Below are 57,671 nucleotides of genomic sequence, written 5' to 3'. Positions count from 1 at the left end.
GCTGTAACGGGATTATGAACGCCGTGGTGCCGAAATGGAAGGACACGTCCTGGAAGACAGACGTTACCGCTGCGCCGGGTGATACGCGCTTCCGTGCCACGCAGCGGCTCGATATCGCGACCTGGTTGCCGGATGATCTGCTGATCAAACTCGATCGCTGCCTGATGGCGCATGGGATGGAAGGCAGGACGCCATTACTGGATGTTGAGCTGGCGCGACTGGCCTGGCGTTTGCCGGACCGCCTCAAGACGCGTCACGGGCAGGGCAAATATCTGTTGCGAAGATGGCTGGACCAGCAATGCAGCCAGGCCAATGCTTTTGCGCCAAAACAGGGTTTCACCGTGCCCGTCGGGGCGTGGATGGCGTCGGAGGCCGCGCGATTGGGGCCACGCCTCCATCAGCAGGAGCCCCTCAAAGCCGCCCTGCCGGGTGTCGACGTCCATGCGATCGTGCAGAAGACGGGCGACAGGAAGGCCCGTAAGGCCGCATGGGTTTTGCTGTTTTATGCGCTATGGCATAGAATACATATAGAGGGCGTCCCTCATGACGGGGATGTTTACGAGGTTCTTGCCAGTTAGGGCTACTGGGGTTTTTATGCATTATGATCTCATTATCCGACATGGAATCTGCGTTTTCGCGTGGGGGGAAGCGTCGGCAGATCTCGGGATAAAAAATGGCAGGATCGAGAGCTTGTCCGTCGCCACGACGGACACGGCGGATCACGTCTTTGACGCAAAAGGGCTGCATGTTCTGCCGGGGATGATTGACGCCCATGTGCATCTTCGTGACCCGGGTGATCCTGAAATTGAGTCTGTTGCGGCCGGCACAAGGGCCGCCGCTTTGGGGGGTATTACGACGGTGCTGGATATGCCCAACACGGCGCCCCCCATCACCTCTTCCGCAGCTTTGGCCGTCAAGCGCAGGACAATCGCGGAGAAGAGCTTTATCGATATGGGTCAATATATCGGTGCCACGCGTGAAAATACCCCTGAACTGGCCAGGTTGGAGCCTGAGCCTGGCGTCTGCGCCGTCAAAGTTTTTGCAGGTTCCTCAACAGGCGATCTGATGATTGAAGATGATGCGGGGATTGAGGCTGTTTTGCGCAGCGGGCATCGCCGTGTGGCGTTTCATTCCGAAGATGAATATCGTTTGCAGGAGAGACGGCCCCAATTTGAAGTCGGGCAGGATTACGTTAATCACATGCATTGGCGTGATTCCGAGACCGCTTTCTGCGGGACACGCCGTATCGTTGCGCTGTCCCGCAAGACCGGGCGTCCGGTGCACATTCTGCATACGTCAACTTCTGAGGAACTCGCTTACCTCAAGGAGCATCGGGACGTTGCGACGGTTGAAGTGCTCGTTAATCATCTGACGCAATATGCGCCTGAATGTTATGAGCGCCTGGGTGGCCTCGCTGTCATGAATCCGCCGATCCGTGACAGGCAGCATCATGATGCGTCGTGGGAAGCTTTGCGGGATGGGCGGGTTGATGTCGTCTCATCCGATCATGCGCCGCATTCTCTCGAGGCGAAATGCCGCCCCTGGCTGCAATGTGCCAGCGGGCTGACCGGTGTACAGACCATCCTCCCCCTCATGCTTGGCCACGTTAATGCTGGGCGGCTGTCACTGTCGCGTTTGACGGATGTCATGTCGTCCGGCCCGGCGCGCGTCTATGGCGTGCCGGATAAAGGCCGCATCGCGGTTGGTTATGACGCGGATTTCTCACTGGTCGATATGCGGAAAAAGCGCACGATCACGAATGACTGGATCGCCACGCCGGTCGGCTGGTCGCCTTTCGATGGTGTCGAGGTGACGGGCTGGCCCAAAGCGACGATTGTGCGCGGCCATATCGTCATGCAGGATGATGAGGTCTGCGAAGGTCCGAAAGGGCGACTCGTGCATTTTCTGCCGTGACAGATTTACGGCTTGCGTTTGTATCAGGGGGAATTATGCGTTCAAAATGGCAGCGGGCCGGCATCATTATTACCTTCGCGGCGGGAGTGAGCGCCTCACCGCTTCATGCGGCCGCAGGCCCTTTCGATAAATGCGGGACGGCGCCGGTAGAACCCGATCTGAAACTCGACACGGTCGCGCATTTCAATGAGGCGGTGGACAAGTTTTCAGAATTACCAGAAAGACGCCCGGAAATATGATGATTGCGTCATCAAACAGGCGCGTACCGCTGAGGAAGCAATCAGCACGGATGCCCGTAAACAGATTGCCGCCATTCATGATCAGGGGATGGCCATTCATAACCGTATTTCCAAGGATTTCGCTGATATGGCGGCGTCCTTTAACAAAGCCTCTGCCAAATTAAAGAAAAGTGGGTGAGAGAGTCATACGATAAGACTTGCTGACGCGTCGCAATTTGACGCACAAGGCGGCAGGTCGGCATATAAGGCGGTTATCGTTACCTTGTTGGTTTGACGGGTGTTTTCTCCATCCGTCATAAGCGCACGCAGGAAAGGGTCAACGTGTCAGAAGAACTTCTTAAGCAGGTCCGATCCGAGATGCGTGCCGAAACGGCCCTCGCCATGGCGAGTCGGCACGCGGCATTGTGTATTTCCGTCCTTCTTCTCGCGGTTGCGGGACTGGGCGTGTGGCAATGGCACCGTCATGCGCTGAAACGCGATGCGGCGCAGGCCTCCGCGATTTTTTACGCCGCTTCCCTGACATTGCTTGAATCCGACTCGGATCAGGATGTCAAAAAAGCGATCGCTGATCTCGCCGCGTTGACGAAGAAGGCACCGGGCCAGATCCACTATGACGCGGCCATTCAGATGGCGAAAGCGCAGATTCAGCAGGGTGACTTTAAAGCCGGGTCCGCGACGCTTCAGCAATTGGCGGATAATACGTCGGCACCTGCCATCTTCCGCGCCTATGCGCGATATGTCCGTCTCAATGCCGCAGCCGCCATGCATGCCATGCCGGAGGCTGAAATCCGCGCCGGTTATGAAGCGCTCGCCCGCGATGGCGGCCCCTGGAAACCCTATGCGGAAGAGGGCCTTCTATCGACAGACATGGTGTCCAATCTGGATGAAAAGCGCCGACCTGAGGCCCGCCAACTCGCCACGGCGCTTGCTGGCAACCCTGAAGTGCCAAACAGTATCCGACAGCGTGCCGCCACCATGTCAACCATCCTGAAAGCGGGCTTCAATGACTGATCACCCCCATCATTCCGCATTGAAATCCTCGAGGCGTGCGTTTTTTGGCGGGTTGACGGCATCGACCGCCCTGCTGTCAGGGTGCGGGCTTTTCCGTGATAAACCGAAACCGCCCATACCGGGCCATCGCGTTGATGTGCTGTCGGGCGGTGCCGGGCTGGTGGTTGATCAGTCGGATCACACGCCCATCAATCTACCGCCTTCTGAAAATATCACCTCATGGGCGCAGGCCCATCGCATCCCCTCTCATGAGGCGGTCAATGCACGGTGGGCCAGTGGCAATCTCGCCTGGTCCCGTTCCATCGGGGCTGGTATTTCGGAACCGGCATTTCTGCATTTTGCCGCACTTGGCCCGAATGGGCGCGGGGCCATTCAGTCTCCGCCCATGATTGACGGGGGGATGATTTACACGCGTGACGCGATCGGCACGGTCCGCGCCTGGACTTGGCCTGGCATGGCGCTTAAGTGGCGCTTCGTCCCGAAAGGCCGGAAATCCTGCTCAACCGATATCGGCGGTGGGCTCGGCATCGCCGATAGTGTGCTCTATATCGTGGATGGGGTCGGGCAGGTCATTGCCCTTGACGCGGCGTCAGGTGTTGAGAAATGGCGCAGCGATATTGGCGTGCCCGGGCGCTCCAGCCCGACCATCATGGATGGCCGCGTGTTTTTCGGCACGATTGATGAGCGTCTTTTCGCGCTTCATGCGCAGACGGGTCGGCAACTCTGGAGCTATCAGGCCACACCTGCTGAAACAGTGATGTTCGGCCAACCCGCCCCGGCGATCGTTAACGGTATTGTCGTTGCGGGTTTCGGCAGTGGTGACCTCGTCGCCTTACGGGCTGAATCGGGCGAGCTGGTATGGAGTGACAGTCTTGGCGGCTCCAACGGGCAAGGCGCGATCCTTGACCTTGCCTGTGTGCGCGGCGCGCCTGTGATCACCCATCAGACAGTCTATGCTGTTAGCCTCTCAAAAGTGCTCGTGGTCATTGACATGCGCTCCGGGCGTCGATTGTGGGAGAGGGAGGTCAGCGGCCAGAACACGCCGCTTATTGTCGATGACTGGCTCTATATTATTTCATCAGATCAGCAGATCGCCTGTCTCGACCGTCAGTCCGGGCGTGTGCGCTGGTCACAGAATTTGCGGCACTTTCAAAACGAGGTGAAAGATAAAGACGCGATTACCTGGTTCGGGCCGATTATGGCGGATGGAAAGCTTGTCTGTGTCTCATCCTTTAAAGATGCGGGCATGGCAGTCGTCGATGCGGGCACGGGCAAGATCCTCTCTGTTTCGAAAACATCCAGCCCGACTCTCATTGAACCCATCATCTGCGACGGAAAGCTTCTTGTACTCTCCGTAGACGGAAATCTGAACGCTTACGGATAAAGATCATGCAATCTGGGCAGACCCCCTGCGTCGTTATTGCGGGGCGACCCAATGTCGGCAAATCAACACTCTTCAATCGCCTTGTAGGACGTCGTCAGGCCATCGTCTCGGACATGCCGGGCGTGACGCGTGACTATAAGGAGGGGGAAGCCCGACTCGGCGGGCGTCTCATCCGTATCGTAGACACGGCAGGGTTGGAGGAAGCCGCGCCAGACACGGTTTTCGGGCGTATGCGCGCTTCATCGGAATCGGCGATCGGTCAGGCGGATCTCATTCTCTTCTGCATCGATGCGCGGGCGGGCGTCACACCGGCGGACCACCATTTCGCGCAATTTCTGTGCCGCCAAAACCGGCCCGTCCTGCTTATTGCCAATAAAGCGGAAGGAAGCGCAGCCCAGACGGAAGTCTACGAATCCTTCGTCTTGGGTCTCGGGACGCCTCTCGCCGTTTCAGCCGAGCATGGGGAGGGGCTCTCCCATCTGATGCGGGAAATTGCGGAGCGGCTGAAGGGCGACGAAAAAGATGCGCCGGATGAAGCCGGTTTGTCGCTGCAAGATACGGACGCCTCGGACGAGGAGGCTGCGGTGCCTATCAGAACCGGCCCGCTGCACTTGGCGATTGTTGGTCGGCCCAATGCGGGCAAATCGACTTTAGTCAATGCCCTCCTCGGTGCCGAAAGAATGATTACCGGACCGGAGCCTGGCCTGACGCGCGATTCGATTACAGTGACATTTCGGGATCAGAAAGGCGAAGTCCAGCTCGTGGACACGGCGGGGATGCGCAAAAAGGCCCGCGTTGAGGAGAAGCTGGAACGTATTTCCGTCTCCGCCAGTCTTGAAGCGCTTAAAATGGCTGAAGTGGTCGTGCTCGTCATCGATGCTCTGCTCGGCGTGCATGAGCAGGATCTACAAATTGCCCGACTGATTGAGCGTGAGGGACGCGCCTGCGTCACCGCCCTTAATAAGTGGGATGCGGTCGCCGATCGTGCCGCAACCATGAAAGCCGTCTCGGACCGTTTGGAAATCTCCTTGGCGCAGATGAAGGGTATTCCCGTCATCACCTTTTCAGCCCTGACAGGTGCGGGGATTGGCAAACTCATGCCCGCCGTGCGTCAGGTCCATGACATATGGAATTGCCGCGTTTCAACCGGCGAACTGAATCGCTGGTTCGAAGGCGCTCTTGAGCGTCACGCCCCCCCTCTGGTCGATGGGCGCAAGCTTAAGCTCCGTTATATGACTCAGGCCAAAGCGCGGCCGCCGACTTTCATCCTTTTCGGCACGCGGGCTGAGCAGGTGCCGGAGGCCTACCGGCGCTACCTCGTCAATGGTTTACGGGAGGCATTTTACCTGCCCGGTGTGCCGATCCGGCTTCAGACACGCGGCACAAAAAATCCTTTTGCTCGAGATACACAATAATCCTCAATATTGTAGGGAAATGACCTATATTTATATCGTCATGATTACGTCATGCATTGTTTCGGCAACAACAACAATGCAACTTAACTGTCGATCACATTATCGATAGGGTGCATCCGCGACTCCTGAATGGATGTATGATCTCCTGACGCCCAGTTAGACACTGTGACAGGAGAATCCACATGCTGATCAAACCATCAGAAGCGGTGGATATCGACACGCCATCAGGTAAAATGCGCACGCATTTATTCCGCCCCGCGCGTGAGGAATGTTATCCCACCATCATTCTTTATTCCAAAATTTACCAGATGACAGCGCCGATTGAGCGCCTGGCCGCGATGATCGCCGGGCATAGCATGATCGTCGCTGTTCCGGAAGTTTATCACGAATATGAGGCCCCGGGTTCCGTCTTGTCATATGACCAGGCGGGGACGGATCGCGGCAATGAGCTGAAATATGAAAAGCCGGTCGCGAAACATGATAGTGATCTGGCAGCGCTGATTTCGGTGCTTCGTGAGGATGCGCAGTGTAATGGGCGTTTCGGCGCGTTCGGTGTTTGTCTCGGGGCACTTATCCTTCCGTGCGGCGCTGAACCCTGCGATTGAGGCTTCTGTCTGCTTTTACGCCACGGATTTACATACGGCGACTCTGGGGGCCGGGCGTTTGGATGATTCGCTCCGGCGTGCTGCCGAGATCAAGGGTGAAATCATGATGGTCTGGGGATTGCATGACCCTCATGTCCCTTATGATGGGCGACGACTCATCCGGGACAAGCTTGAAAAAGCCACGCTGCGTCTCTCCTGGCATGAGGTTGACGGGCAACATGCGTTTCTGCGGGATGGCGCGCCACGCTTCGATGCCACCCTCTTTTTATGGGGGATGAGTCAAAGCGTCGCCCTTTACCAACGACATTTCAGTATGGAGCGGCCGCTTCATGTCGGTTGAGGGCGCGGCGGCGTGTTACGGCCTGCCGCAAGGCGTCCGTTACCGCGCGATGTTCGCCGTCGTCCTCGCAGTCTTCATATCGGTTCTGGATTACGCGATCACAAATGTGGCCCTCCCGACGATCGCCAGAGAGCTTCACGTTACCTCTTCCCAGTTGATCTGGGCAATCAACGTCTATCAGCTTGTGGGCCTGGCCCTATTATTTTCTGTTTCAGCTTTAGGGTCACGGGTCGGGTATGCACGTATATGCTGTATCGGGATCACGCTGTTGCTGGTGGCGTCCACCCTGGTCGCGCTTTCCGGCTCTCTCCTGACATTGACGCTGGCGCGTGCTCTGCAGGGAGCGGGTAGCGCGTGCATCATGGGGGTCAATCTCGCGCTCATACGCTTTATTTATCCTCAGCACACAATCGGGAGGGGGATTGCCCTTAACAGCTTCGCACTTGGGCTTGGCGTGGCTTGCGGCCCGTCAATCGGGTCGGCTGTTCTGGCGCTTGCATCCTGGCAATGGATCTATCTGATCAATTTACCCCTTGACCTGATCGCGCTGACCCTCGCGCTGACGTCCCTCCCTAAGATACCGCTTTCGGAGCAGAAGCTCGACCTCAAGGCGATCGCGCTCAGCGTGCTGGCCTTGACATTGACGGTCATCGAGCTGGATGCGCTCGTCCATGGTGGCGGGATTTCCGCAATGGGCCTCACAGCGCTCGGATTAGTGTGTGGGGTCTTGCTGGTCTGGCGGGAGAAGTTCTCGCAATTTCGGATCGTGCCGACGGATATCCTGCCCATACCGAGGATATTTGTCGCTTTTACCTGCGGCAATCTGGTCTATATCTCCTCCAATCTTTTCGTCGTCGCGCTGCCATTCACGTTGGAGGCCGTGTTTAATCGTTCACCATCAGAGGTGGGGTTGTTGATCACGCCCTGGGCGCTTTCCATCAGCATGATGTCCTTCGTAATTGGTAAATGGACGGACCGTTTACCCGCCGCACAAATATGTGCCTTCGGCCTCTTCCTGATGGGGGCAGCATTCCTCCTGATGTGGCTCCTGCCGGTATCAGTCTCGAATTTCTCCATCGCCTGGCGCGTTGCGATCGGCGGATGTGGGTTCGGGCTGTTTCATCCACCGAATAACCGAGTCCTTATGGTCGTCACGCCGCAAGGGCGGGAGGGCGGCTCCTACGGGCTTGTATCCGTCGAAAGATTGGGAGGGCAGACAATGGGGGCGTTGTGCGTTGCGGCGATCTTCCGCCTGAGTGGTCATGAAACGATCGTATGTTTGCTGGCGGCTTCCATCATCGCCTTTGCGGGGTCAATCATGAGTCTTGGCCGGGAATATCTCATCTCATTGGGAGAGCGCACGCGAAGCGCCTGAGGCCGCGCCCCCGCCCCCGTGCGGGTCGTTAGACGATGCGACCGATCACGAGGGAAGCGGCTAGAGCCAAACCATATAAGACGTTGCTTTTAAATAATTTAAGGCAATGAGGTGGGTCATCAGGGCGCAAGGTGTAAACTTGGAATATCAGGATCACCGTCGAAACTGCGCCGCAGGGCCAGAAGAGCCCCCCAATTTTCGCCTGTAGGACGCTCAACGCAAAGAGAATTGTTGCCAGAACATAACAGACCGTGACGAAAAACTTTGCTTTTCCCCGCCATAAAAGTGAGGTCGATTTGACGCCGATACGGGCATCATCCTCAATATCCTGAAAGCCGTAAATCGTATCAAAGCCGAGCTGCCAGAAAATCGTACCGGCATAAAGGCATAAAGTAGTCATATCGAGCCGCTCGGCCGCAGCGGCATATCCCATCGGAGCCCCGAACCCGAATGTAAATCCCATGACCAATTGGGGCCACCACGTCACGCGCTTTGCTGCAGGGTAAAAAGCCACGAGCAAAAGCGCGATCGGCGCAAGATACCAGCAGAGCACGGGCAATTGCGCCAGCACAGCGCAACCTAGAGCCAGCAGCACAGCCAGAGATAGAAGCGCGTGCCTCACCCGGATCTGCCCGCTGGCGAGAGGCCTCACCGCTGTGCGCGCGACCTGGGCATCAATATCCCGATCCCACAAATCATTTACAACACACCCTGCCGAACGCATGACCAGCGCGCCAAGTGCGAAAAGCAGGATCAGGCGGAGACTGCTCCCATCCATGACAGGGCGCGCCAGAAGGATGCCCCAGAAGCCGGGCAGAAAAAGCAGCCACGTGCCCACCGGGCGATCCAGCCGCGCCAGAAGAAGATATGGACGGACAGGACGCGGAAAATATCGCACCCAACCATGGGTCATGACGTCTGTATGAAATTGAGGGGCTGAATTCACCTTTTGCTCCACCTATATCATCCCTGCCTCTATACAATGTGAACGCCTCGACATCCCCGAGATCGCGCCCATCACGCCGCTTGCATCTTTCCTGTAATCCCGACCGGCGGGCACGCAGGTTTTCGCCGGGTTGGAACGCAGTAACGCGCCCTTCCCAACCCGGATCCCGCCTTCTACGTCTTTCTCGTCGGCCCGGAGGGTGGATTTTCCGAAAGAGAGGTGTCAGAATTGAAAAAACTTAATGATGTTTGCGCCATTTCGCTGGGTAAGACGGTGTTACGCGCAGATACGGCGGCAATAGCGGGTCTTTCCGCATTGTCCATTGTGGCGCAAAATGCCTGAGGGCTTCCTTTTATATGACAACTGAACATTCCATAACCGACCTTGCGGAGTTTTACTGTTAACGATGTCGAACCCTGGTGATCATGACGCAACGCCCATTACGTCCTCCAAGCAACTTTATGAGGTTCTGGCGCGCGGTATAAAGCCGCAATCATCCTGGCGCATCGGCACGGAACATGAAAAATTCGGTTTCGTCCTTCCTGATGCGCAGGATGGCCGTGCGCCCTACGCGCAGCCAGCTTATCGCCCGAAAGGCATTGAGGCGCTTTTTTCAGCCATCAATGCGGATGGCGCGGAATGGACACCGATTGAGGATCGTGGCGCCGTGATCGGCATGAAAGGTCAGGGCGCCTCCCACGGAGCCTCCCTCTCGATTGAACCTGCCGGGCAGTTTGAACTTTCCGGTGCGCCGCTGGAAACGCTGCATGACACCAGGGCCGAGATGCAACATCATTTCGATCTGATTCGCGGCCCCGCCGAGGCGCTGGGTCTCGGTTTTGCGCCTCTCGGATTCCATCCCTTTTTAAAACGGGATGAAATGATGTTTATGCCGAAAAGCCGTTACGCCATCATGCGGCAATATATGCCGAAGGTCGGCACACGCGGCCTCGACATGATGACGCGCACCTGTACCGTCCAGGTTAATCTTGATTTCGGCTCTGAAGAAGACATGGCGCGTAAGATGCGGGTCTCGCTGGCCTTGCAGTCTCTCGCGACCGCGCTTTTCGCCAATTCACCCTTCGTGGAAGGGCGGCCCAATGATTATCTCAGTAATCGCGCCCTCGTCTGGACAGACACGGATAATGTGCGCAGTGGCATGCCCATGGTATTTTTTGATGATCAGTTCGGCTTCGAGAAATATGTCGATTGGATATTAGATATCCCGATGTATTTCATCATGCGTGACGGGAATATTATCGACGTTGCCGGCGCTTCCTTCCGGGAATGGTTGGCAGGGCGCCCTGACTCGCGCCTTGCAGCTTATGCGCCATCTATCGGGGATTTTGAGGATCATATCACCACAGCGTTTCCGGACGTGCGCCTGAAGCAGTTTCTGGAGATGCGCGGCGCCGATGCTGGCACGCCGGAAATGATGCTGGCCCAATCCGCTTTATGGGCCGGGCTGCTTTATAGTCCCGATATTTTACGGGAGGCGGAGAAACTGGTCCGCCAGCATGATTGGAGCACTTATGCGGAGCTTCGGGCAGCTGTGCCGAAAAGCGCGATGAATGCGGCTTTTCCCGGCGGCTTGCGCAACCTTGCCCGCAACGTGCTCTCCATGGCTGAAGCCGGGTTGAAGGCCCGTCAATTCGGGGAAGAGATGTATCTTCAGCCTTTGATGGAGATCGCTGATGGCGGCCCAACCCAGGCTGAGAAATGGCTGGCGCGCTATCACGGCCTATGGGCGGGCGATGTGCGGCGGATTTTTAACGAGGCGCGTGTCTGAGGGGGCAGCGTTGCGCGGCGTGAGGGAGAGAGTGACGATGGTGAAAGCAAAATTCTTCGCATTGACCGCTTTAGTGAGCGGTCTCATAATTCCGAATGCCTGGGCTGACGCGGGAATATCGCTTTTGCCGACGCAGAAAGGTTGGGTGGCGCGCATCGTGGAGACCGTTCAATCTATACAATCATCCTGGTCACATTTTGAACAATTGGCCCCGGATGGCACCGTCTCTCAGGGCACAGTGTGGCTCGACCGTCCCGGTAAAATGCGCTTTGCGTTTGAGCGCCCGGAGACGCTCCTCATCGTCGCCAACCATGGCAAGATCGTCTATCAGGATAAGGAGCTGGAGCAAGTGACCTCCCTACCTCTCGAAAGCACGCCACTCAACCTTCTTCTGCAAAGCAAGGTTGCTTTCTCAGGTTCGGTTTCCGTTACCGGATTTCAGGAGGACGGGCGCAATATCCACCTGACGATTGTTCAAAAGGGGAAGGCAGCAGAAGGAAGCCTGACTTTGGACGTCCAGAAATCGCCGCTCGTTCTACGCGGATGGCGGGTCGTTGATGCGCGGGGTCAATCGACGCAGGTTACACTTTCTGACACGCAGTTCAATGTCCCGATGCCCGCAAAATTATTCAATCTTCCTCAATCGTCGGATTGATCGGCCGTTTTTCCCAGTATCAGGGCGAGACGGTAGACATCACGTTTAGGAAGGTTCAATTGCGCGGCAATTGCCGCGGCGGCATCTTTGACGGATTGCGTCTCCAAGGCAGATTTTAGAAGCGTTTCGAGCTGTTCCGGCGCGGGTGCGGATTTTTCCGCAGGTGCCAGCACGATGGTAATCTCGCCGCGAGGTGGATGGGCTTCGAAATGTTCGATCAGCGCTGATAAGGCACCGCGTCGCGTTTCCTCAAATTTCTTCGTCATTTCACGAGAGACAGCCCCCCATCTCTCTCTTCCGAAGACGTCCCGTATACACGTCAAAGTGTCGCAAAGGCGATGCGGGGCTTCGTACCAGATTAACGTCGCCTGATAACCCTGCCGCTCCAGCGCGTCGATCTGCGCCAGGGCACGGCGGCGCGGGCCGTCTTTCGGCGGAAGAAAGCCATATACGCTGTAAGGCAGGGGCGGAAAGCCGGAGAGAGTCAGTGCCATACTGGCAGCGTGCGGACCAGGTATGGCCTCGATCCGGATATTTTCCGCGATGGCGTGCCGTGTCAATCGAAAGCCCGGATCGGAAAGAAGCGGCGTGCCCGCATCGGAAACCAGCGCGATATGCGCGCCGCTTTTGAGCTTCTCAATCAATGACGGGATACGACGCGATTCGTTGAAATCGTTAAAACTTTGCGTCTTCTGTGCAACGCCGTGCGCTCTGAGGAGTTTTGCGGTGACGCGCGTGTCTTCACACAGGATCAGCTCCGCTGTCCTTAATGTTTCCACGGCGCGATGCGTCATGTCGGCAAGGTTGCCGATTGGCGTCGCAACAAGCGATAAACACCCATTGGGATGTTGCGCGCTTGTTGATACAGTGCCGCTATCGGAAGGCGTCACAACGCTGCGCGATATACCGGGGGATTTTTTTGAAGACAATGACAATGCAAACTCCAGATCACGCTCAACCTGCGATCAGTCTCTCTTCGCGTGTTTTGCTGCGCTTATGCAAGAGCGCTACAAGCCTGACGAGCCTCGCCCTCATTCTCACCGCCTGCGGTGGAGGTGCGGGTAAAGGGCCTTATATGCAGGGCGGCGCGGGCTTTATGGCGCAAAAGAAGCCACCAGCGGACATTATCATGTTTGCGCCTTTAAGTGGGCGGGACCAGCGTATCGGCACCCAGATGGCCAATGCGGCCCGGCTGGCTCTCCCTGGCGCGACAAGCCGGGGCTTGGCGATTGAGGATGAGTCAGTCCTTTCCGAATCTGATGATATCGCGCGCGCGGCGCTTGATCGGGGACAGAAGCTTCAACTCGGCCCCCTACGCGCTTCGCATGCTGAGCGCGTGGAGTCGCTAAGCGAGGGGGCAATGACGCCGACCCTGGCCTTTACAAGCAATGACAATGTCTCTCGTCCGACCATGTGGGTGATGGGCGTAACCCCGGCGCAACAGGTGGCGCAACTGGTGGACGCGGCGCAGAAACGCGAGAAACGCTCAAAATTCGCGGCATTTCTCTCTGATTCGGCTCTTGGACATGCGCTCGGTGATGCGCTGACACGGGCTTGTGCCGCGGGTGGCCTCGCAGCCCCGACCCTCACTTTCCATGATGGCACAGAGGCGGATATCAAGACGAAGTTAGGTGATCTGCTGAAAATGGCGCCCCATAAGACCGACGCGCCGAAAGCGACGGAGGTGGCCGCAAACTCAACCGATTCAGAGCCCGACGCCATCGACCCGACAGGCGTGAACGCCGCGGACGAAGCAGGGAAGCTGGTAGATGCCTCCGGGAATGCGCCGAATGGGGAGGGATTTGACGCCCTCCTCCTGGGCGATACGGGGTTGACCCTTCAGAAGGATATTAACGTCCTCGACGCCAGTAACGCGGATCTGAAGAAAATGCGCGTGATGGGGCCTGCTTTATGGCGGGGTTTTTCTGCCAAGCTGGGGAAATTGGGTGGGGCTTGGTTCGCGGCGCCTGACCCGAGTTTCCGGCGCGGCTTCGTTACGAAATATCGGGCGCGTTATGGTATCGAACCCTCAATTCTCGCCGACGTCGCTTATGACAGCGCAGCCCTTGCCGGCGCGATGATGCGGGAGGGGGACGTGATGGGCGCGGCTTCATTGACGCGTGCAACAGGCTTTGCCGGGGTGGACGGCATTTTTGCCCTTCAGCCGAATGGTATGGTCCGTCGCGGCCTAGCCGTGTTTGAGATTTTGCCGATAGGGGGTTTCAAAATGGCATTCCCCGCGCCTCGACGTTTTGACGAATCACCGGCAACGCCATCGAAGCCGGACGCTTCGACCTCCAGCTAAGAGGGGCCATCATCCCGGATTGCGGGATGCGTGCCCGATCAATGGGGCGCGTGTGGTTTCGGCCCTGCAGGAGAAACGACTCGGCGCTGCTAACAGGTTTTTCTTGTAGCGCGATAACGGGCCTGATCGCTGCCAAAGCGTGCTCAAAACTTCGATATTCGCCAATGATATGGTCGCGAATGGCATCGGACACCACTCATTTCAGCCCTGTGGGACCAATGAGATAAGCGGGGTCGGCGCTCTCGCGTACCCAGACGACAACCTGTCTCTGCACACCCTTTCCGGAAGCGCTGTCGACCGAGACGATATCCGCGTCGCAGAGCCTCATGCACTGCCCGGCTTTCAACCATCTTGCGAGATAGGTAAGATGTCGGTCGGTCACGCGGGCATGGAGCGAGATGACGTTATTCTCGGGGGGTCGTTTTTATTAAGGCTGGAGGCAGGACGCGGCATTGTTCAGCATTCCTTTTTTGACCGAGAATGCTTTCAGCTAAGCCTCTAAAGCGCGGTTTAACAACCGAAAAACCGGTTAACAGGCGATTTTGCGTCATCACACTTTCATGATGTTGCGAAATTACAATGTTCATTTATGCACGGCAGTCATGCAAAAACCCGCTCATGCACGCGGTTTTTCCGGATGCGCGTAAAAATGGCGGGGCCAACGACGGTGAAGAAGCAACCATTGGTCGGGCGTTTCACGAATCCAGGCCTCGAGCTGATCGTTCAATTGCTGCGTCAGCATCTCAACGTCCTTCTGCCGTTCACCGGTCGCGACCGGTGTAAAAGGTTTCTCCACGCGAAGATGTAGTCGCGCCGGGCCGACTCGCCTCATGACGCCGGGCACAATGATGCATTGATATTTGAGTGCGAAGCTCGCCGTTGCGGAGGCCGTCATGGCTTCCTTACCAAATAACGTCGCGACGATGCCATCATTCATTTTCTGATCACCTAGCACGCCGAGTCGTCCCCGGTTTTTAAGGTGTGCCATCGCGGCGCGCGCCCCTCTCGCCCCTTTCGGGAACATGGGCACAGCTTGTCCCACGGCGTTCTTCCGGAGGGAGGCAATCAATCTGTTGATGAGAGGATTGGAGGCTTCACGATAAAAAGGTGCAAAAGCGAGGCCATACGAGGCCACAATGGGGGGCAGCATCTCCCAATTACCAATATGGCCGGAAAAGAAAATGATCGGAACATCGTGATCACGAAGGGCGAGGAGATGCCCCTCTCCCTCGATCGTCCAGCCCGGGCCGGATGCTTTATTTCTTTCAAGGTGTGATAAATGAGGAAATTCCGCGAGTGTTGCGCCGATATGTCCCCAACTGTTTATGATCTCGCGGGCGCGTTCAGCGGCTGAAAGATGAGGCAGCATCAGGCGCAGGTTGATGTCGGCAATTCGTGAGACGGGGGCCCACTTCCCGATGATCCTCGCAATAGCTGCGCCGAGGCGCGATGCTTTGTGCGGCGCCATTCTGGAAAACCCATAGACCAGCGCGCGTGCCAGCGCATATTCCAGACGATGCCCGACGCGTTTCCACCGGCTCGCCACGTCAATGCTTCCAGGCCTGCTTGAGAAGACGCTCAACTGCCTCAGGCCGGTCCCATTTAAGCGCAACATGAATGACCTGCACTTGCTCACGAAACCAGGCAGGCAGCTTGACGGCATCTTTCGCGGTGGTGACAAGCTGCATTTTTGCGGTTTGGGAAAGGTCGATCAGACGCTGACAATCGCGATCAGTATAATCATGATGATCGGGGAAGGGAATTTCCCGCGATGCGGTGATCCCCGAGTCCGTCAACATGCTGAAAAATTTCGAGGGTCGCCCGATACCGGCAAAGGCGATGACGCGCTGCCCCTGTAAACGCCGAAGATCCGTGTCCGGTACGAGCTGGGCGCGGAGAATGATTTTGCCCGGCGGGATTTTCGCGGCAAGAGATGTTTTGTTCTCACCGATAAGAATGACGGCATCTGTGTCCATCAATCCCCTTTCTCCGTCTTCACGTAAGGGGCCGGCGGGGATGACATGTCGGTTGCCAAGCCCCACCGCGCCATCAATGATGACGATACGCAGCGTCTTGGCAAGCCCGGGATTTTGAAGCCCGTCATCCATAATGAGGCAATCCGCCCCGGCCCCGATGGCCGCCAGAGCGGTTTGCCGCCGGTCACGACCGATCCATACGGGCGCGTCGCGGGCCAGCATGATCGGCTCATCCCCCGCATCGTGTGGGGTCATGATCTCTGAGTCAATGCGCAAGGGGCCTTTCAGTCGCGCTTTATAGCCGCGTGATAAAATGTGCGGCGTGTGGCCTTGGGCCTGCAGACGCTGTGTCAGGTCTCGCACCACGATTGTTTTGCCTGTCCCCCCGACGGAGAGATTGCCGCAACAAATAACCGGCACGGAAACGGTGAGCGGCCGCGTCAGGCTTTGACGCAATCTGTGGGCAAAACTGACGATGAGGGAAGAGGGTGTTAGCAGACGTTGTCGAAACGTGGCGTGCGGCACATACCAGAAGCGGGGCGTCATCACCTTCATAGGCTGGTCATCGCACTGACACGCGCAATAAGTGTATTGGCGAGGGCTACGAAACGATCTGACTGGTTTTTATCGCCGATCTGACCCGGGCGGGATTGGTGTGACGGGTTGGTTTCCTGGCAGACCCATGCCGCAAGGCTTTGCGCATTATCGACGGTGGTGAATCGCGTGCCGAGCTGCTGATAAGCCTCCAGAAAATTGGCGTGGTAGGGCCCGGTGGCGCAGGGTGCGCCAGCATGCAGGGCCTCATAGGGGTTATGGCCGCCACCATGTGGAAGAAGCGAATGACCGATGAAAATGAAATCCGCCAATTGGTAAAACAGTGCCAGTTCACCCAATGTGTCCGCCACCCAGATGGCATCCTCTTCCCCCGGTAGTACGCCTTGAGAGCGTCGGGGGAAGGCGGGATTGCTGAGTTCAGCAACTTCCGCGCCGCGTTCAGGGTGTCGCGGGATAATAATGCAGAGGAGGTTTTTCACCTTACGCCGCGCCATCGTGATGGCGTCGATGACGATCGACTCCTCACCCTGATGCGTCGAAGACACGACAAGCACTGTGCGACCTTTCAACGCATGGCGCAACGCGCTGAGCGCGACCTCATCGACAGAGGAAGCTGGAGCGAGTTCCTTCAGATCTCCGACACAGAAGACGTTTTTCGCGCCGAGGCGGTCAAATTGCGCGGCGTCATCCGTACCCCGTGATGCGACGAAAGCGAGGCGCTGAAAGACAGGGCGCGTCAGGAAGGCGGTCTGTCGCCAACGCGTGAAGGATTTTTGAGAAAGCCGCGCATTCAGCAGTCCGACCGGCACCCCAAGCCGGCTGCATTGTCGCAGCCAACCCGGCCATAATTCACTATCTGTCAGGAGAAGCCCGACCGGCTTCCAGTGATTGAGGAATCGCCGCGTCCCTCTTACCACATCGTAGGGCGCGAATTGGTGGATAAGCCGCTTGCGATGGGCTTGGGATATGCGCTCCACATGTCGCGACACGGTTTCACAACCGGTCACGGTTGCGGTTGTGATCAGGATGGTGACTCGCGGCCAGGCATCGAGAAATCCTTGCAGCAGGGGCAGGACGGATCGGACTTCACCGACGCTTGCGGCATGGACCCATAAAATATCCCCGTCAGGGCGCAGGACACTGGACTGGCCGAATCTTTCTTCCAGCCGTTCGGCGATTTCCTTACCAGATTGAATGCGCCCGGCGGCGAGGCGACGCAGATAGGCGGAGGCGGCGAGGCCGACCCAGGGCCAGATCAAGTCAAGCAAATGGCGACGGCTCGCGCGATAGGCGTGTGCGGCCCGTTGATCCGCCGCTGCAATCTGCTGCGCGAGAAGATCGGTGGAGGCACCCGAGAGGAGTGGCGTGCCGTGGCAAAGATAGCCGCGACCGAAGGGAAGGGGGACGCGCATCCTGTCCCATGTCTTAAGCCGCACGGCACGGCAGGCGCCGCCAATCGGCACGCTGACACGACGTGAAAGGCGACCCAACGCCGTCGCCCCTGCCTGCACGTTTTCCGCCGGGCCGCGCGGGCCATCCGGTGTGATGGCCAGCAAAGCACCGCCCTCCAGCGCTTTCACGCCCGCACGCAGGGCGCGAGCACCCCCTTTATTCTGTCCGCGCTTATTACTCGAACCTTCAATACCGACAATGTCCCATGGCGCGACCGTGCGGCGGATGAGGCGTCCATCACGGTTGCGACTGATCAGCACATTGAGGCGAAGCGCGCCATTTCGGGTGCGCGCCCACTTCCACAAAGCTGGGAGAAGAAGGAGATTCCGGTGCCAGAAAGCGACAATCGCCCCCGGATGACGTGAAGCCGGGATCTGAACAAGAACGTTTCGGCTCGCATGGGGCCCGATAATGCGCCAGCGCGTCGTTCTGAGGGCCAAACCGAGATAGGCACGCGCGATGGAAGGCAGGATTTTTCGAGACAGCAGGCGGCGTTTGGACATTTCTGGTTTCAGACAACGGAAAATGTGTAAAATGTGACAATGTCAGCCTCGTCTTAAGTTAAAAACACCTGAATGTCACCGCGACATCAATACCGTTAAATGTCCCTCCTCAAATATATGCCGGGTGACGCCACCCAGAATCATCTGCCGCAGGCGTGAGTGGGAATAGGCACCCATCGTCAGCATATCGGCATTGACCTCGCGACAGACCCTTAACATGCCTTCCCCCACATTGCGGTCTATCGCCGCGAATTGATGAACAGGGGCGGTGATACCATGTAATTTCAGATAAGACTGCACGTCGGCACTGGTCGGGCCGCGACGTTGATATTCATCACTCGTCAGGATGGTCACCTCCTCAGCCTGACGCAGCCATTTCATGCTGGCTTCAAGGGTCCGGGCGCATTCTTGTGTGCCATTCCACCCGATGCAGATGCGGGACCCAGCGCTTTTCGGCGGGGTGGGCGGGGCGATCATCAGAGCATGTCCGCTTTCAAACAGCACACCATGAATGATCTCGGAAGCCTTGGGGTTCTCCTGCTTTCCGAGGAAGGGAACAATCGTGACATCGCTCAATCGCGCCCGCCAGATAATGGCCTCATTTGCCGGAGGCTCGGAAAATTCCAGACTCGCCGTACGCGTTTCCGGGTTTTCCTCACCGATGTGATTTCTCGAAATCTGCGCAATGTGATGCCGTTCAAGAAACATATTGAAATTCAGGCGGGTTTTGAGCGTCTGACGTTGGCCCTCATTCTCCGCCGCATCCACCATATCCTGTATCAGCGCGCCGGAAAGCCCTTCCCCAGCAAAGGCGGCGGCCTCGTTCGGGTCATCACTGACGAAGACAGCGGAGATATGGGCGTGGAAACGTTGGGCCTGGATAAAAGCGGTCGCGAGGACAGAATCCAGATGGTCTGAGTCATAAAGGGGGACCAGGATGTCTTTAACGCTGTCCATGATGATCAAACTCCATTTTCCCTGCTGAGGTCCGATGCACGACGTGCGAATTTCATGCCGTCGGATGGGCCAGATGGGCCACAGGGCAGCTTATCAGCCTGAAAAAATACTTTCCATCGCGTCAAAATGGGTGGGTCCTTCCATTGACCGGGTCGGGGCGCTGCCATGCATCGTGACGCATCGCCGCGCCGAGAGGGAGCCGTTAAGGGTAAAGTCGCGTCACGCTCCAGGTTTCGTCCTGCGGGGATGACCGTGTCCAGACGGCGCGATCATGCATTCGGAAATCCCGGTCCTGCCAGAATTCCATGAGGGCAGGGTTAACGCGAAAGCCTGACCAGTTATCGGGGCGTAGTGGCTCAGTTGCTGCGTAACGTGCCTCCGCATCCTGAATGCGTTTTTCATAAATCGCGCGGTCAGCTAGAGGGCGGGATTGATCTGATGCGATGGCGCCAATGCGGGACTCGCGACGTCGACTCGCGAAGTAACGATCCGCCTCCGCCGCGCTCACGGCGCTGACATGACCTTCAATACGGATTTGACGTCGGAGGGACTTCCAATGGAACAGCAGGGCCGCGTAGGGGTTTTCAGCGAGTTCCCGCCCCTTTCGGCTTTCCAGATTCGTGTAAAACACGAAGCCGCGCCGGTCATGCCCTTTCAACAGGATGGCGCGGAGGGAAGGGCGGCCCTGAGGGGTTGATGTTGCGAGGTACATCGCGTTCGGGTCATTCGGTTCCGATTTTTCCGCAGCGTGAAGCCATGCGTCGAAAATGGAGAAAGGATCAGAGGACAAATCGATCAATGGTGCAGAATCGTGATCAGACAATGTCAACCTCCCCGTTTCCCGGTCACCGTAGCATCTGCACACTTGTTTGCCACGCGGTGTTGTGCGACGAAGGCAAAGAAATCCTCAATTTCGTTATATTGTCGAGACAGCAGGCTTACGCAGGGAGTGATATCCATGTCCAATAATGTGTCCGAGACGCCGAAAGGCAACTTGATGGCGGGCAAACGCGGACTCGTTATGGGGGTCGCCAATGATCGCTCAATTGCGTGGGCGATCGCTTCTGCCTGTGCGGCGCAGGGGGCGGAGCTTGCTTTTACCTACCAGGGTGAGGCGCTGGGCAAAAGGGTGCGGCCTCTCGCTGAGTCCATCGGCGCGTCCCTCGTTGTGCCCTGCGATGTCAGCAGTGATGAGGATATCGACGCTGCTTTTGCAGAAATCGAGAAGAAATGGGGCAAAATCGACTTTCTCGTCCATGCGATTGGCTGGGCGGACAAGCAATATCTACGTGGGCGTTATGTTGACACGCCGCGTGATGCTTTCCTGAAAGCTATGGATATTTCCGTCTATTCCTTCACGGCGGTGGCGCAACGAGCAGCCGCCCTCATGAAGGATGGCGGTTCCATCCTGACCATGACCTATTATGGCGCTGAACGCGTCATGCCACATTATAATGTGATGGGCGTTGCTAAAGCGGCATTGGAAGCCTCCGTGCGCTATATGTCCACGGATCTTGGCAAGGATAATATCCGGGTCAATGCCATTTCCGCCGGGCCGATTATGACGCTCGCCGCCAACGGGATCGGCGATTTCCGCTATATATTGCGTTGGAACCAGCTTAATGCGCCGCTTGAGCGCAATGTTACCCTGCAGGATATCGGGGGTTCCGGGCTGTATTTCCTCTCCAGTCTCAGCAGTGGCGTGACGGGGGAGGTGCATCATGTCGATTGCGGTTACCACGTGATCGGGATGAAAAACCCTGACGCGCCGGATATCGCCGTCGTCTCACCTGAAGGCTGAGCGCAGCCATGTCCTATAACACGTTCGGGCGTCTTTTCCGCGTCACGAGTTGGGGTGAAAGCCACGGCCCCATGATCGGCTGCGTCATTGACGGATGCCTGCCCCGCGTCAAGCTGTCGGAGGCGGACATCCAGACCTATCTGGATGAGCGCAAACCGGGCCGCAGTCGTTTTGTCACCCAACGGCGTGAGGCGGATCAGGTGCGCATCATGTCCGGCGTGTTTGACGGGATGACGACGGGGACACCGATTTCCCTCATCATCGAAAATACAGATCAACGCTCCCGCGATTATGGTGATATCGCCGCCCGTTATCGGCCCGGCCATGCGGATTATACCTATGACCGGAAGTACGGCATTCGGGATTATCGCGGCGGTGGCCGCGCTTCCGCGCGGGAGACGGCCTGCCGCGTTGCCGCCGGTGCTGTTGCCCGCAAGGTGATGGCGCATCTTGGCGCGACGCCTCCGACCATAAAAGGGGCGTTGGCGCAGATCGGTGACATTGCCGCGGATCGTTCCCGGTGGGATTGGACGGCAACGCGGGATAACGCGTTTTTCGCCCCGGACCCGGAGATTGTGCCCTTATGGGAAAAGCTAATTGATGATGTGAGAAAAGCGGGCTCATCCATCGGCGCGATCATTGAGATCGTCACCGACTCAGTGCCCGTGGGGCTGGGCGCACCTGTAAGCGCCAAGCTAGATGCGGATCTCGCCCATGCGATGATGGGTATTAATGGCGTCAAAGCCGTTGAAATCGGTGATGGTTTTGCTGTGGCCGCCTTACGTGGTGAGGAAAATGCGGACCTGATGCGACAGGAGAACGGGAAAACCGTCTTTGAGAGCAATCATGCGGGGGGCATTCTGGGTGGTATTTCCTCCGGTCAACCGATTATCGTGCGCTTCACAATTAAGCCGACAAGTTCCATCCTGATCCCCGTTCCGTCCATCAACCGGGATGGTGAGCGGGTGGAGGTGGCGACGAAAGGGCGACATGACCCATGTATCGGCATTCGCGCTGTGCCGGTGGGGGAGGCGATGATGGCATGCGTCCTGCTGGATCACATGCTGATAGATCACGCCCAGAATCATTGGGGCCAGGGTCGGGACCTGCCCCCGGGCCAGCCTTGAGACTATGAGGCCATTATGATGGGTCCAGCCTCGCGCTCAACGTGATCTGCGCGCGAAAGAGTTTGGAGATCGGGCAATTCTCCTTCGTCATATTCGCCAATTGCATGAATTTTTCCTGATCAAGATCGGGGGCGGAAACCTGAACCTCAAGGGCAATATGCTTGACTTCAGATCCCTTTTCCGCCTTATCCAGTGAGACAATGGCCTTGGCATCAATATCCTTTGCCACATGTCCGGCATTTTCAAGCGCCAGGGAGAGGGCCATGGCGTAGCACCCCGCCAGGGCGACGCCAGCAAGTTCCTCCGGATTCGTGCCGGGTTTGCCTTCAAACCCTGTATTGAAACCGTAAGGTTGACCTTTCAGGCTCAGGCTCTCTGTCGAGATTGCCCCATGTCCCGATTTGATGCCGCCTGCCCAATGGGCTTGCGCAGATTTCCGGATGGCCATGTCATTCATCCTTTCTTTTTCAATTTAAAATCCTTGTGACGAGAGAGCCACGACATGCCCGATCTTCAACGCCATATTCAATGTCAGGCCTCATTTTTTGACTCTTAAAAAACGACGCGTAGAATTTTTTTAAGAAACTAGAAGCATCTGGAATCTATTCATTAGGGCACTACATATTGTATATCCATCTGGGCAAACATCACTAGATGTTGCGTCGACCCTCTCACGGTCCGCAATTGCAGCCTTTGCCTGGTTGGCATCAACATAGAGAGTTTAGGAGATGTCAGGTGAGCCTGCAGTCTGATTTGTTTGTCACAGGCGACGCGACTGAAGCAGGAGTCGACGGCGCCATTATGCCGCCATCTCGTATTGAGGTGGCGCCTGAGCCCGATATGTTCGATGACATCATCCACCTGGAAGGCCACCACCCCATCCGTGTCGACCGAAGCCGCGATGCGCTGCTGACGGATTTCGGGCGGGCAACGCTGGATAATCGCTACCTCTTGCCCGGAGAGCGTTATCAGGACCTTTTTGCGCGCGTTGCATCTTATTATGGCGCGGATGCTAACCATGCCCAGCGCATCTATGATTACATCTCGCAACATTGGTTCATGCCCGCGACACCCATCCTCTCCAATGGCGGCACCACGCGGGGCCTGCCGATTTCCTGCTTCCTCAATGAGGCGGATGACAGTTTGCGCGGCATTGTTGATCTCTGGAATGAAAATGTCTGGCTGGCCTCAAAAGGCGGTGGGATTGGCTCCTATTGGGGTAATCTGCGCTCGATCGGCGAGAATGTCGGCAAAAACGGCAAAACCTCGGGTGTCATCCCTTTCATCCGTGTGATGGATAGTTTGACCCTCGCCATTTCGCAGGGGTCACTCCGTCGCGGCTCTGCGGCGGTTTATCTGCCTGTCTGGCATCCGGAAATTGAAGAATTTGTCGAGATGCGCCGCCCGACAGGGGGTGACCCTAATCGTAAGGCCCTCAACCTGCATCATGGTGTGCTGGTGAGTGACGACTTCATGCGCGCTGTCGAAAATGATGAAGAGTGGCCGCTTCGTTCCCCGAAAGATATGGCGGTGATCCGCAATGTCTCCGCCCGGCAGCTCTGGATCCGTATCCTCACTGCACGGATGGAACAGGGTGAACCGTACATCGTCTATAATGACCATGTGAATCGCGCACGGCCCGAGCATCACAAACTGGCCGGGCTTGAGGTCAAGACATCCAATCTCTGCGCCGAAATCACCCTCCCGACCGGTATCGACCATCACGGTCAGAAGCGGACGGCGGTATGCTGCCTCTCCTCCCTGAATCTGGAAACATGGGATCAATGGCACGATAATCCCCAATTCATTGAGGATGTCATGCTGTTCCTGGATCGTGTGCTTCAGGACTTCATTGACCGCGCGCCTGAGGATATGGATCGCGCACGTTACGCTGCCATGCGGGAGCGTTCCGTTGGGTTGGGCGTCATGGGGTTTCATTCCTTCCTGCAGGCGCGCAACATCCCGTTTGAAAGCGTGATGGCGAAAGTCTGGAATAAGCGCATCTTCGCCCATATTCGCACCGCGGCGGATAAAGCATCCCGCCATCTCGCTGAAACGCTCGGTCCATGTCCGGATGCAGCGGAATATAATGTGCAGGAGCGCTTCTCCCATAAAATGGCGATCGCGCCCACAGCGTCGATCTCGATCATTGCCGGCAATGCCAGCCCCGGGATAGAGCCGATCGCCGCCAATGTCTTTCTCCAGAAAACCCTTTCCGGCTTCTTCACCGTGCGCAACCGCCATTTGCTGCGCCTGCTGGAGGAGAAGGGGCAGAATAACGAGGCGGTCTGGTCAAACATCACCTTCAATAAGGGGTCGGTGCAGCATTTTGATTTCCTGTCGCAGGACGAGAAAGATATCTTCAAGACGGCGTTTGAGCTGGATCAACGTTGGGTGATTGAACATGCGGCGGACCGCGCCGGGTTTATCTGCCAGGCCCAGTCCCTCAATATCTTCCTCCCGGCGGATGTGCATAAGCGTGACCTCCATCAGATCCACCACATGGCGTGGAAGCTGGGCGTCAAATCGCTTTATTATTGCCGCTCACTTTCAATCCAGCGTGCGGATACGGTCAGCCATGTCGCGGTCAAAAGTGATATTTTCAACGCGGATGAAGATACACAGCCGGCCGCCGCGGATGCCCGCGCGCCCGGAAGTGGCGGGAAAAATTATGATGAGTGTCTCGCCTGCCAATAAGGACAAGGGAGAAATCGTTCCCGCGCGGATTATCGATTTAACGACCTCCCTCGGTTCGGGAGAGTGTTGACTTGCGGCGCCACCTCTCAAGGTTCTGCCGCGCCCAACTCTAAAGGCAAGCTTACGATGTCAAAGACTTTAAAACAGGTTGGTCACAGTTTCGATACCGAGCATTTTGACCTGATGGCGGCGAATCCGGTCTATAAGCCCTTTCGTTACCCTTGGGCTTATGATGCGTGGCTGACGCAGCAACGCGTCCATTGGCTGCCGGAGGAAGTGCCCCTTGCTGATGACGTCAAAGATTGGCATCGCGTCCTTAATGAGGCGGAACGTCATTTGGTGACGCAGATTTTCCGTTTCTTCACCCAGGCGGATGTCGAGGTGAATTCCGCTTACATGAAATATTACAGTCAGGTCTTCAAACCGACTGAAGTCTTGATGATGCTCTCATCTTTCTCAAATATCGAGACCATTCACATCGCGGCTTATTCACATCTCCTTGATACGATTGGCATGCCGGAAACTGAATATTCCGCATTCCTTAAATATAAGGAGATGAAAGATAAATATGATTTCATGCAATCTTTCAATATCAAGAATAAGCGTGAAATCGCCAAGACGATGGCGGCATTCGGTGCTTTCATGGAAGGGCTCCAGCTTTTCGCTTCCTTCGCCATTCTGCTGAATTTTCCACGATTCAATAAGCTGAAAGGTATGGGCCAGATCATCTCATGGTCCGTTCGTGACGAGACGCTCCATTGCCTGTCCATGATTCGCCTGTTTCGGACTTTCATCCGGGAAAATCCCAAAATCTGGACTGAGGATTTCCGCGCGGAACTGGCGGGAGTGTGTCAAACCACCGTCTCGCATGAAGATGCTTTTATTGATCTCGCTTTTGAAATGGGCGCGGTGGAAGGGCTCGATGCAGACCAGGTCAAGCGCTATATACGTTATATTGCGGACCGCCGTCTGACCCAGCTCGGCCTGGATGTCATCTATAATATCGAGGAAAACCCGCTGCCCTGGCTTGATGACATGCTGAATGCGGTGGAGCACGCCAATTTCTTTGAAAATCGTGCGACGGAATATTCTCGTGCTTCCACCACAGGCTCATGGGAAGAGGCTTTTGAGACGCATATCTTTGAGTGACATGTTGCCGCCCGTCAGGGGATAAGCGCCGCACCATCACAGAGCACATGCCGGGTCTCTGTCGTATATTGCCCGTTTTCCTCATGAATAATGAGCCCGGGCGATATCGCCGTCCCCGCACGCCCGCCCAGAACCGCTTGTAAAAGCACGATCTTGGCGCGGCGTCCGGCTTTCGGCCAAAGTGGAAACAGTGTGATACTCCCGAACTCCGCCTCATGCAGGCACCGCATCGCCTCACACACTACCGCAGCGGGAAGGGCAAGGCTGAGCGTCCCGCCAGGCATCACCCAGGCCGCCAGCACGGTGATCCAGCAGGACCAGCCATTACGGTCGCAAAACAGGGCGCGACGGCGGCGCGGATGGCTTATCGGCGTCGCACCGGAGAGATGCCAGGGCGGATTGGCGAAAGCATGGTGGAAGCGCCCATTCGCATTACGACATGTCTGACGCAGGGAGCGTGGCATGGCCGGGATTTCCGCCTGGAAAAGCGTGTATCCGCTGACGTGATTTCGGTCGAGGTTAAAGCGCGCCAGGGCGACCGTATCCACATCGATCTCAATACCTGTCAGATGCAGGCCGGTGACGCGCGCATTGAGGCACAATAACCCGGCACCCGCCCCGCAACCCGCCTCAAGAATGGACTCGCCCGGTCGCGCGGGGACCAATGCCGCGAGCAGCACGGGCTCCAGCCCTGTCCGATATCCGTTAATGAACTGCGTGTAGGTGACGCGGCCGTGATGCAGCGTGTCGTGGGTGACGTCACCCGTCATCTCTGACGATAGCTCTGGCTTGACCAATTTTAACGACCCGCTCATATGGTTGTCGCGATCGCCCGACTTACCATGCCAGGCACCCTGAAGTCAGCATGATCACGGAGCCTTGTGAAGTTGAGTCGATCGCCTTATCTTCGACCCTCTCGGGTTTGACAGGGCTCAAAAGGGTCGTGACTACGTTTTGGAGGGCAGAAATGCTACGATGCATCCCACCTCCAAAGTTGAAGAGGATCTTATGAGCAAGGACGACGTCGCGCTGCAAGCTTTATTCAATTATCTCAGGAAGGATATGGAAGCCTGCAACCGTGAAATCGTGGCTCGCATGGAGAGCCCGGTGCCGCTCATCCCCCAATTAGGGGCGCATCTGGTGGCGGCGGGCGGTAAGCGATTGCGCCCCCTTCTGACATTGGCCTCCGCCTATTTATGCGGCTACCACCCATCGCCGCAGCGCAGGCGCCATGTCGGCCTCGCCGCCTGTGTGGAGTTTATCCACACCGCCACATTGCTGCATGATGATGTTGTTGATGAGAGTGTCTTACGGCGCGGTGCAGCCTCGGCCAATGCCGTATTCGGGAACAAGGCTTCCGTCCTTGTCGGCGACTTCCTGTTTGCACGTTCCTTCCAGCTTATGACGGAGGATGGATCTTTGCCCGTCATGGCGGTGCTTTCCCAGGCGGCGGCGACGATCGCGGAGGGGGAAGTGCTGCAAATGTCGATGCAGAACGACCTGGCAACCTCCGAAGAAACTTACCTCAAAGTCATCCATGGCAAGACGGCGGCATTATTCGCGGCCGCCTGCCGGGTCGGCGCAATTATCGCGGACAGCTCGACGGAAGATGAAAAAGCCGTCGAGGATTTCGGGACCCATCTCGGGATCGCGTTTCAACTGGTCGATGATGCGCTGGATTACGTGGCGGATGAGAAACTGCTCGGTAAAACCGTTGGTGATGATCTGCGGGAAGGCAAGATCACGCTGCCACTCCTCGTCGCTTACCGCGAGGCGGAAGAAAAGGACCGCCAATTCTGGGAACGGGTGGTGAATGAGGGGAAATGGCAGGAGTCAGATCTGGCCGAAGCGCTGCGCCTCATCCAGAAAACCCACGCCGTTGAAGAGACCATGCGCCGTGCACAGTCTTTTGCGGAGAAAGCCGTCGCGGCACTTGATGTGTTCCCCGAGAGTGACATCAAAACCCTGCTTTCCGACACCGCCTTATATACGGCCAAGAGGGCGCATTAATCGGGTAATGACACTTCTCCGCTGTCCCAGATACTGAAATCCTCATAGCCGAAACGCTTGATGGCCCTGCGCAGAGCGGCAGGGTCACAAGGTGGTGCGGTCATCATAAAACGTCCTTTGCGCGCCATCTCGGTTACCGACGCGTCGTCTTTGCCACGCGCGGGCTGCTCAGCGAGGATTTTAAGGGCCTGGCGGGCAACAGCCTCTGCGGGGTCCAGAAGGGTGACATGAGGGGGACTCGCATTTTGCAACGCCTCACGCAGAAATGTGTAATGTGTGCATCCAAGGCCGATCACATCAACTTGATCCCCACGTGGCTGGGTAAAGACGGCGTCAAGCTCCGCCCGCACCGCATCCTGCGATATGGCCTCTCCCACAAAAGCGCGCTCCGCCAGATCGGCCAGCTGGCGCCCGCCATGGATGATCATGATGTCTTTCGGGGCGAAATGTGCTTTGAGGGCGGCGAGATAAGGGCGGCGTGCCGTCGCTGCCGTCGCAAGTATGGCGAATATACCGGTTTTAGTCTCACGCGCAGTCCAACGCACTGGCGGCACACAGCCGATAAAAGGCACGGTCAACGTGTTGCGCAGCGCGCCCAAAGCGAGGGTGCTGGCGGTGTTGCAGGCGATGATGACGGCGTCTGGCTGGTGCGCATCGATAGCCGCCCGGATGAGGGAGATGATGCGCGCTGATAAAATCTCGTCGGGTTGCTCACCATAGGGAAACACGGCATTATCCGCCAGATAATCAATGCGGAGTGCGCTGTCCCCCATCTGGTGCAGCGCATTTACGACACCTAAACCCCCGATACCGGAATCGAAAACCAGGACATGTCGGGGGGATGGCTTCATCTTCAGCTTTCGGAACGGCTCTTGAAGGCAAGTGCTTCCTCAACGCTGCTGACCCCGTCATGGCTGCCGGACCATTTGCAAGGGTCTTCAAGAAAACGCCGGACCTCGGAAATATCGCACTCCGAAAAATAGTTCTTGCTGGCGCAGGCTTCAATTACGTCCCACCAGGTGCAAAGCGCGTGGAGGTTAATGCCGAGCTCATTCAGGGTTTTTTGAGCACCGGGGAAAACACCGTAGAAAAACACTACGAAAGTGTGATCAACGACCGTGCCTGCCTTGCGCAGCGCCTCGGCAAAACGCACTTTGGAGGCCCCGTCTGTCGTCAGATCCTCAACAAGTAGGGTGCGCATATTCTCGAGCACGTCGCCCTCAATCTGTGCATTTCGGCCAAAACCCTTGGGCTTTTTGCGCACATAAGCCATGGGTGTCATCAGACGGTCCGCGATCCAGGCCGCAAAGGGAATGCCGGCTGTTTCACCGCCGACAACGCAATCGAGACTTTCATAACCAATATGCCGACCGATTTTCTCAACCGCGAGCTCAATGATTTTGGCGCGGGCGCGGGGGAAGAAGATAATTTTTCGGCAGTCAATATAAACAGGCGACTTCCAGCCCGACGTCAAAGTGTAAGAATCCTTCGGTCGGAAGTTGATCGCTTTGATCTCAAGGAGAATTTTGGCAGCTGTTAAGGCCGCGTCGCGGTCCCATTGCGTCGCGCCGACAGTCATATGTCCTTGAGGTGTGCCGGTAAGGGCCATCACAAAATCTCCATCAAATTTGCCCGAAAATAACGGGTTTTCGTCGCCGCGCAAAGTGTTAAGCTGTTGCATCATCGCCGGCATTCATGGATCTCTCGCAAAGAGGGCGGTAAAACCCCCGCGCAACACTTGCCAGCGATCTCAAAAGAGTTTTAATCTGCAACCTTGTCGAATTCGCCGCGCATAAGGACACCGCTCCGTGAACGTCAATATAGATCATATCACGCGCAATTGTGAGCGCGCTGTCATTACTGCTTATGCCGAGCTTACCGAACACGGTCAGGCCGATCGGCAGGCCTTCGATGCCTGCACGACCCTTTATCGGATCTACCACCCTGAGGCGTCAATCAGTGAAGCGCGGCTTCTTGTCTCGGAATGGATTGATCATCACATCGTGCGGCAGGATCGCGGCGCGACACGCGGCTGTGAATGCTGAGCCCATAGGGCGTCTCCACGGGCCAACCGTGACCCGCGCAGGCCCGATGACCGCCTCCGCCGCCCTATCGGCGGTCAGATAAGGGTTGCAAATCGCGTTTTCTTGCCCCTGTGTAAATCTGACGCGGCCGCCCGATACGCTGGCCCGGGGCCTCAATCATCTCTTTCCACTGGCTGACCCAACCTGACGTCCGCGCCACCGCGAATAAGACGGTGAACATTGAAACAGGTATGCCAAGGGCTTTGAGAATCAATCCGGAATAGAAATCGACATTCGGGTAAAGCTGGCGGGAGACGAAATAATCGTTACTCCGCGCAATGCGTTCCAGCTCCGTCGCAAGGTCGAAAAGCGGGTCATGGTCGAGATTCAACTCCTCAATCACCTCGCGATAGGTCTGTGCCAGAATCTGCGCGCGTGGATCGAAACTTTTATAGACGCGATGGCCGAATCCCATCAGGCGAATGCCGGAATCTTTATTTTTCACCTGCTCAATAAATTGAGGGATATTTTTCTTTTGGCCAATGGCGGTCAGCATGGACAGCACGGCTTCATTCGCGCCGCCATGTGCAGGCCCCCATAAGGCAGCGATACCCGCGGCGATGCACGCAAACGGGTTCGCGCCTGTGGAGCCGACCAGCCGTACGGTGGAGGTTGAGGCATTCTGCTCATGATCCGCATGGAGGATGAAGATCCGGTCCAGCGCGCGGGCCAGCACGGGTTTGACGACATATTTCCGGTCCGGGCGCGCGAACATCATGGAGAGGAAATTTTCAGCGAACCCGAAATTGCTCTTCGGGTAAATAAAGGTTTCACCTTGTGTGTAACGATAGGCCCAGGCGGCAATTGTCGGGATTTTGGCGATCAGCCGCCGGGCTGAAAGATCACGCGAGGTGGGATGGGAAATGTCGATCCCATCCGCATAGAACCCGGAAAGCGCCGCGACCGTCCCGCAAAGAATCGCCATCGGGTGGGTGTCGCGCCTGAATCCGTTGAAGAAATTACGAATCTGCTCATGCAAGAGGGCCTGCTCGCCAAGATGCGCATCAAAGTCGGAAAGCTGCTGCTTGTTGGGAAGCTCCCCATATAAAAGGAGATAGGCCGTCTCAACGTAGGAGGCGTGTTCAGCAAGCTGCTCGATCGGATAGCCCCGATGCAGGAGCACGCCCTGGTCCCCATCAATGAAGGTGATGGCGCTGGTGCAGGAGGCTGTCTCCCCGTAGCCAGGGTCAAAACTGAAGACGCCGGTCGCCGCCGTCAATTTGCGAAAATCGACACCGTCCGGGCCCAGTGTCCCCGAGATAACGGGGAATTCGGATGCCTGGGGGCCCATGGTGAGGGTCACAACCCGGTCATCATCATTTGTCTTCGGCACGGCAATCTCCCTTCATGACAGCATGATAGGCATTTCAGACGCTTTGTCGATCACCCTTAACTTGCTTCCTCCGCAGCCGAATCACGGAAAGCGCGGATCGTCAGATCCTGGGGCCGCAGGGCGGACCAGTCAGTTTGGGTCACCATGACGCAACATGATGACGGTGCAAAAGCTGACAACTCCAGCTCAAACACACCCTCATTTAAAGTTATATGTCGTGCGACACTGCGCACGAAGCGGCCCAAGGCCGGGTTATGCCCGATGAGACCAGGTGCGAGGGCGCGTCCCCCACTTCATTGATCAGACGCCAGATTCCATCTTCATCCGTCTGATAAAGAGCGGGCTCGTAGATGCAATTTTCACCGCATCCGAGGCGTTGAAAAAGCGCCTGTGCCGTTTGCTTCGTGCGCAGGGCCGGGCTGACGATAAATTGAAGGTGATAGCAATCCGCGTCCAGAAATGGCCTGACCCATTTCGCGACGGATCGGGCCTGCGCCTCACCCTTTATTGAGAGCGCACGATCCGGATCGGGGCAGCCGAAATTCTGGGAAGCCTTGGCGTGACGAATCAAAATAAGGTATCGCTGCATACTTGGCCGTTCGCGCTAGGATTTTTGGAAAAATTCAGGTCTCTTCCTGATGGATCTGCGCGATATGCGCGTGATGCTGGATCACTTCACGGATAATGAATGACAAAAATTTTTCGGCAAAATCCGGGTCAAGAGCGGCTGAGCCTGCCAGGTCCCGCAATCGGGCGATCTGTCGGGCTTCACGCGCCGAGTCCGCCGGCTCCAACCCCGCCTTGGCTTTCAGACGGCCAACTTCCTGCGTTTGCTTGAAACGCTCAGCCAGCATGTAAATCAGAGCGGCATCGATATTGTCGATACTGCGACGATGTTCTTCCAGAATTTTGAGGGCGTCTTCTTCGTTCATGAGTCTCTGCATCAGTACGCGAAATAACGGGTCATAGCATTAAAAAGGGGGGGGAGGATGCACGATGCGCCTGTCTTCAAGGTTTTCACGGCGATGGAGGGCGTTCAATTCTCAATTTCAGGAGAGTGCGGTCATCGCGTCCCGCCCGGGCAAAATGGTTTCCGGGGCGAGATCCATCCAGGCGAGATGGCCGCCTTTACCAGCGCCCAAATCCAGAAACGTCGCCATCCCCCCTTTGGCACCGGTTTTGACATAAGGCAGGCCATTGAGGGGGCGGTTATCATGCCCACAATAAACGTGATATCCCGCCTCAATGTAATCGACCCACCGCAATGTCCGCTCCGGATAGCCGTCAGGCTGGGTGTGACGCGTGGTCTCACCAAATAAAGCGCGTGAGAAAACCGGCGTCATGCGTTGGGTTGCGCTATAGGGCGATGATCTCAGCATGGCGGGATGAAAAGCACCATGCACAAAAATCGTGCGATGCACCACGATCCAGGCCGGCGCGTTATTCAACGCGCGGCGGCGAGCACATCCTGCTTGAGGAGATGGGGACCAGCAGCAATCTGCTGCAATGTCTTCTTTAACTGGCTGTCAATATGGGGGCGACGCCCACTCAGCACGCGGGCGAGTTTGCGGTCATGATTGCCGAGGATGAAAATCCCACGTCCCTCCCGCATAATCTGGAGCATGAGATGCAATGTGACCTCACTATCCGGGCCGTAATCGACGAGGTCTCCGAGTTGGATAATGAAGCGATCTGTCGATGCCGCATGTATAAAACTTTGAATATGACTATGTACATCGCCGATAACACGGATGCCGCGCTTGGTGATCGCGTCAATAAAATCGAACCCAGCTGGCAGAAATGGATGGATGGTTCGGAGATACTTGCAGTGAGATCGCAATACGCATCCAGAATATTTCGCGGTACGCCATTCCTTACTAATCCGATTTCACCGTTTCCGCCATCTCAATTGTATGAGACAAATCCACAGAGAGGATGCAACTAACGCCGCGCTCCTGCATGGTGACGCCGTAAAGCCGGTCCATATGGGCCATCGTGACCTGCTGATGCGTCACGATCATAAATTGAACGCCATATTGCGACGTCATATCCCGGACGAGCGCGCAAAGCCGCACAGTATTGGCCTCATCCAACGGGGCATCGATCTCATCGAGGATGCAGATCGGGGCAGGCTCGCACGCAAACGTCGCAAATAAAAGAGAGAGCGCCGTCAAAGCCTACTCACCACCTGATAAGAGGGAGAGAGTCGAGAGTTTCTTTCCCGGAGGTTGGGTGTAGATCTCAAGACCCGCCTCTAATGGGTCATCCCCGCCGACAAGGGCCAGATTGGCTTTTCCGCCGCCGAAAATACGGGTGAAAAGACGTTGGAATTGCGCATCCACATCTGAATGTCGCGCGTAGCCTTTTGCGACCCTCCTGATTCAGATGGGCGATTTTTGTCTGGAGGCGGTCAATCGCGGCTTTAATCTCATCGATGTTGGCCTGCGTGTCGGCGATCTGCGCCTCGATCTCCCTGAATTCCTTTCTCGCGAGAAGATAACCGCGCCGAGAGAATCCCGTTTCTGCAAGGCTTGCGTCAGAACCTGGCGCAAATTCTGCTCCGCCCTTTCCGAAATATCCTCCGGCGCTGTTTTGCATGGTGCGGGCGGGGGTGAGTCGAGGAAGCGATCCCGCAATGTGCTGGCCTGAAGATGTTTCTCCGCCGCGCGCTCAATTGTCGCCTGCGCCTCATTCAGCGCTGTTTCCGTCTCCCTGATATCGTGATCCAGCGACATATAGGCGTCGCGACACCCATCTAACTGTGCCCGCAATTTCTCATAATGCTGACATGTCTCTGTAAGGTTCGCCTCAAGGGGGGGAAAGGGATTGTTCCGCTTTCTGACGTGCGACGGTAATGAGATTTTGCTCCTCCGACAGGCGTGCATCGTGAGAGACGAGGCGGGCAAGGTCAGACTGATAAGTCTCAATCTGCGCCTCATGCAATGCAAGGCGGAATGACTCTGTCTCCTACCGTGATTTCGCATCCTGTAAGGCGGCGGTAAGGGTGGTTTTTTCTCCCGAAGCCTATCAAGCCTGACATGCAGCGTATGTTCCGTCTCACGCGCGGCATCAAGGGCAGCGACCCCCTCCGAATGATTCATGGGCGAGGGCAGGGCGCGTAAAGCGTCCTCTGCAAGGATACGACGCTTTTCCAGCGCGTCGGCTTTGATCCGCACCTGCATGAAGCTCTGTTCCTGCGCTTCCCGTATACGCATGGCCTTGTCGCGCAAAGTTTCTGCCTCTTTGCAGTCAGCGTCACAATCAGCGATGTCTTTCGGAAGCTGGGAGAGCTGGGCGGCGAGGGTCTGGATTGTTTCGTGGCAGGCGCGCGCCTCGGCTGACATGGCGTCAATGCGTTGCTGCAGGCGGTTCTTCTTCTCCTGTGCCGCCGTGATCGCGGAATGAACCCGGTTCTGATCCGACTCATTCTGCGCCATGATCTGGCGCTCTTTCTCAATCGCCAGACGGAGCGTCTCAATGGCGTTACGCGTGGCCTCGCTTTCGGCTTCCCATTTGACCGTCTGTTCAGCTTTCGTCTGCCGACGGTCCGATAATTGCTGGAGAGTTTTTTCAGATGATGCGATTTTAGCCAGGGCCGCTTGTGTTGCCACCGCGCAACCGGTGATCTGCGCGTCGGCGCGGGCCAGTTGCACGGCGTGGAGATGTGCCTCGACCTCCCTGATGGTTTCAACGGCTTCTCTATAGGCGAGGGCGGAGGCGGATTGCGCCTCGAGCGCGTCGCGACGTTCCATCAGCTGAAAAGTGGCATCTTCCGCGCACTGGAGATTGGTCTCGGCCTGGCGAAGTTTGAGCTGGGCATCCCGACGGCGGAAATGAAGGCCGGATATGCCAGCGGCATTCTCCAGCAGGCTTCGGCGATCAATGGGTTTTGCATCGATCAAGGCGCCGATGCGATTTTTACTGACAATGGCGCGGCTGCGCCTCCCAAGTGATAGATCGGCGAATATCTGCGTGACGTCATGCGCCTGCGCGGCACGGCCATTGATCCGGAAATCACTCCCCGTGCCGTGTTTGGCAGTGCGGATGATTTCCAGCGTGTCTTCCTCAAGATGGGGCGCGGCGGCCAGCCCGCGGGCATTTTCAATCACGAGGCTGACTTCGACGAGGTTGCGGGCCGGTCGCGCGACCGTCCCCGCGAAGATCAGGTCATCACTCTCCCCACCACGCAGGGCCCGGCCGGAACTCTCCCCCATGATCCAGCGAAATGCTTCAACAATGTTGGATTTGCCGCAACCATTCGGCCCGACAATCGCGGTCAGGCCGGGTCGGAGATCGACCGTGACAGGGTCAGCGAAACTTTTAAACCCGGCAATCCGTAACGCGGTGAAGCTTGTCTTCATGCCAGGAGCTGCCGCTTGACTCAGGCTTCGGCTTTTTTGACTTCCTTGAAGAAGTCGTCATAGCTCCGCAATTCCGCCTTATATTCAATCGTGTTGAAGCGGAAATAAGGCGTTCCCTCAATGTGGTAACGCTTCTGGTCACGATCCTGTGTGTCGATGATCATCTGCCGCAATTTATTATCCGCATTGATGCGATCAAATTCGGTGCTTGAAATCCCGGCAAGGGTCGCCATTTGGCGCAATTGCTGCACAGGGTCGACATCACGCGCGAAGGCCCAGCGATCCAGGCTTGAAAGCAGCGCTTCACAAAAGGGGATGTAGCGATCATTCGGCAGGGAAAGTGCCAGCATTGACCCTAATAGCGCGACCTGATCCAGCGGGAACTCATGGAAATAATAGGCAATGCGGCCTGTATCAATCAGTTCAGCTTTGACACGGGGGAAGGTTTCTTTCTGAAATCTTGCACAGTGATAGCAGGTGAGGGAAAACCATTCATGGACCTTCACCTTGGCATCAGGGTTGCCCATCAGGTGCGGGGCGAGTATACTGCCCGCAGCATAGGCTTTCGGCAGAAAGAGTGTGGTCGGGGCGGCGGCGAGGAGGGAGCGGCGCGTCAGCTTCATTATTATGAACTCCGGGTATCAGTTGGCATGACAGCTTATTCGAATGCCGTATTATGACACGAAGCGTGATCATTTTCCAAAGAAGCGTCGTTGGAAAGTTGCGCCTCATCCGGGGCGGATTCACGCCATCCCTGTGGCATTGACGCGCGCAACGCCCGAATGTTGCGTGCATCGGCATCCATGACGCGAAAAACCACCCCGCCTTCATGGGTGAAGACTTCACCGCGAATGGGCACATGTCCGGCGAGGCGGAAGACAAGCCCGCCAATCGTTTCAATATCCGCCTCGCGTTCTGCCTCATTCAGGATTGGGCCGAATCGTTTTTCAAACTCTTCCACTGGCAGGCGGGCATCGAGGTCGAAAGTACCATCCTGTCGGCCCACGATGGATTGGGCAACGGGTTCATCATGCTCATCGGAGATCTCGCCGACAATGGTTTCGACAAGGTCTTCAATCGTCACGAGCCCGTCAATACTGCCATATTCATCAATGACCAGCGCGAGATGCGTACGCCTCTGGCGCATCTGAAGCAGCAGATCCAGAACCGGTATTTTAGGTGCGACGAAAAGCGGCTGTCGCAACAGATCCCGGAGGGAAAAGGCCTTCCCGGTATTTTGATAGGCGATCAGGTCTTTAACGTGGATCATGCCGATAATATGGTCGAGTTCCCCATCAAAAACGGGCACGCGGGAGTGATTTTCCCGTCGCATGAAATCAAGCGCCGCGTCATGATCCACACTGGCTGAGAGCGCGACAATATCGGCACGCGGTATCATGACGTCATCTGCCGTTTTTTCGCGCAGATGGAGCACGTTATAAAGAAGCGCGCGCTCCTGCCGGTCAAGTTCGGGCGCGGCACCGAGATTGCCGGGATGGTCGGCTTTCTCGATCAGGGCGGCGATGGAGCCACGTACGCCCCTTTCCCGATGATTGCCGCCGCGCCAGTTTTCAAAGAGGCGTTGCCAGAATGACGGCCTGGCTTTCCCTGTCCTGTTTCTCATCGCCAGCCCTTTTCACTCACGCGCCAGGGATTGGCGACACCCAGTCGGGCCAATATGCGGGCTTCAGCCTGCTCCATTCGTCGGGCTTCACCGGCACCTAGATGATCATGCCCGGCCAGATGCAAAATGCCATGTATCAGCAAGTGCAGCATATGCGCCGTAAAGCCCTTATTGCTGGATGATGCTTCACGTCGAATCGTCTCAAACGCCAACGCAATGTCGCCATCGCCAAAGGGCCCGGAAGCCTCGAAAGTCAGGACATTTGTGGGCTTGTTCCGCCCGCGATAAAGCGCGTTGAGCGTTTTAACGGCGCGATCATTTGTCAGGAGAATGGTCGGGTGATAAGGCCGGTGCGTCATCCATGCGGACAGGGTGATGGCGCGCCTGAGCTGCATTTCGAGACGCGGCACGGCGGTGTGCCATCGGCGGTCCTGAACGATGATATCGCTGTCGCAAGGGGCATTGTTATGATGTTGCCCCGGCGGAGGGGCGTGATGATCGTCCTGCCTGGAAGGTGGAGGTTCCATCTTGTTCCTAAGAGGGTGGTTGATGGCGCTGCGCATATTTTTGCGCAGGGCGGGCTTTATCATAAGCATCGACGATGCGCCCAACCAGAGGGTGCCGCACAACATCGCGCGATTCAAGCCGGATGACATGGACGCCGTCGACCCCGTCCAAAGTCTCAATCGCGTCGCGCAGGCCCGATTTGACGCCGGCAGGGAGGTCAACCTGGCTGAGATCACCCGTTACCACTATGCGTGTCACATGGCCGAGGTGTGTAAGAAACATCTTCATCTGGGCGCAGGTCGTATTTTGGGCTTCATCCAGAATCACAAAGGCATGAGACAAGGTGCGGCCCCGCATGACGGCGAGAAGCGCCACGTCAATTTCCCCGCTCGACAGGCGTCGCACGACCTGATCCGCGGGTAACATATCATGCAGGGCGTCATAAAGCGGGTGTAGATACGGGTCGATTTTTCCCCCCGCATGTTCACCGGGGAGGAAGCCAAGGCGTTCACCCGCCTCGACAGCGGGGCGTGACAGAATGATGCGCTCAACTTTGCCCGCCGTTAACATGGCAACGCCCTGGGTAACGGCCAGATAGGTTTTGCCCGTGCCTGCCGGGCCAACACCAAAAACGAGTTCTCCGGCTTGAAGCCGTCGCATGTAATCCGTCTGACCGGGTGAGCGGGGCGCAACCTCACCTGGGCGCGTGCGAATTTGCGGAAGATTATCGAGGTACGTGTCAAGCTGGGGCAGATCTGACAGCGACCCGTCTTCTGCGGGCGGTGCCGCACCGACCATGCGCACGATGGCGGCCACCATCGCGCTATCAGGCTGGGCGCCCAGTTCCGACTTATTGTAAAGGGTGAGAAGGGCGGATTGGGCGCGGGCCACATCCTGCTGTTTGCCGGATATCGCCACTTTATTGCCGCGACAGGCTAATTTGACCTGAAAACCTTCCTCGATAATCGGTAGGTGCTGGTCATATTGGCCGAGGACACGTTGCAGGGAGCTGTTATTATCGAACCTGATCGACGCTTTATGCTTCGTGTCGGCTCTCTCGGCTGTTGTTGGCCAATTTTCAGTCTGGGGGTTGGAATGCTCGTGAGGAAGCGGGTTGCGGAGTGAAGAAAATTCGCTCAAGCGCAGATAGTCTCCCGGATAAGTTCCCCCGCCAGGGAGTTGGTGAGGGTGTGCAGAATCCGAACCGTTACGATACGCCCGATCATATGTTCCGGCGCGTCGATAATGACGGGCTGCTGGTAGGGTGAACGTCCTACAACCTGTCCTGGTTTACGACCTTTATGCGTCAACAGCACGGCAACGTCCCGCCCGACCAGCGTCCTATTGAAGGCATCCTGTTGCGCGCGGATCAGTTTTTGCACGATCTGTAACCGTGAATCCTTGACCGCTTCATCCACCTGGAAATCCGCCGCGGATGCGGGCGTGCCAGGGCGCGGAGAATATTTGAATGTATAAGCCTGCGCGAATCCAACACCACGGATCAGCGCCAAAGTTGCCTCAAAATCGGCATCTGTCTCACCCGGGTGGCCAACGATGAAATCGGAGGAAATGGCGAGGTCCGGCCTTGCCGCGCGGAAGCGTCGGACGATCTCGCGATATTCATCCGCCGTGTGACCGCGATTCATCGCTTTAAGGACACGGTCGGACCCTGACTGAACCGGCAAATGCAGGAATGGCATCAGCGCAGCCTCATCCCGATGGGCGTCGATCAGGCTTTGAGTTATATCCCGCGGGTGAGCGGTGGTGTAACGGATGCGGGCAATCCCCTCAATCCGGGATAAGACCCGGACGAGTTGGGGCAGGTCTGCCGTCGCACCCTGCGCATCAAGACCGTGATAGGCATTGACGTTCTGGCCCAGAAGAGTCAGTTCACGCACGCCGTTACGGGCCATCTGCCGGGCTTCGGTCAGGATGGATGCCACATTGCGGCTGGATTCAGCCCCACGCGTATAGGGCACGACGCAGAAGGAACAGAATTTGTCGCATCCCTCCTGAATCGTCAGGAAAGCAGAGAGATTTTCCGGCGTCTGCGGCGCGGCCTCTGCCGGTAGGAAGTCGAACTTCATATCGACCGGAAAATCAGTCTCAATGACGTGGCCCCCGGCGCGGGCCGCGCGCGCGACCATTTCGGGTAGGCGGTGATAAGTCTGGGGGCCGAGGACGATATCAACATAAGGGGCGCGATGAATGATCTCAGCCCCTTCCGCCTGGGCGACGCATCCAGCCACGGCAATCACCATGCGGTCATGCCCCTGGGCAAGGCGGTCCTCACGGATTTTTTTCAGCAGACCAAGCTCTGAAAACACCTTTTCTGTCGCGCGCTCCCGAATGTGACAGGTATTGAGAATAACCATATCGGCATGCTCAACCTGTATCACAGGGCGATAGCCGAGCGGGCGAAGAACATCTTCCATGCGCGCACTGTCATAGACGTTCATCTGACACCCCCAGGTGATGACATGCAGGTTCTTCAGCTTTGTCGTCGTGGCGGGGTTATCAATCATGTGTGTCAGGGCAATCGCCACTCAATAATGTTCCGGATAGCTGCATCCCGCGGGCAGGTAGATCGGTAAAAAAGATGCAGCAGGCGTGATCAGAGCGCGTTATAGCGCCTTCACGCCCGGAATCCAATATTTTGTCGCTTCACAACTTGTGTGCGCATGTTGGAGGGGGCTGGTTTACGGGGATCTAAACCTGATTATCCGCAAATGCCTGCGACATTTCACGCGGCTTTGCCCGCTTTTGCGCGGCGGACTTAGCGGCTTCCGAGGGTTCAGGCAAGCCATCACGACCCTCATGCAGACAGCGCACGCCCCTGGCCACAACGTCATAAACAGCGGCGGAAAGACTTTTCCGATCCGGGTAATCTGCCGGGTCGATGGGTGGGTGCAGCAGGATGCTGGCCCGCATCCGACGCCATCGCGTCACCTGCCAGATATGGGGCGCCAGATCCATATCGCCGTACCACGCGAAAATTTCACAATCCTCACGCCAGACATCGCGGCCATTCAACCCGTCATAAACGATGGAGACAGGCTGTATTAGCACGGGGGGCGGAAGGGATGCCTCATCCGTCTTGCCCGTTGGCTTCGCGACCGCGAAGAAGGAGGACATAAAGGGCAGGACATCGCGCCCGTCAGAAGACGTGCCTTCCGGAAATAATATCAGATTATCGCCCGCCCGCAGGCGCGACGACATATCGAAAAGCTCCCGCCCCGTATTATTGCGCTGTCGGCTGACAAAAATCGTGCGTCCGAGCCGGGCGAGCGTGCCGATGACGGGCCATTCCGCAATCTGCTGCTTGGCCACGAAAACCGTCGGCAGCGCGCCGCCCGCGACGGGGATATCAAGCCATGAGCAATGATTAGCGACGAAAATAACCGGCTTTTCACCGCGTTCCACGGCTTTGCGATCCCGCTTTTTGCCGGCGAGCGTGCCGATGATGCGGACTTCAAGGCCTAGAATACGGCAGATTGTTGCCCAGTAAACCCGTGCGACCCAGATCTTCCCCCAGCCATCAAAGCGAATGAGAACGGATTGGGGGATCGCCATCAGCCCGGTCAGGAGAAGTGCGCCCGCAATGCGATAAATGGACCGGAGCCGAGCTGAAAACGTATGACGCACGCCATATTTTACGACCGGCGACGTGCCTGGTGGCGGCGCGCTGGCGATGGGAGGGGGTGTTTCTGCTCGATGTCGCATCAGAGGGGACGCACAACTGATGAACGGGCCGAGCACAGAAAATCTTGCATGGGTCTCAAAACGATTCTTTCGTTTTCGGTTACCGCCTTAACGCGTGCCCGTTCCGGCGGTGTCTTGGGATCAGGCACGACTTTATGCACAATCCGGGCGGGTGACAACTCTCGAGATTCAACCTTATAAGCTGGAGAAGGTTCATTACCTTCCCGCCCATTGGTGTCACGGCAGGATGGGGGATTGATCTTTGTAGAAGATCCGACAAAAGCGTTAACCTCCGCATCCGTGACGAAAATTCGCCATTTTTATCTGACAGATACGTAACGGTTAAAGACTGACCACGCTCATCGCATACCCGGGAAGACGCTTTGAAAGCCTATTTGCGACATTTTCTGAGAGTTCTGTTGATATCGAGCTTAATGATCGGCCTTGCGGAAGGGCGGGATGTTTCCGGCTATGATGTTGACGTCAAACCTTCAGGTGATGACGCTCTTGACCCGCTTGTGACGGCGTCATCCCTCCTCATCTCGTTGCAGAAGGCGAAATATCCGGGTGATTTCGCGTTCATAGCCCGCTTGAGGTCAGATTACCGCAATATCGGTGAGGCGCTGCAAAGTCGCGGCTATTATGATGGTCAGGTCATCATTACGGTGATATTGGCGGGGAAGGCACCGATTGACGCCAAAGACCCTCATTTGCTGGATTATCTTCGGGCAGCGGGTCGGGAAAGTCAGCGTCATATCAAGATTTCAATCGTCAAAGGCGACGTTTTTAAAATCGGGACGATCGCGTTTTACCTCCCCCTCCCACCTGAAAAGGGTGAGGCGGAGAAGGCAAAGGGATCGGAGACGGAGGGCGTCGCCTGGGGTCGGCCCATCACCCTGCCGCAAGCTGCGCAGGCGAGTTTCGGGCTAAAACCCGGTCAGCCTGCGATTGCCGAAGATGTTCTGGCGGCGCGGGGGCGCCTGCTGCATGATCTGCTTGAGACAGGACATGCGGAAGCGCGGGTGGATGCGCCCATTGCCATGGTGGATAAGTCTGCCAAAACGCTCAACCTCAAATTGACGGTCTATGAAGGGCCGGTCGTGGCAATTAGTCCTGTCACTTTTTCCGGCATGAAGCGCACGCGGCTTTCCTTTCTGAAGAACCGGCTGCAACTTCATGAGGGAGAATTATATCAACCCTCAAAAATTGAGGCCGCGCGTCAGGATATCGTCGATACGGGTATCTTCTCCTATGTCGGGGCGAAGAATGAACCCCCATTGGTGACTCTCGCGCGGCCGCAACATGGGCTTCAGCAGGCGATGCCGGTTGTCATCAAGCTCCAGGAATCCAAGGCACGGAATATTGCGGGTCAGGCAGGTTATTCAACCGACTTGGGTGGGCGTGCCGGTGTGGATTGGACGCATCGCAACCTCTTTGGCGGGGCAGAGCGGCTGAAGGTGACGGCTCTGATGACCGGGCTCGGTGGCTCCGCGCAGCAGGGGCTAGGCTATGATTTTTACACGGATCTCCTCAAGCCGGATTTCTTGCGTCGGCAGCAAAATCTCAGCCTGCGTGTTGAGGGTGTGAAGCAGCTCCTTTATTCCTACCATCAAACAGCCTTGATCATCCGCGGCGGCATCTCAAGCAATCTGAGTCGCTACTGGAATATTGGCGCCAGCCTCTCCGTCGAGCAGGAAAAAATCCGCCAGTTCGGCGCGGTGAATGATTATTTCATCGCGTCCATACCGCTCAGTGCGACCTATGACAGCACGGAGGTGAGCAACCCGATCGAACCCGCAACCCACGGCATTCGCGCCAATATCACCGTCACACCGTCGGAATCGTTCGAGCACGGTAATTCCTTCTTCACCATTATGAGTGCGAGCATCTCATATTATTTCGATCTCCATCGACTGGGACTGACAAAACCGGGGCGCTCCATCATTGCGATACGTGGCATTGTCGGCAGCGTTCAGGGGGCCTCGGTTTTTCAAATCCCGCCGGATCAGCGCCTTTACGCAGGCGGACCGGCGACAGTGCGTGGCTTCCGCTATCAGGGCATCGGACCGCAACAGGGCAAATATGCGGTGGGTGGCACCTCACTTGATGCGGGGACAGTGGAATTCAGACAGCGCGTGATGCAGAAATTCGGCGTTGCAGCCTTTGTCGATGCAGGGCAAGTCGGTGAAGGGAGCTGCCCTTTTCAGGGGACGGTGCGCGTTGGTTACGGCGCTGGCGTGCGCTACTACACCCCCATCGGCCCCGTAAGACTGGATTTTTCCCTGCCGATGAAGCGTCCTCGCAACGGCGATAAATGGGAGTTCTATGTCGGTCTGGGGGAGACTTTCTGATGTCTGATTGTATCCTCAGCAAGCGCCGCGGGCCGTCAGGTTCCGACAAGGCACCCCTGTCGAAAGCCCGGAGAGTCGAGCGATTTTTGTGTTTCGCCATGATGGCATTGCTCTCATGCGTGATTATGGGATTGGTGGCGGTGATCTGTGTCATCAACACATTCTATGGCCGCCAATTCGTGGAGAAGCAGGTGCCGTCTTTGACGGGCGGCATGGTGAATATCGCAGGCTTCTCAGGCCGCTTCCCGACTAAAATCTCACTGGCGTATCTTAGTCTGAGGGATAAGCAAGGCGTCTGGTTCGCGGCGGACGGCGTGACATTACGCTGGCATCCGCTGGCCCTGCTGCATATGCGAGTCAAAATTGACGATGTCCTGGCGCAATCCGTCTCAATCTCCCGGATGCCCGTCTCTGATGAAGCTGCCGCGACGACATCGGACGTCTCTGCATCATCGCCAGGATATTTGCATCTCGCCATCCGGTTGCGTCGGCTTGACGTGCAGAAGCTTGAGATCGGCGCACCTCTCGCTGGTATGGCGGCACGTTTTTCCGTCCAGGGCCATGCGCGCATCGCGAACCTCGCGCGGCTGCTTGATGGCGTGGACCCCAGACGCCTGCCAAAACTGCAACTCGGGTTGAATGTCACGCGCCTTGATCAGGCAGGCCATTTGAAACTTTGTGTGAAAAACTCATCCCGTCGCTTGAACTTTCATCTCGATGCAGCGGCCCCCGCCAATGCGTTTCTGGCGCGGCTCATCACCCAACCGCAGGCCGTGCCTCTCAGCCTTAATCTGGATGCAGCAGGGCCGCATAAAAATCTCGCCGCAACGTTGGATGCGAAGGTTGGAGACGGGCGCATTGCAGGTCAGGCTCTGTTGAATCTCCCTGCCCAGAAAGCGAAGCTCGATCTGGACGCGCATGTCGGCGCCATGCAGTTTGCATCTGTGGCAGGCTGGCAGTCTTTGACGGGGTCACTCCATCTCCAGGGGCCATTTCTCGCGCCGCTCGGGCAGGGAGAAGTGACCATTGACCGCCTGACAAGCTCAGCGGCGCAAATGGGGCGGATCAATCTGCGATTTGACAGGCACGCCGCTGCCAGGAAAGCAGAAATATTGTCGCTTCACACCCAGATCGACCAACTCAGAATCAATGCGTTGCCGACGCATCCATTTGATGCGGACCCGATCATCATGAACGCGACTTATCAGCCTGAGGCGCGCGGAGGGCCGGTGCATCTCAAAAGCGCGCATCGCATCTTTCAAATCAATGGCGATGCAGAGACGAAACCTTCTTTGAAAGGACGTGTCGCCTACACCCTGCCGGATCTCTCCCCTTTTGCGGCTTTGGGCGCGATCAAAATGGCGGGGCATCTTGACGGTAAGGCGCAATTTGCTTGGTCCGGCACGTCATCTGACGCGGCAAGTCTCACGGATGACACACAAATTTCCGTCTCCGAGGCGTCGCGCGTCTGGCAGGGCCTGGTGCAGGGACTGACAAAACTCCATCTGTCTCTGAAGCAGAAAAGTGAAAGCGGGAAGCCCGTCTATCATCTCGAAGATCTCGCGATCATGAATCCGCATCTCACGGTGCAGGCATCCGGTTCCGCCGGTTTGCAGCCGGGGCAGAAACTGCAACTCGGGCTGAAAGTAAAGATGCCTCAGTTGAAAAATGCCGCGCCTGATCTGAGAGGCTATGCCGATCTTGACGCGACCCTTGACGGGAAAATCGATGATTTCTCACTCTCATCTGAGCTGAAGAGCGCTATCGGCCTGAATAAAGCCGCGGATGGACAAATCACTTTATCATCGGCTTTCAAGCATCTTCCATCCCGGCCTGAGGGGTTTGTGAAAGCGTCCGGTACGCTGGATTCAGCGCCGCTGGATCTGGTTTCCCATCTCGCAAGTGATGAAAATGGTGGCCATCATTTCACGCTGGAGCGTCTCACATGGCGCAGCGTGAAGGGGCGTGCGGATATGTGCCTCGGCTCCCATAAAATTTTCCCGGTCGGGAATGCGCAGATTGAGATCGCGGACCTCAATCATTTTAGCGCGCTTGCGGGTCAGGCTCTGGCAGGACATGTTTCTCTTAAGGCGACGACGCAGGATGGCGTGGCCGGACACAATCAGCGGGTGGATGCTGTCCTGAATGGCCGCATTTCAAGCCCGAGCTTTCAGCTCGGCGGGCTGAACTTGACTGCCTATGTTACTGATACTGAAACAAATCCCAAAGTGTCGGCGCACCTGAAGCTTGATCAGATCAAAACCGGGACCATCACCGGTGCGGCATCGGCGCAGTTGAGCGGACCGTCCGATGACCTCCACCTCAATTTGCGCTCTCACTTTGATCCGTTTTTCGGCGCTGACCTCACTTTGTCATCTGACGTCACTGCCGATGTGACGAAGCAGGCGGCACATGTCACGAAATTCAATGCGCAATTGAAAGATGACTCACTTCGTCTGACCAAACCGTTGCTTGTGACATGGGGCGCGCGCACCGGGGCGGACAATATTTCTCTCAGCCTCTCAAAACCCAGTATTGCGCCGGCGTCCCTGACGGGACACGCATTCATCTCACCAAAACTCTCCGTTCAGATGGCGCTGAAAAACTTCCGGCCCGCTTTTGCGTCACCTTTTGCGCCTTCACTCGATATTGATGGCGTCCTGTCCGCAACGGCGCAACTGGAAGGTTCGACAGCTTCGCCGCAGGGCCGCGTCACCTTTCTGGCGGATCATTTCCACGCTTTGTCCGGGGATGCGGCGGCTCTCCCTTCCGCGACGATCAAGGCCATCGGAGATGTTAAGGGGGAGAATCTTCAGCTCCAGGCGTCGGCCCGTGCCGGAAATGACCTCGATATGCATGTGGAGGGCACGGCACCCCTTGCAGGGACGGGCAACTTGAATCTGGCGACGCGTGGCCAGATTGACCTCCGTATTGCTGATGCCATCACGGGGGCGGGCGGGATGGCCGTGCAGGGGTGGGTCATGACGGATCTCCAGGCCAAAGGCACCGTTCAAAAGCCGCAGATCAGCGGCGCTGTGACATTGAAAGACGTGGCTTTCTCGGATTATGCGCAGGGCCTGTCCGTGCATGGGATCAATGGCCGTATTGTTAGCGTCGATAATCAGCTCGTCATGCAAGATATCGTCGGACGCGCCGGTGAGGGAAAGATTGGCGTTTCCGGGTCGGTCGGCGTCCTTGAGCCGGGAATACCCTTGGACATCTCGGTTAATGCACGTAAGGCCCGGCCGATTTCGAGTGAGCTGATTACCGCCGTGATTGATGCATCACTGCGCGCCAGGGGCAAGCTCAGTGAGGCGATGGATCTGTCCGGGAAGGTGAAACTCGATACGGTCACCGTCAACATCCCGGATTCCGTCCCGTCCTCCATACCCAAGCTTAACGTCATATGGCCTGATCAGAAAGTTTCGCGCGATGCGGCGCAAGGCAATGGCGGGATGAAAATTAATCTGGATCTCGAAGTGGTCTCACCCGGAAGTTTCTATGTCAGGGGCCATGGGCTGGATGCGGAAATGATGGGCACGCTGCACATTAACGGCACGGCCGCCTCTCCGAATATTGAGGGGAGTTTTGACATGCGGCGAGGTTATTTCAATCTCGCAGGTGTGAACCTCAATTTCTCACACGGTGTCGTCGGGTTTAATGGCTCGGGCGTGGAGCACCAGCTTGATCCGTCTCTGGATTTCCGCGCGGACCGCAATGTGCAGGGCACGACGGCCAGCCTCGTTGTCTCCGGCTATGCCAGCGCCCCGAAGATTGACTTCACCTCCTCACCTTCTTTCCCGCGGGATCAGGTGCTGGCGATGCTGTTGTTCGGTAGTATGACGCCACAACTCACGACGTCGCAAATGGCGTCTCTCGCCATAGCATTGGCCCAGATTGCCGGGGGCAGTGGTGGTTTTGACCCATTGACCAAAATACGTGGCCTCTTGGGGCTGGACCGCCTTGCTGTCGGCGGGGGCTCCGGCGTGGCGGATGGCGGGGCGAGCGTCGAAGCCGGGAAATATATCACAAAGGGCGTTTATGTCGGGGCGAAGCAGGCGACGCAGGGCTCTGGCACGCAGGCCCAGGTTCAGGTTGATCTGACAAAGCGCCTCAAATTGAACACAACTGTCGGGACAGGGGGGCAGATCACCGGTTTCACCACGCCGGAGAATGATCCTGGCTCCAGCGTGGGGCTGAGTTACGGGCTGGATTACTGATAAAGCGCTTCCATGATGCTGCGCGGGATAACCCAATCCGCGCGGGACTTGAAGGACTCGATGAAGCGCGCATTAGGCGCGTCCGTCTGGGTGATCCAGGCTTCAGCCTCAGACTGTGCGCGCCCGAAACGGACATGGCGTGCCGCCAGCCACATGTTACGCTCGGCATCATCGACATCCACATACCAGACGTGATGCATGTTCTGGCGCGCAACCTGCCAATGGTCGTCACAGAGCAGGTAATTCCCTTCAACGATCACGAGGCGGCATGATGGCGCGATGGCGATGGCGCCCGCAATCACGCCATCCACTTCACGATTGAAATCCGGCGCATAAAGGGTTTGGTCTTCATCCGGTTGTGCGACGCGTTTCACGAGGGCGGCAAAGCCAGCACTGTCAAATGTGTCTTCCGCGCCCTTGCGTTGGCGGCGGTCCAACGCGTCAAGCACATTATTGGCGAGGTGGAAACCATCTATCGGCAGGATCGCGGCTTCCGGCCAGAAATAGTCTTTGATCCGCGCTGAAAGGGACGATTTACCGCAACCGGGTGGCCCGGCAATGCCGAGGAGGACGCGCTTTTGCGACGCCATGAGGGACTTGATACGGGATAAAATGGCGTCGGGAAGCTGAACCATGTCGAGGACGTAACACCGCTTGGCGCATCTGGACAAGGGGGCCGTTTGACGACTCATTCAGGTGAGAGGCAAACATTCCGCCGCGCGCTCAGCGATGTTATTTGAGCAGGCTCTCAAGTTGCGCGACAAGATCCTCATAAATATAAGGCTTGGCCGCAAATTTCTCACGTGGGGAGAGGGTGCTGGCATTCATCATATTCCCGGTCGTATAAATGATGGCGAGGCCCGGTTTTTCCTGCGATAAAACGCGCCCCAACGCGAAACCATCTCCATCGGGCAGAGTGAGGTCGATAATTGCCGCCGCAATATCGCCCTCCTGCCTGAAAATGGTCTGCGCCTCCTCACAGCTTGTGGCGATAAGCGCCTCATAGCCGCTCGAAATCAGAAATTCCCCAAGGCAGGCGCCAATGAGGAAATCATCTTCAATAATCAGGATTTTGTCGTGTTGCGGAACAACTAGCTCCGATTATGTGGGTGTCAGGATGACCAATTATCTTCAAAATCACGGTAGAGCGTCAAACCGCCATCGACATAAAGGGTCTGGCCGGTAATGTAACTCGCCGCGTCTGAAGCAAGGAACAGCACGCCGGCTGAAATCTCTGACGCCTCGCCCGGTCGACGCATCGGGATGTGTTTGGAAACGGCTTTGCGCTTCTGGGGGGTCTTTGACCCAATCCTCATTCATCGGCGTGATGATCGCGCCCGGTTCGATCCCATTGACGCGGATACCATGCTGCGTAAATTCCAACGCCGGGGTGCGCACGACATTTCCGAGGGCTCCCTTACTGGCGGAGTAGCCGAGATAACCGGGCTTAGGAATTTTCTGATGGACCGAGCTTGTGACGACGATCGTGCCCGTCTTCTTTTGGTCCCGCCAATAACGGATGGCCTGCTGGGCATTAATGATGACGGCTGTGAGATTAAGCCTCAGCACCGCCTTGAAATCATCAAGTTTCATTTCTTCGGATGGTGCGGCGATCTGCATCCCTGCATTACAGATCAGAATGTCCAGACCACCAAAATGAGAGACCGTGTCCTCAAAGATTTTGCGAACGCTCTTTTCATTCGCAAGGTCAGCTTCCAGCTTGATGTGCCTGCCGGGTGCGGCGTTTTTCATGTCGCGCAGCACGTGGTCAAGCTCGTCATCATGGCGGGCGGTGATGGCAAGTTGTGCGCCCTGCGCCGCAAAGTCGAGCACGATCTGGTGACCAATACCTTTCAACGCACCTGTGACGAGAACAGTTTTACCCTTAAAAGGCGGCTGCGTTTTCTGTGTCATCACGGCCTCTCCCCTGGCATGTCAGAAGCGAACACATAAAGCCGCTGCCAAAAGGACAAGTGAGATAACAGCGGGTGGGTTGACGTCCCTAAAGCAGAATCTCAGGAAAGCGCCTTCATTTTTTCCGTCAGTTCCTGCAGGACTACCGCGGAATCGCGATTTTCGAGAACCGCGACTTCACTGACAAAACGCTCCTGCGCGGCTTCAAAAAGCTTGCGCTCACTGAAGCTGCCATCAAGACTATCGACATTCCGGCGTAAATCGCGCAGCACCTCGGCGATCTGAACAAGATCCCCGGAATTGATCTTTTCCTGATAGGCGACGGCGCGACGGGCCCACATGCCGCGGCTGACATGGGGTTTGCCTTTAATGACCGACATCGCTTTATCAACGATGTCCTGCGTGACAATTTTACGAAGGCCGGATTTCTGAGCTTTGGCAAGCGGGATGCGCAACGTCATCTGGTTGCCGGGGAAGGAAATCTGGATGAATTCCAGCTTCGTCCCGGCAATTTCGTCAACACCGATGCGATCAACGCGGCCCACGCCATGCGTGGCATAAACAATCGAATCGCCCTCCTGGAACGGCGCCTCCTTCATGGTTGCGGGCTCAGTCGGATGGGGAGATGATGTTGCGGCGCTACAGGGCATCGCGTCTTCAATCGCTTCGCTCAGAGTGGTTCTGGATTTGCTCATCTGAAGCGTATAACATAGATAATGGGATTTGTCTGCAATCCTTTGCAAAAGAGACGCGGCTCAGGGCTGCACGTCATTGACAAGCTCAATGGGCAGCCCGACTTTCTCCCCGATTGCTTGTAAAAGGTCGATTTCAATCGTGCGCGACATGGTCAGCATTGGCAGGGCGTGCACGCTGGGGCGGAAGGGCTCCTGCAGGTCACGCCCGCTTTTATCCAGCGCCTGAAACAGGAACCCGACAAGACTGGAGCCGAGGGGGGTGATCCAACCTAAGGTCTGTACGGCTGAAAGCGGCAACACAATGCAGAAAACATGGGTGACAAAAAGCGGGATCGTTGAATATTGAATGGGAAGCGGGGTGTTTTTGATCCGCTCCAACCCGCCCTGGGAATTGGCCAGATCACTCAAGATGCGGTCAACCGCGCCATGCACCGCGCCATCGATTTTCTTTTCAGCAACCTCCCGCGCGACCTCAAGCCCGATTTCATAAAGAAGCGCGTTCGGCTTGTTACGGCGGACCATGATGCGCTCGAACATTTGCGGCGTCAGGAAGCGTTGGGGGTCCGGGCCTTCATTCAAACCTGAAAGGGCGCTCCGCAGCAGATAAGGATAAGCCGCCATCGCCCGCGACAGGTCCGGCCGACCTTCAAGGAGGGAGGCGGCCTGACGGGCGAAGGAGCGGCAATTATTTGTCACGGAGCCCCAAAGGCTGCGCCCCTCCCACCATCTCGCATAAGCTGCGTTGTTCCGCATTCCGAGAAACAGGGCCAAGGCGGAACCCATCAGGGAAACCGGAAGGGCGGGTTGCTCCATCCATTCCTGATGGTAAATCTGGTAGAGGATGACGACGATAAAGTCCCAGGTCGCAAAGATGATTAGCGGCGTCGAGGTCTCTCGCACGATAATCCATAAGCCTCGACCTCTATTGACAATCATGTCCTGCACCCTTTGTCTGAAATGGCATGACGTGCGACAAACCCTTTTAACAACGCTTTACGAAAATTCATATCTCTCTAACGTGGTTCAAGGAGACTTGGCACCGTCAGCGCGTACGAGAAGGTCACCGCGCACCTGATTTGGAATTTACATAAAGCTTTTGATCGCCCTAAGCTCGCCAACGTTAAAAGAGTCTTAACCCTGTCCGGCAGACGCGGGATAAGGTCGGAAATTTCATGAGAGAATTTATTTGTGAGAGGCATGGAATGAAAATCCCCATTTTCCACATTCGCCATGTCGATTCATCTGCGTCCTGGCGCTGCTCTGGAGCACATGTGCCTCTTTGGCTCATGCGGCGTTACCGAACACGAAGTTTGATCACTACACGATTGCCCTCAGTTGGTTGCCCGGTTTCTGCCTGGTCTCTCATCAATGCACGGCAATGATGACTCATGAAAATCTCATCGGGTTACATGGTGCCTGGCCGTCTGAGCCCAAATCGCTAGAGAATGCCGGTTTGCCGGAAAAAATCTGGGAGCAGAGAGGATGTCAGGCCGTCCCGATCGGGGCGCACAGCCGGGCAACCTCGATAAGTGAGGAGACGCAGGCGGCTTTCCGGCGCGTCACGGCCGATACGGGCAGGGATCTCGTAGCGCATGAGGCCGAAAAGCACCTTGCCTGTCTCGATCTTGACCCGGATAAAACGATCAGATCGGCGCTGAAGGTGCGCGATGATTTTCTGCATACGGAGACGGCAGCCTTTCTGCGTGCCGGGGTCGGTAAAAAAATGTCGCGTGCGGCGTTTTTCGCATCAGTTCGACGGGACTGGCCGCGTTTTCCGAATGGCGGGATCGTGCTGCGCTGTCGACGCGACACGATGAAGCGCGCCATCCTCGTTGAGGTTCAGCTCGCTCTCAACCCCGCGACGATGGAGGGCTTCCCCCACATGGGTGCATTCGCCTCCGTGTCTGGAAGGCGCAGTAGCTGCCCGGCAAAGTTCTTTCTGCCAGATTGGTCGGACGCGCCCTGAAAAATGCGTGAGGGGGCGCTTAGTTACCTATCAGATGGAGCACGATCTGCCGCTGATGGGGGCGGCGTCGGTGTTCAAACAGATAAAGTCCCTGCCAGGTGCCGAGGACAGTGCGCCCATCCCTGACAGGGAGGCTGAGCTGCGTGTTTGTCAGTAAGCTGCGTAGATGGGCCGGCATATCATCGGCCCCCTCATAATCATGCTGGTAATGCCGTGTTTCCGGGACAAGGTCATCAAAATAGGCCTCAATATCACGCAGAACGGTTGGGTCGGCATTTTCCTGCACGGTGAGGGAGGCGGAGGTATGACCGCACCATAATGTCAGCAGCCCCGCCTCAATGCCGGTTTCGGCAACCCAATCTTCCACAGAGGCCGTGATATTGATCAGGCCCTTGCGGTGGGTGGTGATGTCAAGTGTGTGGAATGCCTGTCGCATGATACCCGTAACGCCCTTCCTCAAACCTGATGGGCTTAACGGATAAAGCCAACGATTTTTTCCGCCTTATCAACAATCGGTTCGGCAATCGCCCGTGCCTTCTCAGCGCCTTCACGCAGGATAGTGACGAGATAGGCTTCATCATTCATGAGGCGTCGTGCTTCGTCCCCGATCGGGACGATTTTTTCAATCAGCGCGTCCGACAAAGCCGATTTGACGTGCCCGAAACCCCGACCACAAAAGTGCGCGACGACGTTCTCAAGCTTTTCCCCCACGATGGCGGCGTGGATGGAGAGGAGATTGAGCGCTTCAGGGCGTTCCGCCAATTCAGCGATCGTGGCCGGTATCGGGTCCGAATCCGTTTTGGCGCGCCGGATTTTCAGCCGGATTTCATCGGCGGAATCGGTGAGTTCAATGCGTGACTGGGCAGAAATGTCGGATTTGGACATTTTCTTTGTGCCGTCCCGCAGGCTCATGACGCGTGCAGTCTCAACGGGGATCAGTCCCTCAATATGCGGGAAAAAGGTGACGCCATAATCATGATTGAATTTTTCACCAATGTCATTGGCGAGTTCAAGATGCTGGCGTTGATCATCGCCGACAGGGACGAGCGTGGCTTTGAAGGCGTGAATATCTGCCGCCATCAGGCTCGGATAAATATACAGCCCCGCTGAGTGATTTTCACGGTCCTTACCCGCTTTCTCCTTAAACTGCGTCATCCGGTTGAGCCAGCCAAGGCGGGTGACGCAATTGAAAATCCAGGCGAGGCGCGTATGGGCTGAGACGGCGGACTGATTATAAAGGATATGTTTCTCAGGATCGATGCCGGACACGACCAGACAGGCGGCCTGGATCAGTGTGTCTCCGCGCAATTGCGCCGGTGTCCGGGAAACGGTAATGGCATGGAGATCCACCAAGCAGAAAACGCAGTCATAACGCTGCTGCAATGCAACCCAATTACGGATCGCACCGAGATAATTGCCGAGTTGGGGGGTGCCTGTCGGCTGAATGCCTGAAAAAACGCGCTGCATGATGTATTTTCCGGTTTTTGTGCTTGTCCGTCAATCTTCTCTTCAATTTTTGCCGGATGGCGATGCGTGGGTCGTGCGCTTGGTTTTGTTACGGGATGAGGCCCTTTTTCTGAAGATCAAGGCGCAGCTTACGTGTCTTCCCTGGACCGATTTCTGCCTGACGCGCTTCAGTGAAAATTTTCGGTGTGATGACGGGAGGGGGCGTTGTCTCTCCGCGGGCAATCAGCCAGTTGAGGATAAGGGCGAGGTCATCATCACTCATCTGGGCAAAAGGCGGCATGGCGAAGTTATATCGCGCGCCGTTGGCCATAATCGGGCCGTTGAGCCCATTAATCATGACGGATGCCAGAAATTTCTGCCCTTCCGGCGTGCGCGCAATGACATCCAGACGGCCGACCAGTGGGGGAAACTCTCCCGTCTGGCCGGTGCCATTATGATGGCAAATCCCGCAATTCGGGCCATATCGCTTCTGGCCGGGCGGTTTCTCCTTGCACCCGGTCAGAATGAGGGCCAAACCCAGGAGCGGCGCGAACGCGAGAGGGACGCGCATATTTTATTCCCGTTGACCTACCCCGAGCAGGCGGATTTTGAAAACGAGCGGACTGTTCGGCGGGATGATGCCCATGGAACGCTTGCCGTAAGCGAGTTTCGGCGGCAGATAGAGCATCCATTCATCCCCCACATGCATCATGGGCAGGGCTTCCATCCAGCCAGGCACAAGCCCGTCGAGCCCCATCTGCATATAGGCCCCTGTACCATGCTGGTCGGAGCTGTCAAAAATGGCCCCGTCCGGCAGGCGCCCTTCATAAATCACCATCATGGTCTGGCCTTTCACGGGGGAAAGACCGTCCTTCGGGCCTGATTTGAGGATTTTATAGGCAAGCCCATCCGGCAGCGTCTTAACGCCGGGTTGCGCACGCATTTTCGCCATGAACTGCTCGGGGGTCAGTTCCGGCTCATCCTTCGGGCCAGACCCGCAGGAGAGCAGGGTAAGGCAGAAAGCCATGGCAAGAGATGTTTTAAGGGCAGGGTAAAGCCGGGTCATGTCTCGCTCCGCTTATTTATAATTACAAGCGCCCGCCTTTACGACCGACTTGGCCCCCCAGGCGCAGGCGCAAAGCGTTCAAACGGATGAAGCCTTGCGCGTCAACCTGGTTATAAGCACCCGCATCATCCTCAAAAGTGACTACGCGCGTGTCATACAGGCTTGTCGGGCTTTCACGTCCAACGCAGATGACGTTACCTTTATAGAGCTTCAAACGCACGCGCCCCTCAACAGATTGCTGGCTTGCATCAATCAGTGCCTGGAGCATCCGTCGCTCCGGCGAGAACCAGAAACCGTTATAAATAATCTCCGCGTAACGCGGCATTAAACTGTCTTTAAGGTGCATCGCCTCACGATCGAGCGTGATGGACTCAATACTGCGATGCGCGGCCAGCAGGATGGTCCCGCCTGGTGTTTCGTAAATGCCGCGGGACTTCATGCCAACAAAGCGGTTCTCGACCAGGTCAAGCCGCCCGATGCCATTATCTCGCCCGAGCGCATTTAACCGCGTCAGCAGCGTCGCGGGTGAAAGCACTTCACCATTCAGCGCGACCGGGTCCCCATTTTTAAAATCGATTGTGATTTCAGTCGGGCGGTCGGGCGCGTTTTCCGGTGACACTGTGCGCTGGAAGACGATTTCATCCGGCGCCAAGGCGGGATCTTCCAGAACTTTCCCCTCTGACGATGAATGCAGCAAATTGGCATCGACCGAGAAAGGCGCCTCACCGCGCTTGTCTTTCGTGACGGGGATCTGATTTTCCTCCGCGAAAGCCAGAAGCTTCGTGCGGGAGGTCAGATCCCACTCCCGCCAAGGGGCTATAACTTTAATATCGAGCTTCAGCGCATAATAAGCGAGCTCAAACCGGACCTGATCATTGCCTTTACCGGTCGCACCATGCGCGACCGCATCAGCGCCGACCTGCTGGGCGATTTCAATCTGACGCTGCGCGATCAGCGGGCGGGCGATGGATGTCCCAAGAAGATACTGGCCCTCATAAAGCGTGTTGGCGCGAAACATCGGGAAGGCAAAGTCTTTGACGAAAGTTTCGCGGAGGTCTTCCATGAAGATCTCCTTAACGCCGAATATCTCGGCTTTTCTCCGGGCGGGCTCCAGCTCCTCACCCTGGCCGAGATCTGCCGTGAAGGTGACAACTTCACAATGATAAGCTTTTTGCAGCCAGCGAAGAATGACCGATGTATCCAACCCACCTGAGTAAGCGAGTACGACTTTCTTAACATGGGGAGCGGTCATCGGGGCGTTCTTTCTCTAAAGTGCATCTTGTCGAAAAATCTAACAGTTTGTTACCGGACGTCAACGCGTCAAAATGCGTCCTGCGGGCCGTTATCGCCGACGCGGTCAGCGGATGCGCGTCGAACACGCTGGCTTTCCGTCTTTAATTGTCCGCAGGCTGCCACAGGATCTCGCGCCCGCGCGGCATCCGGATGGGTGAGGCGAAACCGGCATCCATGATAATGGCGGCGAATTTGTCCACCGCTTCCCGCGTGGAGGTCTGATAGTCGGATCCGGGCCACGGGTTGAAAGGGATGAGATTAACTTTCGCAGGCATGTCGCGGATCAGCCGAACAAGCGCCCGCGCGTCGGCGACACTGTCATTAACGTCGCGCAACATGACATATTCAAACGTAATGCGCCGGAAATTGGAAGCAGAGGGGTAGCGGCGACATGCGGCCATCAGCTCTGCAATCGGGTATTTGCGATTGAGCGGGACCAGAACATCGCGCAGATCATCCCGCACCGCATGGAGGGAAATGGCCAGATTGAGACCAAGCTCGCTGCCACAACGATCCATCATCGGCACGACGCCGGAGGTTGAGAGGGTGATGCGGTGGCGGGATAGTGCAATGTCTTCACCATCCATGATGATCGTGATCGCTTTTGCGACTTCGTCATAATTATAAAGGGGTCCACCCATTCCCATCATGACGATGGTTGAGAGCAGACGTGGCGTGTCCCCCGTCGGGCTGGGCCACTCCCCGTAACTGTCACGCGCCGCCATGAACTGGCTGATGATTTCCGCCGCCCCGAGATTACGCACAAGTTTCTGTGTGCCCGTATGGCAGAAACTGTATGATAGGGTGCAGCCCACCTGGGAGGAAATGCAGACCGCGCCACGGTCCTTCCGCCGATCAGGTATATAGACCGTCTCGGCCTCCTGCCCATCACGGAAACGGAACA

At 56.7% G+C, this 57,671-nt stretch carries 54 protein-coding genes and 4 pseudogenes (2 of these 58 only partly in view); 21 read left to right on the top strand and 37 right to left on the bottom strand.

Annotated elements, in window-relative coordinates; genetic code table 11:
* The 8 genes and pseudogenes from asnB to AAYR33_04820 form a co-directional block, all read left to right on the top strand.
* On the top strand, positions 1-578 hold the 3' portion of the coding sequence (gene asnB / locus AAYR33_04855) for an asparagine synthase (glutamine-hydrolyzing) (protein ID XAO72220.1). 1,162 nt of this gene lie to the left of the window's left edge; only the last 578 of its 1,740 coding nucleotides appear in the window; its start codon lies beyond the left edge, outside the window; it ends in the stop codon at positions 576-578.
* 16 nt (positions 579-594) lie between these two features.
* Complete coding sequence (locus tag AAYR33_04850) at positions 595-1,914, top strand: dihydroorotase (GenBank protein XAO72219.1); 1,320 nt, start codon at positions 595-597, stop codon at positions 1,912-1,914.
* A gap of 186 nt (positions 1,915-2,100) precedes the next feature.
* Complete coding sequence (locus AAYR33_04845) at positions 2,101-2,331, top strand: hypothetical protein (protein ID XAO72218.1); 231 nt, start codon at positions 2,101-2,103, stop codon at positions 2,329-2,331.
* Between the two features lie 143 nt (positions 2,332-2,474).
* Entirely contained in the window at positions 2,475-3,164 is a 690-nt protein-coding gene (locus AAYR33_04840) for a tetratricopeptide repeat protein (GenBank protein XAO72217.1), read from the top strand.
* 52 nt (positions 3,165-3,216) lie between these two features.
* Positions 3,217-4,548 (top strand): PQQ-binding-like beta-propeller repeat protein, encoded by a 1,332-nt coding sequence (locus tag AAYR33_04835; GenBank protein XAO72216.1) that lies wholly within the window; start codon positions 3,217-3,219, stop codon positions 4,546-4,548.
* A gap of 5 nt (positions 4,549-4,553) precedes the next feature.
* Positions 4,554-5,963 carry a ribosome biogenesis GTPase Der gene (der, locus tag AAYR33_04830; GenBank protein ID XAO72215.1) on the top strand — a complete coding sequence of 470 codons (1,410 nt, stop codon included), beginning with the start codon at positions 4,554-4,556 and terminating at the stop codon, positions 5,961-5,963.
* A gap of 182 nt (positions 5,964-6,145) precedes the next feature.
* Positions 6,146-6,908: pseudogene (locus AAYR33_04825) on the top strand (dienelactone hydrolase family protein).
* The gene (locus tag AAYR33_04820) at positions 6,898-8,283 is read left to right on the top strand and encodes an MFS transporter (protein XAO72214.1); all 1,386 of its coding nucleotides are present in this window, start codon (positions 6,898-6,900) and stop codon (positions 8,281-8,283) included. The pseudogene AAYR33_04825 and the gene AAYR33_04820 overlap by 11 nt, the downstream one beginning before the upstream one ends.
* 28 nt (positions 8,284-8,311) lie before the next feature.
* On the opposite strand, the gene ubiA is transcribed toward AAYR33_04820, so the two are convergent.
* Positions 8,312-9,196 (bottom strand): 4-hydroxybenzoate octaprenyltransferase, encoded by an 885-nt coding sequence (ubiA, locus tag AAYR33_04815; GenBank protein XAO72389.1) that lies wholly within the window; start codon positions 9,194-9,196, stop codon positions 8,312-8,314.
* A gap of 204 nt (positions 9,197-9,400) precedes the next feature.
* On the opposite strand from ubiA, the pseudogene AAYR33_04810 reads away from it, so the two are divergent.
* From AAYR33_04810 to AAYR33_04800, 3 genes and pseudogenes are all read left to right on the top strand, one after another.
* A pseudogene (locus AAYR33_04810) lies at positions 9,401-9,571 on the top strand (RsmE family RNA methyltransferase).
* Positions 9,572-9,635: 64 nt separating this feature from the next.
* Complete coding sequence (locus AAYR33_04805) at positions 9,636-11,018, top strand: glutamate--cysteine ligase (GenBank protein XAO72213.1); 1,383 nt, start codon at positions 9,636-9,638, stop codon at positions 11,016-11,018.
* A 124-nt stretch (positions 11,019-11,142) separates the two neighbouring features.
* Positions 11,143-11,673, top strand: coding sequence for an outer membrane lipoprotein carrier protein LolA (locus tag AAYR33_04800; protein ID XAO72212.1), 531 nt, complete (start codon positions 11,143-11,145; stop codon positions 11,671-11,673).
* On the opposite strand, the gene rsmI is transcribed toward AAYR33_04800, so the two are convergent.
* Positions 11,658-12,608, bottom strand: a complete 951-nt coding sequence (rsmI, locus tag AAYR33_04795; GenBank protein XAO72211.1) for a 16S rRNA (cytidine(1402)-2'-O)-methyltransferase — start codon at positions 12,606-12,608, stop codon at positions 11,658-11,660. The genes AAYR33_04800 and rsmI overlap by 16 nt on opposite strands.
* A gap of 50 nt (positions 12,609-12,658) precedes the next feature.
* Here rsmI and AAYR33_04790 point away from each other — a divergent pair, with 50 nt between their 5' ends.
* Positions 12,659-13,978 carry a penicillin-binding protein activator gene (locus tag AAYR33_04790; protein ID XAO72210.1) on the top strand — a complete coding sequence of 440 codons (1,320 nt, stop codon included), beginning with the start codon at positions 12,659-12,661 and terminating at the stop codon, positions 13,976-13,978.
* Positions 13,979-14,174: 196 nt separating this feature from the next.
* Here the strand turns inward: AAYR33_04790 and AAYR33_04785 are convergent, their stop codons facing one another.
* From AAYR33_04785 to pdxH, 6 genes are all read right to left on the bottom strand, one after another.
* Positions 14,175-14,306 (bottom strand): hypothetical protein, encoded by a 132-nt coding sequence (locus tag AAYR33_04785; protein XAO72209.1) that lies wholly within the window; start codon positions 14,304-14,306, stop codon positions 14,175-14,177.
* Positions 14,307-14,594: 288 nt separating this feature from the next.
* On the bottom strand, positions 14,595-15,524 hold the full coding sequence (locus AAYR33_04780) for a lauroyl acyltransferase (GenBank protein XAO72208.1): 930 nt from the start codon (positions 15,522-15,524) through the stop codon (positions 14,595-14,597).
* Position 15,525: 1 nt separating this feature from the next.
* Positions 15,526-16,500 carry a tetraacyldisaccharide 4'-kinase gene (lpxK, locus tag AAYR33_04775; protein XAO72207.1) on the bottom strand — a complete coding sequence of 325 codons (975 nt, stop codon included), beginning with the start codon at positions 16,498-16,500 and terminating at the stop codon, positions 15,526-15,528.
* Between the two features lie 5 nt (positions 16,501-16,505).
* The gene (locus AAYR33_04770; protein ID XAO72206.1) at positions 16,506-18,464 is read right to left on the bottom strand and encodes a glycosyltransferase N-terminal domain-containing protein; all 1,959 of its coding nucleotides are present in this window, start codon (positions 18,462-18,464) and stop codon (positions 16,506-16,508) included.
* 75 nt (positions 18,465-18,539) lie between these two features.
* Complete coding sequence (locus AAYR33_04765; protein ID XAO72205.1) at positions 18,540-19,421, bottom strand: universal stress protein; 882 nt, start codon at positions 19,419-19,421, stop codon at positions 18,540-18,542.
* Between the two features lie 202 nt (positions 19,422-19,623).
* Positions 19,624-20,250 carry a pyridoxamine 5'-phosphate oxidase gene (gene pdxH / locus AAYR33_04760; GenBank protein XAO72204.1) on the bottom strand — a complete coding sequence of 209 codons (627 nt, stop codon included), beginning with the start codon at positions 20,248-20,250 and terminating at the stop codon, positions 19,624-19,626.
* Positions 20,251-20,379: 129 nt separating this feature from the next.
* On the opposite strand from pdxH, the gene fabI reads away from it, so the two are divergent.
* Together fabI and aroC are read left to right on the top strand one after the other, a co-directional pair.
* On the top strand, positions 20,380-21,222 hold the full coding sequence (gene fabI / locus AAYR33_04755; protein ID XAO72203.1) for an enoyl-ACP reductase FabI: 843 nt from the start codon (positions 20,380-20,382) through the stop codon (positions 21,220-21,222).
* An 8-nt stretch (positions 21,223-21,230) separates the two neighbouring features.
* Positions 21,231-22,349, top strand: coding sequence for a chorismate synthase (aroC, locus tag AAYR33_04750; GenBank protein ID XAO72202.1), 1,119 nt, complete (start codon positions 21,231-21,233; stop codon positions 22,347-22,349).
* A 13-nt stretch (positions 22,350-22,362) separates the two neighbouring features.
* Here the strand turns inward: aroC and AAYR33_04745 are convergent, their stop codons facing one another.
* Positions 22,363-22,797 carry an OsmC family peroxiredoxin gene (locus AAYR33_04745; protein ID XAO72388.1) on the bottom strand — a complete coding sequence of 145 codons (435 nt, stop codon included), beginning with the start codon at positions 22,795-22,797 and terminating at the stop codon, positions 22,363-22,365.
* Positions 22,798-23,150: 353 nt separating this feature from the next.
* On the opposite strand from AAYR33_04745, the gene AAYR33_04740 reads away from it, so the two are divergent.
* Positions 23,151-25,046 carry a ribonucleoside-diphosphate reductase subunit alpha gene (locus AAYR33_04740; protein XAO72387.1) on the top strand — a complete coding sequence of 632 codons (1,896 nt, stop codon included), beginning with the start codon at positions 23,151-23,153 and terminating at the stop codon, positions 25,044-25,046.
* A 126-nt stretch (positions 25,047-25,172) separates the two neighbouring features.
* Complete coding sequence (locus AAYR33_04735) at positions 25,173-26,195, top strand: ribonucleotide-diphosphate reductase subunit beta (GenBank protein ID XAO72201.1); 1,023 nt, start codon at positions 25,173-25,175, stop codon at positions 26,193-26,195.
* 14 nt (positions 26,196-26,209) lie between these two features.
* Here AAYR33_04735 and AAYR33_04730 read toward each other — a convergent pair whose 3' ends face one another.
* Positions 26,210-26,992: a methyltransferase domain-containing protein gene (locus AAYR33_04730; GenBank protein XAO72200.1), complete on the bottom strand. Its 783-nt coding sequence runs from the start codon at positions 26,990-26,992 to the stop codon at positions 26,210-26,212.
* 211 nt (positions 26,993-27,203) lie between these two features.
* Here AAYR33_04730 and AAYR33_04725 point away from each other — a divergent pair, with 211 nt between their 5' ends.
* Positions 27,204-28,205 carry a polyprenyl synthetase family protein gene (locus AAYR33_04725; GenBank protein XAO72199.1) on the top strand — a complete coding sequence of 334 codons (1,002 nt, stop codon included), beginning with the start codon at positions 27,204-27,206 and terminating at the stop codon, positions 28,203-28,205.
* On the opposite strand, the gene AAYR33_04720 is transcribed toward AAYR33_04725, so the two are convergent.
* Together AAYR33_04720 and AAYR33_04715 are read right to left on the bottom strand one after the other, a co-directional pair.
* Positions 28,202-29,056, bottom strand: coding sequence for an aspartate/glutamate racemase family protein (locus AAYR33_04720; GenBank protein ID XAO72198.1), 855 nt, complete (start codon positions 29,054-29,056; stop codon positions 28,202-28,204). The two genes, AAYR33_04725 and AAYR33_04720, sit on opposite strands and share 4 nt — an antisense overlap.
* A gap of 2 nt (positions 29,057-29,058) precedes the next feature.
* Entirely contained in the window at positions 29,059-29,814 is a 756-nt protein-coding gene (locus AAYR33_04715) for an orotate phosphoribosyltransferase (GenBank protein XAO72386.1), read from the bottom strand.
* Between the two features lie 199 nt (positions 29,815-30,013).
* Between AAYR33_04715 and AAYR33_04710 the strand changes: the two genes are divergently transcribed.
* Entirely contained in the window at positions 30,014-30,250 is a 237-nt protein-coding gene (locus AAYR33_04710; GenBank protein ID XAO72197.1) for a hypothetical protein, read from the top strand.
* A gap of 64 nt (positions 30,251-30,314) precedes the next feature.
* On the opposite strand, the gene AAYR33_04705 is transcribed toward AAYR33_04710, so the two are convergent.
* The 14 genes from AAYR33_04705 to AAYR33_04640 all read right to left on the bottom strand — a co-directional run bounded on the left by AAYR33_04705 (position 30,315) and on the right by AAYR33_04640 (position 41,837).
* Positions 30,315-31,622, bottom strand: coding sequence for a citrate synthase (locus AAYR33_04705; protein ID XAO72196.1), 1,308 nt, complete (start codon positions 31,620-31,622; stop codon positions 30,315-30,317).
* 208 nt (positions 31,623-31,830) lie between these two features.
* Complete coding sequence (locus tag AAYR33_04700; protein ID XAO72195.1) at positions 31,831-32,211, bottom strand: histidine phosphatase family protein; 381 nt, start codon at positions 32,209-32,211, stop codon at positions 31,831-31,833.
* A 34-nt stretch (positions 32,212-32,245) separates the two neighbouring features.
* Entirely contained in the window at positions 32,246-32,554 is a 309-nt protein-coding gene (locus AAYR33_04695; protein XAO72194.1) for a chorismate mutase, read from the bottom strand.
* Between the two features lie 117 nt (positions 32,555-32,671).
* Positions 32,672-33,070, bottom strand: a complete 399-nt coding sequence (locus AAYR33_04690) for a hypothetical protein (GenBank protein ID XAO72193.1) — start codon at positions 33,068-33,070, stop codon at positions 32,672-32,674.
* Positions 33,067-33,462, bottom strand: a complete 396-nt coding sequence (locus AAYR33_04685; protein XAO72192.1) for a metallophosphoesterase — start codon at positions 33,460-33,462, stop codon at positions 33,067-33,069. The genes AAYR33_04690 and AAYR33_04685 overlap by 4 nt, the downstream gene beginning before the upstream one ends.
* Before the next feature lie 37 nt (positions 33,463-33,499).
* Positions 33,500-33,796, bottom strand: a complete 297-nt coding sequence (locus tag AAYR33_04680; protein ID XAO72191.1) for a hypothetical protein — start codon at positions 33,794-33,796, stop codon at positions 33,500-33,502.
* 3 nt (positions 33,797-33,799) lie between these two features.
* On the bottom strand, positions 33,800-33,964 hold the full coding sequence (locus tag AAYR33_04675) for a hypothetical protein (GenBank protein XAO72190.1): 165 nt from the start codon (positions 33,962-33,964) through the stop codon (positions 33,800-33,802).
* A gap of 39 nt (positions 33,965-34,003) precedes the next feature.
* Positions 34,004-35,983, bottom strand: coding sequence for an AAA family ATPase (locus AAYR33_04670; GenBank protein ID XAO72189.1), 1,980 nt, complete (start codon positions 35,981-35,983; stop codon positions 34,004-34,006).
* A gap of 20 nt (positions 35,984-36,003) precedes the next feature.
* Entirely contained in the window at positions 36,004-36,606 is a 603-nt protein-coding gene (locus AAYR33_04665) for a thioredoxin domain-containing protein (GenBank protein ID XAO72188.1), read from the bottom strand.
* 35 nt (positions 36,607-36,641) lie between these two features.
* Positions 36,642-37,607 (bottom strand): hemolysin family protein, encoded by a 966-nt coding sequence (locus AAYR33_04660; GenBank protein ID XAO72187.1) that lies wholly within the window; start codon positions 37,605-37,607, stop codon positions 36,642-36,644.
* Entirely contained in the window at positions 37,604-38,017 is a 414-nt protein-coding gene (gene ybeY, locus AAYR33_04655; protein XAO72186.1) for an rRNA maturation RNase YbeY, read from the bottom strand. The genes AAYR33_04660 and ybeY overlap by 4 nt, the downstream gene beginning before the upstream one ends.
* Before the next feature lie 124 nt (positions 38,018-38,141).
* Complete coding sequence (locus AAYR33_04650) at positions 38,142-39,143, bottom strand: PhoH family protein (protein XAO72385.1); 1,002 nt, start codon at positions 39,141-39,143, stop codon at positions 38,142-38,144.
* 107 nt (positions 39,144-39,250) lie between these two features.
* The gene (gene miaB / locus AAYR33_04645; protein XAO72185.1) at positions 39,251-40,639 is read right to left on the bottom strand and encodes a tRNA (N6-isopentenyl adenosine(37)-C2)-methylthiotransferase MiaB; all 1,389 of its coding nucleotides are present in this window, start codon (positions 40,637-40,639) and stop codon (positions 39,251-39,253) included.
* Between the two features lie 184 nt (positions 40,640-40,823).
* On the bottom strand, positions 40,824-41,837 hold the full coding sequence (locus tag AAYR33_04640; GenBank protein XAO72184.1) for a lysophospholipid acyltransferase family protein: 1,014 nt from the start codon (positions 41,835-41,837) through the stop codon (positions 40,824-40,826).
* A 398-nt stretch (positions 41,838-42,235) separates the two neighbouring features.
* On the opposite strand from AAYR33_04640, the gene AAYR33_04635 reads away from it, so the two are divergent.
* On the top strand, positions 42,236-44,167 hold the full coding sequence (locus tag AAYR33_04635; GenBank protein ID XAO72183.1) for a BamA/TamA family outer membrane protein: 1,932 nt from the start codon (positions 42,236-42,238) through the stop codon (positions 44,165-44,167).
* Positions 44,167-48,387, top strand: coding sequence for a translocation/assembly module TamB domain-containing protein (locus AAYR33_04630; GenBank protein XAO72182.1), 4,221 nt, complete (start codon positions 44,167-44,169; stop codon positions 48,385-48,387). The genes AAYR33_04635 and AAYR33_04630 overlap by 1 nt, the downstream gene beginning before the upstream one ends.
* On the opposite strand, the gene AAYR33_04625 is transcribed toward AAYR33_04630, so the two are convergent.
* The 5 genes and pseudogenes from AAYR33_04625 to AAYR33_04605 form a co-directional block, all read right to left on the bottom strand.
* A complete protein-coding gene (locus AAYR33_04625) occupies positions 48,381-49,022 on the bottom strand; it encodes a nucleoside/nucleotide kinase family protein (GenBank protein XAO72181.1) in 642 nt (213 codons plus the stop codon). The genes AAYR33_04630 and AAYR33_04625 overlap by 7 nt on opposite strands.
* Positions 49,023-49,119: 97 nt before the next feature.
* On the bottom strand, positions 49,120-49,449 hold the full coding sequence (locus AAYR33_04620; protein ID XAO72384.1) for a response regulator: 330 nt from the start codon (positions 49,447-49,449) through the stop codon (positions 49,120-49,122).
* A gap of 50 nt (positions 49,450-49,499) precedes the next feature.
* Positions 49,500-50,301 (bottom strand): annotated as a pseudogene (locus AAYR33_04615) (glucose 1-dehydrogenase).
* A 101-nt stretch (positions 50,302-50,402) separates the two neighbouring features.
* Positions 50,403-50,900, bottom strand: a complete 498-nt coding sequence (locus AAYR33_04610; protein XAO72383.1) for a CarD family transcriptional regulator — start codon at positions 50,898-50,900, stop codon at positions 50,403-50,405.
* A gap of 156 nt (positions 50,901-51,056) precedes the next feature.
* The gene (locus AAYR33_04605; GenBank protein XAO72180.1) at positions 51,057-51,932 is read right to left on the bottom strand and encodes a bestrophin family ion channel; all 876 of its coding nucleotides are present in this window, start codon (positions 51,930-51,932) and stop codon (positions 51,057-51,059) included.
* A 343-nt stretch (positions 51,933-52,275) separates the two neighbouring features.
* Here AAYR33_04605 and AAYR33_04600 point away from each other — a divergent pair, with 343 nt between their 5' ends.
* Positions 52,276-52,962 carry a hypothetical protein gene (locus AAYR33_04600; protein ID XAO72179.1) on the top strand — a complete coding sequence of 229 codons (687 nt, stop codon included), beginning with the start codon at positions 52,276-52,278 and terminating at the stop codon, positions 52,960-52,962.
* A 19-nt stretch (positions 52,963-52,981) separates the two neighbouring features.
* Here AAYR33_04600 and AAYR33_04595 read toward each other — a convergent pair whose 3' ends face one another.
* The 6 genes and pseudogenes from AAYR33_04595 to rlmN form a co-directional block, all read right to left on the bottom strand.
* Positions 52,982-53,398, bottom strand: a complete 417-nt coding sequence (locus AAYR33_04595; GenBank protein XAO72178.1) for a secondary thiamine-phosphate synthase enzyme YjbQ — start codon at positions 53,396-53,398, stop codon at positions 52,982-52,984.
* 35 nt (positions 53,399-53,433) lie between these two features.
* A complete protein-coding gene (trpS, locus tag AAYR33_04590) occupies positions 53,434-54,429 on the bottom strand; it encodes a tryptophan--tRNA ligase (GenBank protein XAO72177.1) in 996 nt (331 codons plus the stop codon).
* A gap of 88 nt (positions 54,430-54,517) precedes the next feature.
* Positions 54,518-54,979: a cytochrome c gene (locus tag AAYR33_04585; GenBank protein ID XAO72176.1), complete on the bottom strand. Its 462-nt coding sequence runs from the start codon at positions 54,977-54,979 to the stop codon at positions 54,518-54,520.
* 3 nt (positions 54,980-54,982) lie between these two features.
* Entirely contained in the window at positions 54,983-55,435 is a 453-nt protein-coding gene (locus tag AAYR33_04580; GenBank protein ID XAO72382.1) for an FKBP-type peptidyl-prolyl cis-trans isomerase, read from the bottom strand.
* A 61-nt stretch (positions 55,436-55,496) separates the two neighbouring features.
* A complete protein-coding gene (locus AAYR33_04575) occupies positions 55,497-56,726 on the bottom strand; it encodes an argininosuccinate synthase (GenBank protein ID XAO72175.1) in 1,230 nt (409 codons plus the stop codon).
* A gap of 68 nt (positions 56,727-56,794) precedes the next feature.
* Positions 56,795-57,671, bottom strand: a pseudogene (gene rlmN, locus AAYR33_04570) (23S rRNA (adenine(2503)-C(2))-methyltransferase RlmN); it runs 343 nt beyond the window's last position.

It is taken from the genome of Acetobacteraceae bacterium (assembly GCA_039613835.1).
GTDB lineage: Bacteria > Pseudomonadota > Alphaproteobacteria > Acetobacterales > Acetobacteraceae > Sorlinia.
The sequence above is the reverse complement of the archived record's forward strand: the minus strand, read 5'-3'. Positions and strand labels throughout refer to the sequence as shown.

Excerpts from the sequence above, each read along its gene's own strand:
- AAYR33_04630 (XAO72182.1), top strand. The coding sequence starts at position 44,167 with ATGTCTGATTGTATCCTCAGCAAGCGCCGCGGGCCGTCAGGTTCCGAC.
- AAYR33_04725 (XAO72199.1), top strand. The coding sequence starts at position 27,204 with ATGAGCAAGGACGACGTCGCGCTGCAAGCTTTATTCAATTATCTCAGG.
- AAYR33_04805 (XAO72213.1), top strand. The coding sequence starts at position 9,636 with ATGTCGAACCCTGGTGATCATGACGCAACGCCCATTACGTCCTCCAAG.
- AAYR33_04770 (XAO72206.1), bottom strand. The coding sequence starts at position 18,464 with ATGTCCAAACGCCGCCTGCTGTCTCGAAAAATCCTGCCTTCCATCGCG.
- AAYR33_04850 (XAO72219.1), top strand. The coding sequence starts at position 595 with ATGCATTATGATCTCATTATCCGACATGGAATCTGCGTTTTCGCGTGG.
- AAYR33_04610 (XAO72383.1), bottom strand. The coding sequence starts at position 50,900 with ATGAAGGAGGCGCCGTTCCAGGAGGGCGATTCGATTGTTTATGCCACG.
- AAYR33_04700 (XAO72195.1), bottom strand. The coding sequence starts at position 32,211 with ATGCAGCGATACCTTATTTTGATTCGTCACGCCAAGGCTTCCCAGAAT.
- lpxK (XAO72207.1), bottom strand. The coding sequence starts at position 16,500 with ATGACGCCCCGCTTCTGGTATGTGCCGCACGCCACGTTTCGACAACGT.
- ubiA (XAO72389.1), bottom strand. The coding sequence starts at position 9,196 with ATGACCCATGGTTGGGTGCGATATTTTCCGCGTCCTGTCCGTCCATAT.
- AAYR33_04845 (XAO72218.1), top strand. The coding sequence starts at position 2,101 with ATGAGGCGGTGGACAAGTTTTCAGAATTACCAGAAAGACGCCCGGAAA.
- AAYR33_04735 (XAO72201.1), top strand. The coding sequence starts at position 25,173 with ATGTCAAAGACTTTAAAACAGGTTGGTCACAGTTTCGATACCGAGCAT.
- AAYR33_04740 (XAO72387.1), top strand. The coding sequence starts at position 23,151 with ATGCCGCCATCTCGTATTGAGGTGGCGCCTGAGCCCGATATGTTCGAT.
- AAYR33_04640 (XAO72184.1), bottom strand. The coding sequence starts at position 41,837 with ATGCGACATCGAGCAGAAACACCCCCTCCCATCGCCAGCGCGCCGCCA.
- AAYR33_04670 (XAO72189.1), bottom strand. The coding sequence starts at position 35,983 with ATGAAGACAAGCTTCACCGCGTTACGGATTGCCGGGTTTAAAAGTTTC.
- AAYR33_04580 (XAO72382.1), bottom strand. The coding sequence starts at position 55,435 with ATGGCTTTCTGCCTTACCCTGCTCTCCTGCGGGTCTGGCCCGAAGGAT.
- AAYR33_04765 (XAO72205.1), bottom strand. The coding sequence starts at position 19,421 with ATGGACAGCGTTAAAGACATCCTGGTCCCCCTTTATGACTCAGACCAT.
- AAYR33_04585 (XAO72176.1), bottom strand. The coding sequence starts at position 54,979 with ATGCGCGTCCCTCTCGCGTTCGCGCCGCTCCTGGGTTTGGCCCTCATT.
- AAYR33_04720 (XAO72198.1), bottom strand. The coding sequence starts at position 29,056 with ATGAAGCCATCCCCCCGACATGTCCTGGTTTTCGATTCCGGTATCGGG.
- AAYR33_04595 (XAO72178.1), bottom strand. The coding sequence starts at position 53,398 with ATGCGACAGGCATTCCACACACTTGACATCACCACCCACCGCAAGGGC.
- AAYR33_04605 (XAO72180.1), bottom strand. The coding sequence starts at position 51,932 with ATGATTGTCAATAGAGGTCGAGGCTTATGGATTATCGTGCGAGAGACC.
- trpS (XAO72177.1), bottom strand. The coding sequence starts at position 54,429 with ATGCAGCGCGTTTTTTCAGGCATTCAGCCGACAGGCACCCCCCAACTC.
- AAYR33_04625 (XAO72181.1), bottom strand. The coding sequence starts at position 49,022 with ATGGTTCAGCTTCCCGACGCCATTTTATCCCGTATCAAGTCCCTCATG.
- miaB (XAO72185.1), bottom strand. The coding sequence starts at position 40,639 with ATGATTGATAACCCCGCCACGACGACAAAGCTGAAGAACCTGCATGTC.
- der (XAO72215.1), top strand. The coding sequence starts at position 4,554 with ATGCAATCTGGGCAGACCCCCTGCGTCGTTATTGCGGGGCGACCCAAT.
- AAYR33_04715 (XAO72386.1), bottom strand. The coding sequence starts at position 29,814 with ATGGCCCTTACCGGCACACCTCAAGGACATATGACTGTCGGCGCGACG.
- AAYR33_04575 (XAO72175.1), bottom strand. The coding sequence starts at position 56,726 with ATGACCGCTCCCCATGTTAAGAAAGTCGTACTCGCTTACTCAGGTGGG.
- fabI (XAO72203.1), top strand. The coding sequence starts at position 20,380 with ATGTCCAATAATGTGTCCGAGACGCCGAAAGGCAACTTGATGGCGGGC.
- AAYR33_04695 (XAO72194.1), bottom strand. The coding sequence starts at position 32,554 with ATGAACGAAGAAGACGCCCTCAAAATTCTGGAAGAACATCGTCGCAGT.
- AAYR33_04785 (XAO72209.1), bottom strand. The coding sequence starts at position 14,306 with ATGAGGCTCTGCGACGCGGATATCGTCTCGGTCGACAGCGCTTCCGGA.
- AAYR33_04820 (XAO72214.1), top strand. The coding sequence starts at position 6,898 with ATGTCGGTTGAGGGCGCGGCGGCGTGTTACGGCCTGCCGCAAGGCGTC.
- AAYR33_04660 (XAO72187.1), bottom strand. The coding sequence starts at position 37,607 with ATGAGAAACAGGACAGGGAAAGCCAGGCCGTCATTCTGGCAACGCCTC.
- AAYR33_04665 (XAO72188.1), bottom strand. The coding sequence starts at position 36,606 with ATGAAGCTGACGCGCCGCTCCCTCCTCGCCGCCGCCCCGACCACACTC.
- aroC (XAO72202.1), top strand. The coding sequence starts at position 21,231 with ATGTCCTATAACACGTTCGGGCGTCTTTTCCGCGTCACGAGTTGGGGT.
- AAYR33_04745 (XAO72388.1), bottom strand. The coding sequence starts at position 22,797 with ATGGCCATCCGGAAATCTGCGCAAGCCCATTGGGCAGGCGGCATCAAA.